Source organism: Streptomyces sp. NPDC053367 (assembly GCF_044545925.1).
Lineage (GTDB): Bacteria > Actinomycetota > Actinomycetes > Streptomycetales > Streptomycetaceae > Streptomyces.
In genome coordinates this window covers 375,491-431,281 of record NZ_JBITYN010000003.1, presented here as the reverse complement: position 1 = coordinate 431,281, position 55,791 = coordinate 375,491, and the positions used below count along the sequence as shown (strand labels likewise).

At 72.7% G+C, this 55,791-nt stretch carries 51 protein-coding genes, 1 tRNA gene and 1 pseudogene (2 of these 53 only partly in view); 30 read left to right on the top strand and 23 right to left on the bottom strand.

Translation table 11 applies throughout. The features are described from left to right. The 3 genes from ACIGXJ_RS11615 to ACIGXJ_RS11605 all read left to right on the top strand — a co-directional run. A protein-coding gene (locus ACIGXJ_RS11615) for a heterodisulfide reductase-related iron-sulfur binding cluster (protein ID WP_399643284.1) crosses the window boundary here: on the top strand, nt 1-1,441 show its 3' portion. 842 nt of this gene lie to the left of the window's left edge; the window shows 1,441 of its 2,283 coding nt (coding positions 843-2,283); its start codon lies off the left edge, out of view; its stop codon occupies nt 1,439-1,441. A 187-nt stretch (nt 1,442-1,628) separates the two neighbouring features. Further along, the gene (locus ACIGXJ_RS11610) at nt 1,629-2,924 is read left to right on the top strand and encodes an FG-GAP repeat domain-containing protein (protein ID WP_399643282.1); all 1,296 of its coding nucleotides are present in this window, start codon (nt 1,629-1,631) and stop codon (nt 2,922-2,924) included. 43 nt (nt 2,925-2,967) lie between these two features. Then, nucleotides 2,968-3,990, top strand: coding sequence for a Yip1 family protein (locus ACIGXJ_RS11605; RefSeq protein WP_399643280.1), 1,023 nt, complete (start codon nt 2,968-2,970; stop codon nt 3,988-3,990). Nucleotides 3,991-4,060: 70 nt separating this feature from the next. Here the strand turns inward: ACIGXJ_RS11605 and ACIGXJ_RS11600 are convergent, their stop codons facing one another. Continuing rightward, a complete protein-coding gene (locus ACIGXJ_RS11600) occupies nt 4,061-4,558 on the bottom strand; it encodes a phosphoribosyltransferase (protein WP_330458948.1) in 498 nt (165 codons plus the stop codon). Then, nucleotides 4,555-5,130, bottom strand: coding sequence for a dCTP deaminase (gene dcd / locus ACIGXJ_RS11595; protein ID WP_399643278.1), 576 nt, complete (start codon nt 5,128-5,130; stop codon nt 4,555-4,557). Before dcd ends, ACIGXJ_RS11600 begins: the two co-directional genes overlap by 4 nt. Before the next feature lie 531 nt (nt 5,131-5,661). On the opposite strand from dcd, the gene ACIGXJ_RS11590 reads away from it, so the two are divergent. The 6 genes from ACIGXJ_RS11590 to ACIGXJ_RS11565 all read left to right on the top strand — a co-directional run bounded on the left by ACIGXJ_RS11590 (nt 5,662) and on the right by ACIGXJ_RS11565 (nt 10,264). Beyond that, a tRNA-Gly gene (locus ACIGXJ_RS11590) sits at nt 5,662-5,735 on the top strand. Between the two features lie 812 nt (nt 5,736-6,547). Beyond that, nucleotides 6,548-6,751 carry a cold-shock protein gene (locus tag ACIGXJ_RS11585; RefSeq protein ID WP_030648194.1) on the top strand — a complete coding sequence of 68 codons (204 nt, stop codon included), beginning with the start codon at nt 6,548-6,550 and terminating at the stop codon, nt 6,749-6,751. A 180-nt stretch (nt 6,752-6,931) separates the two neighbouring features. Next, on the top strand, nt 6,932-8,449 hold the full coding sequence (locus ACIGXJ_RS11580; RefSeq protein ID WP_399643276.1) for a DEAD/DEAH box helicase: 1,518 nt from the start codon (nt 6,932-6,934) through the stop codon (nt 8,447-8,449). A 100-nt stretch (nt 8,450-8,549) separates the two neighbouring features. Then, nucleotides 8,550-8,882 (top strand): CBS domain-containing protein, encoded by a 333-nt coding sequence (locus ACIGXJ_RS11575; RefSeq protein ID WP_399643274.1) that lies wholly within the window; start codon nt 8,550-8,552, stop codon nt 8,880-8,882. Nucleotides 8,883-8,946: 64 nt separating this feature from the next. Then, the gene (locus ACIGXJ_RS11570) at nt 8,947-9,264 is read left to right on the top strand and encodes an SCO5918 family protein (protein ID WP_399643272.1); all 318 of its coding nucleotides are present in this window, start codon (nt 8,947-8,949) and stop codon (nt 9,262-9,264) included. A 655-nt stretch (nt 9,265-9,919) separates the two neighbouring features. Then, nucleotides 9,920-10,264: a MerR family transcriptional regulator gene (locus ACIGXJ_RS11565; RefSeq protein WP_399643270.1), complete on the top strand. Its 345-nt coding sequence runs from the start codon at nt 9,920-9,922 to the stop codon at nt 10,262-10,264. 290 nt (nt 10,265-10,554) lie between these two features. On the opposite strand, the gene ACIGXJ_RS11560 is transcribed toward ACIGXJ_RS11565, so the two are convergent. Both ACIGXJ_RS11560 and ACIGXJ_RS11555 read right to left on the bottom strand, forming a co-directional pair. After that, on the bottom strand, nt 10,555-13,578 hold the full coding sequence (locus ACIGXJ_RS11560) for an NACHT domain-containing protein (RefSeq protein WP_399643268.1): 3,024 nt from the start codon (nt 13,576-13,578) through the stop codon (nt 10,555-10,557). 268 nt (nt 13,579-13,846) lie between these two features. Then, a complete protein-coding gene (locus tag ACIGXJ_RS11555) occupies nt 13,847-14,326 on the bottom strand; it encodes a hypothetical protein (RefSeq protein WP_399643266.1) in 480 nt (159 codons plus the stop codon). A 371-nt stretch (nt 14,327-14,697) separates the two neighbouring features. On the opposite strand from ACIGXJ_RS11555, the gene ACIGXJ_RS11550 reads away from it, so the two are divergent. The 3 genes from ACIGXJ_RS11550 to ACIGXJ_RS11540 all read left to right on the top strand — a co-directional run bounded on the left by ACIGXJ_RS11550 (nt 14,698) and on the right by ACIGXJ_RS11540 (nt 17,307). Next, entirely contained in the window at nt 14,698-16,245 is a 1,548-nt protein-coding gene (locus ACIGXJ_RS11550; protein WP_399643264.1) for a delta-60 repeat domain-containing protein, read from the top strand. Beyond that, the gene (locus ACIGXJ_RS11545) at nt 16,242-16,706 is read left to right on the top strand and encodes an adenylyltransferase/cytidyltransferase family protein (protein WP_399643262.1); all 465 of its coding nucleotides are present in this window, start codon (nt 16,242-16,244) and stop codon (nt 16,704-16,706) included. The genes ACIGXJ_RS11550 and ACIGXJ_RS11545 overlap by 4 nt, the downstream gene beginning before the upstream one ends. Nucleotides 16,707-16,794: 88 nt before the next feature. After that, a complete protein-coding gene (locus ACIGXJ_RS11540; protein ID WP_399643260.1) occupies nt 16,795-17,307 on the top strand; it encodes a MarR family winged helix-turn-helix transcriptional regulator in 513 nt (170 codons plus the stop codon). Nucleotides 17,308-17,320: 13 nt separating this feature from the next. On the opposite strand, the gene ACIGXJ_RS11535 is transcribed toward ACIGXJ_RS11540, so the two are convergent. The 7 genes and pseudogenes from ACIGXJ_RS11535 to ACIGXJ_RS11505 all read right to left on the bottom strand — a co-directional run bounded on the left by ACIGXJ_RS11535 (nt 17,321) and on the right by ACIGXJ_RS11505 (nt 24,839). Next, nucleotides 17,321-18,532, bottom strand: coding sequence for a PP2C family protein-serine/threonine phosphatase (locus ACIGXJ_RS11535; protein ID WP_399643258.1), 1,212 nt, complete (start codon nt 18,530-18,532; stop codon nt 17,321-17,323). Between the two features lie 49 nt (nt 18,533-18,581). Continuing rightward, nucleotides 18,582-20,504 (bottom strand): PP2C family protein-serine/threonine phosphatase, encoded by a 1,923-nt coding sequence (locus ACIGXJ_RS11530; RefSeq protein ID WP_399643257.1) that lies wholly within the window; start codon nt 20,502-20,504, stop codon nt 18,582-18,584. Further along, nucleotides 20,491-21,543 carry a SpoIIE family protein phosphatase gene (locus ACIGXJ_RS11525; protein ID WP_399643255.1) on the bottom strand — a complete coding sequence of 351 codons (1,053 nt, stop codon included), beginning with the start codon at nt 21,541-21,543 and terminating at the stop codon, nt 20,491-20,493. The genes ACIGXJ_RS11530 and ACIGXJ_RS11525 overlap by 14 nt, the downstream gene beginning before the upstream one ends. Next, the gene (locus ACIGXJ_RS11520; protein WP_399643253.1) at nt 21,540-22,010 is read right to left on the bottom strand and encodes an ATP-binding protein; all 471 of its coding nucleotides are present in this window, start codon (nt 22,008-22,010) and stop codon (nt 21,540-21,542) included. Before ACIGXJ_RS11520 ends, ACIGXJ_RS11525 begins: the two co-directional genes overlap by 4 nt. A 161-nt stretch (nt 22,011-22,171) precedes the next feature. Further along, nucleotides 22,172-22,540: pseudogene (locus ACIGXJ_RS11515) on the bottom strand (STAS domain-containing protein); the annotation flags it as partial. Then, nucleotides 22,537-23,436 (bottom strand): STAS domain-containing protein, encoded by a 900-nt coding sequence (locus ACIGXJ_RS11510; RefSeq protein WP_399643251.1) that lies wholly within the window; start codon nt 23,434-23,436, stop codon nt 22,537-22,539. The gene ACIGXJ_RS11510 and the pseudogene ACIGXJ_RS11515, both read right to left, overlap by 4 nt. A gap of 233 nt (nt 23,437-23,669) precedes the next feature. Then, nucleotides 23,670-24,839: a PP2C family protein-serine/threonine phosphatase gene (locus ACIGXJ_RS11505; protein WP_399643249.1), complete on the bottom strand. Its 1,170-nt coding sequence runs from the start codon at nt 24,837-24,839 to the stop codon at nt 23,670-23,672. Nucleotides 24,840-24,988: 149 nt separating this feature from the next. Here ACIGXJ_RS11505 and ACIGXJ_RS11500 point away from each other — a divergent pair, with 149 nt between their 5' ends. From ACIGXJ_RS11500 to ACIGXJ_RS11475, 6 genes are all read left to right on the top strand, one after another. Further along, nucleotides 24,989-25,474, top strand: a complete 486-nt coding sequence (locus ACIGXJ_RS11500) for a MarR family transcriptional regulator (protein WP_399643247.1) — start codon at nt 24,989-24,991, stop codon at nt 25,472-25,474. Nucleotides 25,475-25,828: 354 nt separating this feature from the next. Further along, entirely contained in the window at nt 25,829-26,251 is a 423-nt protein-coding gene (locus ACIGXJ_RS11495; protein ID WP_399643245.1) for an ATP-binding protein, read from the top strand. Nucleotides 26,252-26,339: 88 nt separating this feature from the next. After that, nucleotides 26,340-27,185, top strand: coding sequence for an RNA polymerase sigma factor SigF (locus ACIGXJ_RS11490; protein ID WP_399643243.1), 846 nt, complete (start codon nt 26,340-26,342; stop codon nt 27,183-27,185). A 122-nt stretch (nt 27,186-27,307) separates the two neighbouring features. Next, complete coding sequence (locus tag ACIGXJ_RS11485; RefSeq protein WP_399643241.1) at nt 27,308-29,491, top strand: MMPL family transporter; 2,184 nt, start codon at nt 27,308-27,310, stop codon at nt 29,489-29,491. 5 nt (nt 29,492-29,496) lie between these two features. Beyond that, entirely contained in the window at nt 29,497-30,696 is a 1,200-nt protein-coding gene (locus tag ACIGXJ_RS11480) for a sensor histidine kinase (RefSeq protein WP_399643239.1), read from the top strand. Further along, complete coding sequence (locus ACIGXJ_RS11475; protein ID WP_399643237.1) at nt 30,693-31,334, top strand: response regulator; 642 nt, start codon at nt 30,693-30,695, stop codon at nt 31,332-31,334. The genes ACIGXJ_RS11480 and ACIGXJ_RS11475 overlap by 4 nt, the downstream gene beginning before the upstream one ends. 37 nt (nt 31,335-31,371) lie before the next feature. Here ACIGXJ_RS11475 and ACIGXJ_RS11470 read toward each other — a convergent pair whose 3' ends face one another. Next, complete coding sequence (locus tag ACIGXJ_RS11470) at nt 31,372-31,746, bottom strand: hypothetical protein (protein ID WP_399643235.1); 375 nt, start codon at nt 31,744-31,746, stop codon at nt 31,372-31,374. A 200-nt stretch (nt 31,747-31,946) separates the two neighbouring features. Between ACIGXJ_RS11470 and ACIGXJ_RS11465 the strand changes: the two genes are divergently transcribed. Beyond that, a complete protein-coding gene (locus ACIGXJ_RS11465) occupies nt 31,947-32,720 on the top strand; it encodes a polysaccharide deacetylase family protein (protein WP_399643233.1) in 774 nt (257 codons plus the stop codon). Nucleotides 32,721-32,723: 3 nt separating this feature from the next. Here the strand turns inward: ACIGXJ_RS11465 and ACIGXJ_RS11460 are convergent, their stop codons facing one another. Continuing rightward, a complete protein-coding gene (locus ACIGXJ_RS11460; protein WP_399643698.1) occupies nt 32,724-34,178 on the bottom strand; it encodes a phosphatase PAP2 family protein in 1,455 nt (484 codons plus the stop codon). A gap of 298 nt (nt 34,179-34,476) precedes the next feature. Between ACIGXJ_RS11460 and ACIGXJ_RS11455 the strand changes: the two genes are divergently transcribed. Continuing rightward, on the top strand, nt 34,477-35,913 hold the full coding sequence (locus ACIGXJ_RS11455) for a DEAD/DEAH box helicase (protein ID WP_399643231.1): 1,437 nt from the start codon (nt 34,477-34,479) through the stop codon (nt 35,911-35,913). An 80-nt stretch (nt 35,914-35,993) separates the two neighbouring features. Here the strand turns inward: ACIGXJ_RS11455 and ACIGXJ_RS11450 are convergent, their stop codons facing one another. Continuing rightward, complete coding sequence (locus ACIGXJ_RS11450; protein WP_005318814.1) at nt 35,994-36,197, bottom strand: cold-shock protein; 204 nt, start codon at nt 36,195-36,197, stop codon at nt 35,994-35,996. 532 nt (nt 36,198-36,729) lie between these two features. After that, the gene (locus ACIGXJ_RS11445) at nt 36,730-38,850 is read right to left on the bottom strand and encodes a peptidoglycan recognition protein (protein WP_399643696.1); all 2,121 of its coding nucleotides are present in this window, start codon (nt 38,848-38,850) and stop codon (nt 36,730-36,732) included. A gap of 521 nt (nt 38,851-39,371) precedes the next feature. On the opposite strand from ACIGXJ_RS11445, the gene ACIGXJ_RS11440 reads away from it, so the two are divergent. Together ACIGXJ_RS11440 and ACIGXJ_RS11435 are read left to right on the top strand one after the other, a co-directional pair. After that, nucleotides 39,372-40,112, top strand: coding sequence for a hypothetical protein (locus ACIGXJ_RS11440; RefSeq protein WP_399643228.1), 741 nt, complete (start codon nt 39,372-39,374; stop codon nt 40,110-40,112). Nucleotides 40,113-40,196: 84 nt separating this feature from the next. After that, complete coding sequence (locus ACIGXJ_RS11435) at nt 40,197-43,361, top strand: ATP-binding protein (protein WP_399643226.1); 3,165 nt, start codon at nt 40,197-40,199, stop codon at nt 43,359-43,361. On the opposite strand, the gene ACIGXJ_RS11430 is transcribed toward ACIGXJ_RS11435, so the two are convergent. Together ACIGXJ_RS11430 and ACIGXJ_RS11425 are read right to left on the bottom strand one after the other, a co-directional pair. Further along, nucleotides 43,339-44,130, bottom strand: coding sequence for an ABC transporter permease (locus tag ACIGXJ_RS11430; RefSeq protein ID WP_399643224.1), 792 nt, complete (start codon nt 44,128-44,130; stop codon nt 43,339-43,341). The genes ACIGXJ_RS11435 and ACIGXJ_RS11430 overlap by 23 nt on opposite strands. Beyond that, complete coding sequence (locus tag ACIGXJ_RS11425; protein WP_399643222.1) at nt 44,127-45,128, bottom strand: ATP-binding cassette domain-containing protein; 1,002 nt, start codon at nt 45,126-45,128, stop codon at nt 44,127-44,129. The genes ACIGXJ_RS11430 and ACIGXJ_RS11425 overlap by 4 nt, the downstream gene beginning before the upstream one ends. 263 nt (nt 45,129-45,391) lie before the next feature. Here ACIGXJ_RS11425 and ACIGXJ_RS11420 point away from each other — a divergent pair, with 263 nt between their 5' ends. Further along, a complete protein-coding gene (locus ACIGXJ_RS11420) occupies nt 45,392-45,793 on the top strand; it encodes a hypothetical protein (RefSeq protein WP_399643220.1) in 402 nt (133 codons plus the stop codon). Nucleotides 45,794-45,880: 87 nt separating this feature from the next. Continuing rightward, the gene (locus ACIGXJ_RS11415; protein WP_399643218.1) at nt 45,881-46,564 is read left to right on the top strand and encodes a DUF6766 family protein; all 684 of its coding nucleotides are present in this window, start codon (nt 45,881-45,883) and stop codon (nt 46,562-46,564) included. A gap of 7 nt (nt 46,565-46,571) precedes the next feature. Here the strand turns inward: ACIGXJ_RS11415 and ACIGXJ_RS11410 are convergent, their stop codons facing one another. From ACIGXJ_RS11410 to ACIGXJ_RS11395, 4 genes are read right to left on the bottom strand one after another with little or no spacing between them, the layout of a single operon-like run. Further along, nucleotides 46,572-47,009 carry a hypothetical protein gene (locus ACIGXJ_RS11410; RefSeq protein WP_399643216.1) on the bottom strand — a complete coding sequence of 146 codons (438 nt, stop codon included), beginning with the start codon at nt 47,007-47,009 and terminating at the stop codon, nt 46,572-46,574. Then, on the bottom strand, nt 46,993-47,484 hold the full coding sequence (locus ACIGXJ_RS11405; RefSeq protein WP_399643214.1) for an RNA polymerase sigma factor: 492 nt from the start codon (nt 47,482-47,484) through the stop codon (nt 46,993-46,995). Before ACIGXJ_RS11405 ends, ACIGXJ_RS11410 begins: the two co-directional genes overlap by 17 nt. Next, nucleotides 47,481-48,089: a class F sortase gene (locus ACIGXJ_RS11400; RefSeq protein ID WP_399643212.1), complete on the bottom strand. Its 609-nt coding sequence runs from the start codon at nt 48,087-48,089 to the stop codon at nt 47,481-47,483. The genes ACIGXJ_RS11405 and ACIGXJ_RS11400 overlap by 4 nt, the downstream gene beginning before the upstream one ends. Then, complete coding sequence (locus tag ACIGXJ_RS11395; protein ID WP_399643210.1) at nt 48,086-48,481, bottom strand: sortase-dependent protein; 396 nt, start codon at nt 48,479-48,481, stop codon at nt 48,086-48,088. Before ACIGXJ_RS11395 ends, ACIGXJ_RS11400 begins: the two co-directional genes overlap by 4 nt. 204 nt (nt 48,482-48,685) lie before the next feature. On the opposite strand from ACIGXJ_RS11395, the gene ACIGXJ_RS11390 reads away from it, so the two are divergent. After that, nucleotides 48,686-49,051, top strand: a complete 366-nt coding sequence (locus tag ACIGXJ_RS11390) for a luciferase family protein (protein WP_399643208.1) — start codon at nt 48,686-48,688, stop codon at nt 49,049-49,051. Nucleotides 49,052-49,069: 18 nt separating this feature from the next. On the opposite strand, the gene ACIGXJ_RS11385 is transcribed toward ACIGXJ_RS11390, so the two are convergent. Together ACIGXJ_RS11385 and ACIGXJ_RS11380 are read right to left on the bottom strand one after the other, a co-directional pair. Further along, on the bottom strand, nt 49,070-50,023 hold the full coding sequence (locus ACIGXJ_RS11385) for a Dyp-type peroxidase (protein ID WP_399643206.1): 954 nt from the start codon (nt 50,021-50,023) through the stop codon (nt 49,070-49,072). Between the two features lie 196 nt (nt 50,024-50,219). After that, entirely contained in the window at nt 50,220-51,272 is a 1,053-nt protein-coding gene (locus ACIGXJ_RS11380) for an aldo/keto reductase (protein ID WP_399643694.1), read from the bottom strand. 252 nt (nt 51,273-51,524) lie between these two features. Here ACIGXJ_RS11380 and ACIGXJ_RS11375 point away from each other — a divergent pair, with 252 nt between their 5' ends. The 5 genes from ACIGXJ_RS11375 to ACIGXJ_RS11355 form a co-directional block, all read left to right on the top strand. After that, the gene (locus ACIGXJ_RS11375) at nt 51,525-52,010 is read left to right on the top strand and encodes a hypothetical protein (protein WP_399643204.1); all 486 of its coding nucleotides are present in this window, start codon (nt 51,525-51,527) and stop codon (nt 52,008-52,010) included. A 140-nt stretch (nt 52,011-52,150) separates the two neighbouring features. Continuing rightward, nucleotides 52,151-53,275 carry an aminopeptidase P family protein gene (locus ACIGXJ_RS11370; protein WP_399643202.1) on the top strand — a complete coding sequence of 375 codons (1,125 nt, stop codon included), beginning with the start codon at nt 52,151-52,153 and terminating at the stop codon, nt 53,273-53,275. Nucleotides 53,276-53,315: 40 nt separating this feature from the next. Beyond that, nucleotides 53,316-54,278, top strand: a complete 963-nt coding sequence (locus ACIGXJ_RS11365) for a nucleoside hydrolase (protein ID WP_399643201.1) — start codon at nt 53,316-53,318, stop codon at nt 54,276-54,278. Between the two features lie 122 nt (nt 54,279-54,400). Further along, on the top strand, nt 54,401-55,072 hold the full coding sequence (locus ACIGXJ_RS11360) for a hypothetical protein (RefSeq protein WP_399643199.1): 672 nt from the start codon (nt 54,401-54,403) through the stop codon (nt 55,070-55,072). Between the two features lie 120 nt (nt 55,073-55,192). After that, on the top strand, nt 55,193-55,791 hold the 5' portion of the coding sequence (locus ACIGXJ_RS11355) for a hypothetical protein (RefSeq protein ID WP_399643197.1). 184 nt of this gene lie beyond the right edge of the window; 599 of the gene's 783 nt are visible here — the first part of the coding sequence; the start codon lies at nt 55,193-55,195; its stop codon lies off the right edge, out of view.

Here is a 55,791-nt window from a genome sequence, read left to right as displayed (position 1 = left end):
CGTCTTCGGCGTCTCCCAGGTCGAGCAGTTCTCCTGGAAGGGCATCCTCGACTTCTCCACCTGCACCGAGTGCGGCCGCTGCCAGTCGCAGTGCCCCGCCTGGAACACCGGCAAGCCGCTCTCCCCGAAGCTGCTGATCATGTCGCTGCGCGACCACGCCCACGCCAAGGCGCCCTACCTCCTCGCGGGTGGCGGCAAGACCATGGAGGGCGAGGAGAAGGCGTCCGAGGAGCAGCTCGCCAAGGTGCCCGCCGCCGCCCTCGCCGAGGCCGAGCGCCCGCTGGTCGGCACCGCCGAGGAGAACGGCGTCATCGACCCGGACGTGCTGTGGTCCTGCACCACCTGCGGCGCCTGTGTCGAGCAGTGCCCGGTCGACATCGAGCACATCGACCACATCGTCGACATGCGCCGCTACCAGGTGATGATCGAGTCCGCGTTCCCGTCCGAGGCGGGCACGATGCTCAAGAACCTGGAGAAGAAGGGCAACCCCTGGGGCCTGGCCAAGAAGCAGCGCCTGGAGTGGACGAAGGAAGTCGACTTCGAGGTGCCGGTCGTCGGCAAGGACATCGAGGACCTCTCCGAGGTCGAGTACCTCTACTGGGTCGGCTGCGCCGGCGCCCTGGAGGACCGCGCCAAGAAGACCACCAAGGCGTTCGCCGAGCTGCTGCACATCGCGGGCGTCAAGTTCGCGATCATGGGCGGCGACGAGAAGTGCACCGGTGACTCCGCCCGCCGCCTCGGCAACGAGCCCCTGTTCCAGGAGCTCGGCATGGAGAACGTCATGTCCCTCAACGCCGCCTTCGGCGAGGAGATGGACGACGACGGCAAGGTGACCGAGGAGTCGAGGAAGCCCAAGTCGGCGAAGAAGATCGTCGCCACCTGCCCGCACTGCCTCAACACGCTCGGCAACGAGTACCCGCAGCTCGGCGGCGACTACGAGGTCATCCACCACACCCAGCTGCTCCAGCACCTCGTCGACGAGGGCAAGCTGATCCCGGTGACCCCGGTCGAGGGCGTCATCACCTACCACGACCCCTGCTACCTGGGCCGCCACAACAAGATCTACACGCCGCCGCGCGAGATCATCGCCGCCGTCCCGGGTGTGCGCAACGAGGAGATGCACCGCCACAAGGAGCGCGGCTTCTGCTGCGGCGCGGGCGGCGCGCGCATGTGGATGGAAGAGCGCATCGGCAAGCGCATCAACAACGAGCGCGTGGACGAGGCCCTCTCCCTCAACCCGGACATCGTCTCCACCGCCTGCCCGTTCTGCCTCGTCATGCTGACCGACTCGGTCAACGGCAAGAAGAACGAGGGCAAGGCCAAGGAGTCGATCCAGGTCGTCGACGTCGCCCAGCTCCTCCTCGACTCGGTCAAGACCCCGGCCGACCCGGAGGACCCGGCGCAGTCGGAGAGCGAGACCGAGCCCGAGCCGGTGAAGTAGCCCGCCACGGCGCCTTCGACGCCCCCTGCCCGCAACGGGCGGGGGGCGTCGGCGTCGTACGGGGGCGACGTCAGCGATCCGTCACCCTGAGGCCTGTCCGCTGCCGTCGAACACATGCTTCACTACTGAGTCGTTGTCTACGGTGCATACGAGGTGGACGGTACCGATGCGAACCCTCGGGACGGGCATGCGAACCCTCGGGACGGGTATGGCGGCCCTCGGCTGCCTCGTACTGCTCTCCGCGTGCGGGCCCACGGCCGACGACGCCGAGCCACCGCGGGAGAGCGCGTCCGTGAAGTCCGCCCAGGCTCCCGCACGGCTGCCCGTCCCCCGCGGCACGGGCAGCGAGGTCGCGGACGACTTCAACGGCGACGGCCGGCGCGACCTCGTCCTCAACGACCTCGTCAAGGCGCAGGCGCACAGCGACGACGCCGGGATCGGCATCGTCTACGGCGGCCCCCAGGGCCTCACCCCGGGCGCCCGTCAGCTGCTGAGCCCGGCGCGCAACGCCGCCCCCACCGACGGCGAGCTGCCCGCGGTGTTCGACGCGGAGGCCGGCTGCGACCTGGACAAGGACGGCTTCACCGACCTGGTCGTCTCCACCGACCCGCCCTTCGACGGGCAGGGGCAGCCCCCGGTGCCGCTGCAGATCCTCTTCGGCTCGCCGCAGGGGCTGGCCGGCAAGGCCGTCAAGCTCGTCATCCCCCAGGCCGCGCGCGCCGGCAACGACTGGCCCGACCAGCCCGTATGCGGCGACTTCGACGGCGACGGCGCCCAGGACCTGGTGGTCCACGCCTCGGACCGGCAACTCAGCTTCCTGCGCGGCCCCTTCTCCCGCACGGGCGCCCCGCGCGCGGCCGGGGCGCCGCTGCCCTCCCCCGGCAACCTGCCCTCGGGTCCGGTGGCCGACGTCGACCGCGACGGATACGACGACCTGGTCGTCCGGGCCGCCGAGGGCCCCGCCACCGCCACGCTCGTCCTCGGCGGCCCCACCGGCCCTGCCCGCACGGGCGCGGCCCTGCCCAAGGGCCTCGACGTGGCCCTGGGCCGCCTCGGCCGGGGCGCCGACCTGGACGCGGCCGTCGGCGGCGTCGCCGAGACCTCCCTGCGCTACGACCTGCCGGCCGCCGACCCCGCCACCCTCGACGCCGGCGGCTCCCTGCTGGACGCGGCCGACTTCGACGGCGACGGGCTCAGCGAACTCGTCTCCAGCGGCTCGGGAATCCGCGTCTTCCACGGCCGTACGACGGGACCCTCGCCCGAGGACCTCACCACCGTCGAGCCCACCTCCCACGGCACCTCCCGGGTCCTCGCGGCGGCCGACTTCGACGGGGACGGGCTGGCCGACCTGGCGGTGCGCACGTACCTCGGCGAGACGAAGGACACGGTCGCCGTGTACGCGGGGGTCGAGGAGGGCGTGATCGCGACCACGCCGTCCGTCACGTTCTCCACGGACGACTTCCTGGGCGACGTGGCCGACTGAGCCGCGTATCCCCTACGGGGAGGCGCCGTTGCTCCCGTAGGGGATGTCACAGCTCGGCAGCAAAGCCGGGCCCGGAGGGCCGGGCCCGGCACGTCACTCTCCGGGAACAGGTACGTTCGAAGGCGTGGCTGGATTCAGGAACGGACGCGGCGGCCGGGACGACCGCGCCCCGCACGCGCGACCGCAACACCCCCCGCACGGACGGCAGGCGCCGCAGGGACCGTCGTACGGCTACCCGCCGGCTCCGCAGCCGTACCCGCACCCCCAGGCGCGGCAGCAGCCGCCGGGCGGCCCGCACGGCGGAAACGGAGGACACGGGGGACACGGGGGCTGGGGCGACGACGGCGAGCCGGAGTACTTCGGCGGTGGCGGCGGTCAGGGCGCCCCCTACGGCGCGGCCCCGCACGACCCGTACGCGGCGAACCAACCGGGCCACACCCAGGCGTTCTCGATCGACGAGCACGCCCAGTACAACCAGGGTGAGACCTATCACACGGGCTCCACGCCCCCGCCGGGCCCGGTCGGCCCCCGGCTGCACTGGAAGGCCCTGCTGCGCGGCATCGTCCTGGAGCCGAGCCAGACCTTCCTGCGGATGCGCGACTACACGATGTGGGGCCCGGCCCTCGTCGTGACGTTCCTCTACGGCCTGCTCGCCGTCTTCGGCTTCGACGGGGCCCGCGAGGACGCGATCAACGCCACCCTCTCCAACGCGGTGCCGATCGTCCTCACCACCGCCGTCGCCATGGTGCTGTCGGCCTTCGTCCTGGGCGTCGTCACCCACACCCTGGCGCGCCAGCTCGGCGGCGACGGCGCCTGGCAGCCGACGGTCGGCCTCTCCATGCTGATCATGTCCCTCACGGACGCGCCGCGCCTGCTGGTCGCCATGTTCGCCGGCGGCGACGCCTCCTTCGTGCAGATCCTCGGCTGGGCCACCTGGGTCGCGGGCGGCGCCCTGCTCACCCTCATGGTCAGCCGCTCCCACGACCTCCCCTGGCCCAAGGCCCTGGGCGCGTCGTCCATCCAGCTGATCGCACTGCTGTCGATCGTGAAGCTGGGCACCTTCTGAGCTTCCGAGGGACGCGGAGCATGGGAAAGGGGGCTCCCGAGGGAGCCCCCTTCTTCCGTCCTTCTCCCGCTCAGGCGTCGAGAACCTGACCGGCCCGCTTCACGACGGGCGGTTCGACGGACCACGGGAAGTTGATCCACTCGTCGGTGCGCTTCCAGACGTACTCGCACTTCACCAGCGAGTGCGACTTCTCGTAGATCACGGCGGAGCGGACCTCGGCGACGTGGTCGAGGCAGAAGTCGTGCACCAGCTTCAGCGTCTTGCCGGTGTCGGCGACGTCGTCGGTGATCAGGACCTTCTTGTCGGAGAAGTCGATGGCGTTGGGGACGGGCGCGAGCATGACGGGCATCTCGAGGGTGGTCCCGACGCCGGTGTAGAACTCGACGTTCACCAGGTGGATGTTCTTGCAGTCGAGGGCGTAGGCGAGCCCGCCGGCCACGAACACACCGCCACGGGCGATGGAGAGCACGATGTCGGGCTCGTAGCCGTCGTCGGCGATGGTCTGCGCGAGCTCGCGGATCGCCGTCCCGAACCGCTCGTAGGTCAGGTTCTCCCGTACGTCGCTCATACCTGGGTCCTGTGGAAGTTGAGGAAGGAACGGGAGGCGGTGGGCCCGCGCTGCCCCTGGTAACGGGATCCGTACCGCTCACTGCCGTACGGGAACTCGGCCGGCGAGCTGAGCCGGAACATGCACAGCTGGCCGATCTTCATGCCCGGCCACAGCTTGATCGGGAGCGTGGCCAGGTTGGACAGCTCCAGGGTCACGTGCCCGCTGAAGCCGGGGTCGATGAACCCGGCCGTGGAGTGGGTGACCAGCCCGAGCCGCCCGAGCGAGGACTTGCCCTCCAGACGGGAGGCGAGGTCGTCGGGCAGGGTGATGACCTCGTAGGTGGAGGCCAGCACGAACTCCCCGGGGTGGAGGATGAACGGCTCGTCGCCCTCCGGTTCGACCAGCCGGGTGAGGTCGGCCTGCTCGATGGAGGGGTCGATGTGCGGGTACCGGTGGTTCTCGAACACCCGGAAGAAGCGGTCCAGCCGTACGTCGATGCTCGACGGCTGCACCATGGTCTGGTCATAGGGATCGATCCGTACCCGCCCGGCGTCGATCTCGGCCCGGATGTCCTTGTCTGAGAGAAGCACGCCCCGAGGATACGCAAGGCGCGCGGACCCGCCACAATCGTGACGACCCCGCGCGCTGAGAAGACCGCGCCGGTCCAGACGGCCGATGACCGACGGTTACCGCTTCTGCAGGATGACCGGCACGACGCTGCGCAGCCGCGCGCACCTGGGACACCGCACAAGCCGGCCCGGACCGAGCCGCTCGGCCTTCTGCATCGGGAACGAAGCGGTGCTGAACACGTGCCCATCGGCACAGCGGACGACGGTGCGTTCCATCAAGTCCCTCTAGTCCCTTCCCCAAGAGCCGCGTCACGCCTGGCTGGAATCCCGTGACGACGAAAGCCCACATTACGGGATGAAAGGGACGGCCCTCCAGGCGGCACTCCGACCTCACCGGGCCCCTCTCCCACACCCCCACCGTACGCCCCAACTCCTGCCCCCGGCAGGCGCATCCATCCCTGAAACACACTCAGACCCCACGGCGTGAACACCGGGGGCCTGCGATGAGGTAAGGTGAGCGAGCATCGACACCGGCACCAACCGGCGTCTTACGCGGGTGTAGTTTAATGGTAGAACATCAGCTTCCCAAGCTGAGAGCGCGAGTTCGATTCTCGTCACCCGCTCCACGAAGAAGGCCCAGGTCGTCGACCCGGGCCTTTTTGCTGCGCGGATCCGCTCGGCAGTCGCGTGCCCCATGGGTGCCGGAAGGCTCGTCGGGCACCTTGTTCGCGGCCGCCGCTCCGGCCTTCCGCCTCCTGCCTCTGCCCTCCCGGGCGGTCCGGCGTGACATTAAGCCTTGCCTCGGGAAATTCGCGCCCTCCGTGACTCCGGCATATCGCTCGGTCGGGTCGGCGTCCGAGATCGATCACACGCCCTGACCCGTCCACCCCGGCGCGACACACCCCGGCACCGAGTACGGGTCTCCGCCATGGAGGCGCTCGGCAGCGAACCGGCGCAGTGCGACAAAGCTCGCGGTTCCTTCCACCAGGACAGGGACCGTCGATGAGCGGCAGACAGCGCGCCCGGTCGGTGCTCGCGCCGTCATGCCCGACTCTCCCGACACATGTGCGCTTCGTCTCCCTCGACGCCCCCGGGGCCCTCGGCGGTGTCGTCGCCCGGCGGTCGGGCAGCGGTCCCGTGCACGGGCGTCGTAGGAGGTCACAGCGGCGTGCGCGGAAACGGCCGACGGCAATACTGCACCCCCGGAAGCCAATATCTGTAGTCGCCACATCAGATATCGACACGGCACGCGAAACATATTCCTGCCACCGCAATCCAGGCCGAATTTCCTGCCGAGCAGGGCCCGGCATCCGCGTGCTACTGTCGTCATCAGTTGCAGGTGTGGTTGCCAGAAGGTTTTTCCGACGGCTGATCATCACGGCGACACGGAATACACACAGGGTGTGTTCCTGGCACCGTTTCCGAAGGAGAAACAAAAATGGCTACTGGCACCGTGAAGTGGTTCAACGCGGAAAAGGGCTTCGGCTTCATCGAGCAGGACGGCGGCGGCCCCGACGTCTTCGCCCACTACTCCAACATCGCCACCCAGGGCTTCCGTGAGCTGCTGGAGGGCCAGAAGGTGTCGTTCGACATCGCGCAGGGCCAGAAGGGCCCGACGGCCGAGAACATCGTCCCCGCGTAACGCAGCGACGCTGACGCGTACTTCGCAGCTGGGGCCCGCACCTTGGGGTGCGGGCCCCAGCTCGCTTCTTTTCCGGGGCGATTCGGCCCTGTCTTTTCCGGCCCGTTCTCGCGATTCTCTGCGCCGCTCGATCTGCTGCGGAAATCCCTTGATACGTGCCCGCATCGAGGAAGGTTCCGCATGAACCGCACCCGTCCCACCCGCGCAGGCGCCCCCCGCGCATACGACCGCTCCAGCGCCCCCCGCCAGTACGACCGCTCCGGCGCCCCGCGCGCCTACGACCGCTCCGGCGGTCCGCGTCGTTCCGGCGGCTACGGCAACCGGCAGCCCGTGCAGGGCGAGTTCGCTCTGCCGAAGACCGTCACGCCCGCGCTGCCCGCCGTCGAGGCGTTCGCCGATCTGGACATGCCGGCGCCGCTGCTGGCCACGCTCGGCCAGGAGGGCGTGACCGTACCGTTCCCGATCCAGGCGGCGACCCTGCCCAACTCCCTGGCCGGACGTGACGTGCTCGGCCGTGGCCGCACCGGCTCCGGCAAGACCCTCGCCTTCGGCCTCGCGGTCCTCGCCCGTACGGCGGGCAGGCGGGCCGAGCCGCGCCGGCCGCTGGCCCTGGTGCTCGTCCCCACCCGCGAACTGGCCCAGCAGGTCACCGACGCGCTCGCCCCCTACGCCCGCTCCGTGCGGCTGCGCACGGCCACCGTGGTCGGCGGCATGCCCATCGGCCGGCAGGCCAGTGCGCTGCGCGGCGGCGCCGAGGTGGTCGTCGCCACTCCCGGCCGGCTGAAGGACCTCATCGACCGCGGCGACTGCCGGCTCGACGATGTCGCCGTCACGGTCCTCGACGAGGCCGACCAGATGACCGACATGGGCTTCATGCCGCAGGTCACGGATCTCCTCGACCAGGTGCGCCCGGAGGGGCAGCGGCTGCTGTTCTCCGCCACCTTGGACCGCAACGTCGACCTGCTGGTCCGCCGTTATCTGTCCGACCCGGTCGTGCACTCCGTCGACCCGTCGGCCGGTGCCGTCACCACCATGGAGCACCACGTCCTCCATGTGCACGACGCCGACAAGCACCGTACGACTACCGAGATCGCGGCCCGCGACGGCCGGGTGATCATGTTCCTGGACACCAAGCACGCCGTGGACCGGCTGACCGAGCACCTGCTGAACAGCGGTGTCCGGGCCGCCGCCCTGCACGGCGGCCGGTCCCAGCCGCAGCGCACCCGGACCCTGGCGCAGTTCAAGGACGGCCATGTCACCGTCCTGGTCGCCACCAACGTCGCCGCCCGCGGCATCCACGTCGACGACCTCGACCTCGTCGTCAACGTGGACCCGCCCACCGACCACAAGGACTACCTGCACCGCGGCGGCCGTACGGCCCGCGCCGGGGAGTCCGGCAGCGTCGTCACGCTCGTGACGCCCCGGCAGCGTCGCGGCATGACCCGGCTGATGGCTTCGGCCGGCATCACCCCGCGCGTCACCTCCGTCCGCTCGGGCGAGGAAGAGCTGAGCCGCATCACGGGTGCCCAGGCGCCCTCCGGTGTGCCGGTGGTCATCACCGCGCCGGCCGTGGAACGGCCCCGCCGCGGGTCATCGTCGTCCCGCAGCCGCCGGGGCCGCGCCGGGCAGGGCCGACCCGTCGGCTCGATGGCGCGCCGACGGTCGGAGCGGGTGCCCGGGAAGGACTCGGCCGCTTAGGCCGGCACAGCTTCGGCGCCCCTGGCCTCCCGAGAGCCACATGGCTTCTCGGGGCGGCGAGGGGCGCCTGGCCGACCATCCGCTACCGAAGGAGACCCCCGTGACGCCAGCCCGGACGCAGTACCGTACGCCGGACCTCGCTCCCGTGACCGCGGTCGAGGACACCGAAGGGCACGGCCCTCGGGTATGTGACGACATGACCGTCGAGGTGGCGCTGGCCGTCATGGCGGGTGCCCGGGTCGAGTATCTGACCGTGTGCGACGAGGACGACGAGAGCACGGGCCTGGTCACCCGGGGCCGGCTCGCCGTGATCCGGGACAGTTCCGCCTACACGGACCGGATCCGTCTGCGGGACGTCCACGACGGACCGCTGCCCTCGTCCGGCGTCGGCGAGCACGGCCGGGTTCCGGGCGTGACCGCGCTCTCTCGCTGATCCGTCGCGCCCCGGGCGGCCCGTTTCTCCTTCTCCCCCCGCGACTTCTCCCCTGTGAGGCATCATGCGCTGTGTCATCGCCCGGTACCCGTTCGACCTGACCAGGACCGGGGTGCTGGCCTCCATGAAGGGCGTCAGGCCCGGTCTCGTCACGGGTGCGTCCGTGACCGTCGGCCGCCGCCGCTACCCGGTCAAGCAGGTGGGCCAGGTCGTCACAGGACAGGACCCCCGTGACTTCACCGCCGGCGAGGTCGTACGGGCCATGACGCGTCTCGGCTTCACCTGCCACGACCGCCCCGGGGGCGCGCCCGTGGCTATGGCTGGATCCGCTGCCCTGCGCACCGCGTCCGCCCTGCTCGGAGGCGACGGCCCCGTGGGCTGACGAGGACCGGGCGGGAGACCGCCCTCAGGATCCCGGTGGGGGTCCTGCCGACGCGCGTCGGCAGGGCCCCCATCGTCGTGTCTCCGCCCGCTCGGGCCCGCGACCGGCGAGAGCCGACGGCGGCAGAGTTCTTTCTCCTCCGGAAGAGTGAAATCTCCTCTTGTCGGAGTAGATTTTCGTTGGCGACGTGGGTACGCTTCTTCTCGTAGACAAGGTCGAACGAGACCCGCCAGACACGAACTGGCGGGTGCTGGACGAAGTACGCAGATCAGTGCGGCTCTCGAGCCTCGAAGCCAAGGTGTTCCCGGAACGGGTGACGCGGCTGAGAGCCGCACTGGGCGGCTCGCAGGTCGAGGAGCTGCCGACAGCGGTACCGGCTCATTCAGCGGTTTGTTCGGATCAGAGAGGAACGGAGGAGCAGACGCCATCAGGATCGCCCGGCCCGAAGCACTCGGCCGGGTACCGCAAGACCCCGGAATGGATGGTGGTCCCCGGTCAAGCAGCTGCGATCCCCCCGCACCCCCCTCTGCCGGGCCGGGTAGCGGAAACAGAAGGTCGGCACAGCAGTAGGGCCGACAGATGGTGTTCAATTTCCTTCGGGGCCCTGGTGCCGTACGGCACCAGGGCCCCTCGACGCGTTGCACAGCGAGGTGACATGACATCGGACAATCCCCTGAACGACCGTCTGGACGACGACGACTACCCCGCATACACGATGGGCCGGGCCGCCGAGATGCTCGGTACCACCCCGGCCTTCCTCCGAGCCATCGGTGAGGCTCGCCTGATCACGCCGCTCCGCTCGGAGGGAGGGCACCGCCGGTACTCCCGCTACCAACTGCGGATCGCCGCTCGCGCCCGCGAGCTCGTCGACAAGGGGACCCCGATCGAGGCCGCGTGCCGCATCGTCATCCTCGAGGACCAGCTGGAGGAAGCGCAGCGCATCAACGCCGAGTACCGTCGTGCCGCCACCGAATCGGCGGGCCGTGCCGGCTCCGCCTGACCACGCGGACGCGTGCCGTATCCGGGGCGCCGTCTCGCGGCCCAGGGAGAGCACGGCCCGGAAAGCCGCAGGTCCGGTCGGCGGAGACCGCGGCGCCGTGCCCGTTCACGCGAGCGCTTCGGCCGGCGTCCGTCGACGCCGCGCCCTCAGCGTGCCCATGACAGCGGACAGCCGGGCCGCCGGCAATCCCCGGGGCATCGGCCGGGGGATTCTCTGGTCTCTGTGGCTGTGCGGCGTCCGGGCCGGCGGGGGTCGGCCCGGACCTGTGGTGACTCAGTGGTGCGCTTCCGTCAGCCCTTCACGGCCGTCCAGAACTCCTGGATCGGTGGGACGTCGGATCCCTCGTCGAGGATGTTGGCGGCGCCGAACTGCAACCGCAGTTTGATCTTCCTGGAGCCCTTCGCCGAGAACTTCTCGGGTCGCGCGAGCTTGGCCTTGGTCAGCCTGTCCACGAAGGGCTTCCACTCGTCCGGATACTCCTGGGTCCACTTCAGACGGTGGTCGTCCGGTTGGTAGTTGTCCTTGAGGATCAGCGTCGAGGACGCGTACTCCACCAGGTTCTTCAGATAGTGGCGAGCGGCTTCCACGCGTGCCGGGACGACGGCGCCGGCCTTCCCCGGCGCGTCGACGATCCCGACGCCCCGCGCCCGCAGCGCTTCGAGAATCTCCGGGCGGCGATAGAAGAAGCGGCTCGGGCGGAAGAGGAGCTCGACCAGGTCCCCGTGATGGACGCCCCGCAGTCCTGAGAGGTCCGCCTGCTCCGCGCCCGCGGTGATCTTCTTCACCCTCGTCCGCTCGAGCTCCAGCACCCAGCCGGAGCCGGTGGGAAGAGTCAGTGACTCCAGCCGGCAGTCGACCAGGCAGGATTTGCTCACCCTGATGTGACTGAGGTCCAGCGGGCCGGTGAACGTGGCATCGACGATCGGACGGTCAGGCATCTCGGCGGTCCTGCTGATGACTTCGGCCCACATGGCACCCAGATTGGTGGCGACCGTGTCACGGGAAGCGGCACTGGACTGAACGGCGGGCAGCCGTACGTCTGCCAGGGCACCAACGAGCAGCTCGGTGTCCACCCCTGCGACCACGCCACTCACCGTGCCCGTACGCCATTCCGACCTGCTCAGGAGCCGTTGGAAGGCGGCATGGCGGCCTGCACGAAGATGGCGCGCGACGATGCCGGCCAGGAAGTTGTCGAAGAACACCTCGTGCTGGAACCTGAACCTGGTGGGCCCGCGCGTCGCGGAATCCGTGGCCAGGCCGCACAGCACCTGCAGGCGTTCCCGGAGCCCTTCTCGATCGTCCAGGTCGTCGATGTCCAGGGCGGTGGCGGCGGCGAACTCCAGGTCGCTGGAGTCGATCTCCCTCTCGCGGCCATCCACCATGATCTCGGCCACATGCTCGAAGGTGCGCCGGAGCTCGTCCCGGTTCAGCAGCCCGGACGCGCTGTCCGTCTGATAGGCGAGCTTGCGTTCCTCCCGCGCCAGGTAGTGGTTGAGGAGCCTCTCGGTGAAGGAGGGACCCTCCGCGTCCGACTCTTCGTACGCGCCGGACCTGCACATCTCTGCGAAAGCGCGGGCGAAGAAGGGGAGCCCCAGCAGTTCTCGGTCCCCGGTCGGCAGGCGTTCGAAGCGCGCCGCAGGCACCCCGTAGTCGTTGAGGAACGACACGATCTCTGCCGGATTCCACCGCAGCACCTGGGCGATGCTGTGGCGGACGGAGGCGCTTATCGCCTTGCTCGCCCGTTGCACGCTCGATCGGTACTGGTTCATGTAGTAGGACGAGCGTGCCGAGACGACGAGCACTCCCCGCCCGCCCAACGCGTTGAGCCAGTCCTGCAGCGAGTCGATCGCGTCGCTGTACGCCGCTCCCCCGAGGAGCTCGTCGAAGCCGTCGATGAGAAGGGCGATGAGCCCCTTTCCGCAGAGCACCTTGACGCGTTCCGCGGTGAGGTTCTGGGTGAGCGCGACCGCGTGGTTGACGGCCGCGTCCAGGTCGTCGAGGACCCGGCCCGTGGACTTGACGTAGAGGAACAGCGGCTTGTCACCCTGGTCCCGTTCCACTTCCCGCGCACGGTTCAAGGCGGCCTTCACCATCGCCCGGGTCTTGCCGATGCCCGCCTCGCCGTTGACGAAGAAGACCTGCGTCTGGCCCGTCTCGACACCGAGGTCCGCGTCGACGTCGTCGATCAGTTGGGAGAACGACTTCCTCTGGAGATTGCCCCCGTCGTACTCGGTCACCTCGACGTGGGCCTCGCGGTGGCTGCCGACGTCCGGTTGCCAGCCGAGCTGATCGGTCTCCTCCTGCGCGAGCTGCCGCTCCATCTCCTCCAGTTTGTGGCGCAGCCGACTGGCCACGATGGGCCAGTTGGTCAGTTTGCGGAGGTACGTCCGATAGGGCACCCAGGTTTGCTCGTCCTGCCATTCGGGGCCGTCCGGGCCGACGCGGAAGTAGTCCCGGCGCAGCTGGGTCCCCTCGCTGACGGACTTGCCCCACTCGTAGCCGAACCCGTGGGAATGGTCGAAGTACTGGGGAGGGGAACCGACGACGTCGGCGAACGCCTTGAGGTCGTTCTCCACCTCGGCCCGAAAGAGTTCACGAGGGTCGTCCGGTTCCCTCTTGGCTCTCAACAGCATGTCGAGGCAGGCGACGAGTTCCGCGTCCTCGGGACGGGCACGGAAGTTCGCCGCGCCGAAGGCGAGGTACTCGGGCCGGCTGCCGGTGTACCGGGCGTACACACACCAGCTGTCGTCCGGCTGCGCGTACATGAACGGCCACAGGGGCACATCGGTGTCGCCCCACGTCACCACGGGCCGCAGCTCCTGGCCTCCGCCGTCGCTGACGGTGAGCCGGGCGTCGGACAGGCATTCCGCGATGATGTCGGAGATGGCCTGCACGAGGGCGTCCACGACGGGAGACAGCCCGTCCGGGATGGCACCTCCATGGCTGACGTGGTCGCGGAGGTTCTTCGTCGCCCTGAGTTCCGGAGGGGCCTCGGGGATTCCCTGGTCGTAGCGGGCCAGTGCCGCGGTGATCGCCTGGGCGACGCGCTGTCCCGGGGAGCCCGCTTCGGTGTCTCCCAGACGCGAACGCAGGTCCCGGAGCAGCGAGATCCACTCCCCGAGCCCGGGTGACCTGCCGACGCTGACATGGGGGAGGCCCGAGGCCCGCACCGTCGAGACCGCCAGGAGGGCCAGGAAGCGCGCCTCGAAGTCGAGAGCCGAAAGGCTCTCCTGCACGCTTCGGGAGACCTCAGGTGATCTCGGTGCGTATAAGCCTTCCATGCGGCGGAAAGCTGCGACGGCGGTGCGATTCACCGATCACCTCGAGACTGGGTGGAAACGGAGTTGCACCCCCTTTGGGGGGCTGCACAGGCAAGCTAGCACCAACCACCGTTCCACCGACCGGGGTTGACCCCCGCGGTGCGACCTCCAGGACGCATCCAGGCGCTGCGTAGTCACCGTGCCGCTGTTTCCACGCCCCCCGGGTGGTGGCTGCCGCCGCCGGTGCCGTCGAGGGGAGTCGGGACGTGTGGGATCCGCCATGTGCCGGATCCCACACACGGGTGCGACGGGCCGTCGCGCGTCAGATGTAGTCGCTGGGGATGACGCAGAAGTCGATGTGGCTCAGGTCCGCGTACTTGCCGCTCGGGTTGAGCGGGGCGTGGAGTGAGCCGTCGGCGGCGATGCCGCCGGGGAAGCCGGTGGAGGCGTCGTAGCTGTAGACGTTGGCGCCGCCCGTCCCGCCCTTGGCGGTCACCTCGACGGCGGCTCGGCGGGCGGACGGCGGGATGTCGAAGCTGAAGACCTGGCCCTCGGGGGTGTCGGTGACGGTGAGCTGGAGGGTTCCGTCGCCGGGGATGTCGACGGGGCCGGTCTCGGGATCCTCCACCCGGAAGCCGGTCGCGCCCGCCGGGCAGGACACGGGCGGGTTGCCCTCCACTTCCACGGGCTGTACGCCCGCGTCGCTCGCGGGCCCCGGCTGGGCCGACGCGGGGCCGGCGGCGAAGCCGACGACCGCGACCGTGGTCAGGCCGGCGCCGATGAGGCGCGCTCCCCATTTCACCCGCCGTGACGGCGCCTTTGTCGGCGTTGCTACTCGCATAACGTCCGTTCCTCCTGGTTGGTGGGTTCCGGATTCCGGATTCGTGGTGTCGTTCTCGCGGGACATTCACACCTGGTCCCTCGGCAGTTCGGATGGTGAACATGCGTGCGGGATCGACGTCTCAACGATGCACGAGAAAGGGCCATCGGGCCGTGTGAGCCCTTTTTCTTAGGCCGTTTGTGCCGCATACGGTGGAGAAGTATGCCAATCGGATGATCTCGGAGAGGGTCCGCTTGTCGATTCCTGGGAGGTGGGGCCCGGGCATCTACTTTCGGGGCGTGGCCCGCCCGGGGGAAATCGGGTCACCCCCGCACCTGGACCTGGGATGTTCCATGCTGAGAAAGAGCACGACGAGGACTGTCACCACGGTTTGCGCGGCGGCCCTCATCGCGGCGGCCCTCATCGCGGCCGCCCCCCTCCCGGCCGCGTTCGGCGCGCCGGCACGCGACCCGAGGCTCCTGACCGCCGCGCCCCTGGCGACATGGCAGACGAACGGCATCGTCTGGTCGGTCGAGTACGCCCGCGGTGTCGTGTACGTCGGCGGCACCTTCGACAGGGTCCGCCCGCCGGACGCGAAGCCCGGGGAGAAGGAGGTCGCCCGGCGGAACTTCGCGGCGTTCGACGCCGTGACCGGCAGACTGCTGCCCTGTGCCCACAGCTTCACCCGGGGCGCGGCCACGGTACGGGCGCTGAAGGCGTCACCCGACGGCAAGGTGCTCTACGTGGGCGGCTCGTTCGGCAGGGTCGACGACAGCGGAGTGGCCAGCGCCGCCGCGCTCGACACGGGCACATGCGCGCTGCGCAGGGAATTCCGCCCGGCGGTGACGGCCACGGTGCGGGCCATCGAGACCACCGGCTCCACGGTGTACCTGGGCGGCGATTTCACGGTCGTCGACGGGCAGCCGAGAAAGCGCCTCGCGGCGTTCAGCCGAAAAGGCCGGCTGCTGCCGTTCCGGGCGGACATCGACGGGCCCGTCCGTGCCCTCCTCGCCGCACCGGACCACGGAAAGGTCGTCGTCGGCGGCGATTTCCAGAGCGTGAACGGAAACCCCGAACGGGCGCTGGTCGCTCTGCATCCCGAGGACGGTTCGACCGTCACCTCCTTCCCGAAATGGATTCCGCCGAGATCATCGGTGAAATCACTGACCCGCGCGGGCACCCACTTCTATCTCGGAGCCGAGGGACGGGGTACGGGCATCTTCGACGGGCGCGTCGCCGGACGTCTGTCCGACGGCGAGATGCTCTGGAAGGACTTCTGCCTGGGCGCCACCCAGGCGGTCGTGGTGCACGAAGACGTGCTCTACAGCGCATCCCATTCCCACTACTGCGGCCGTACGCCGGGCGGTTTCCCCGACGGGCCGCGCCGCAGCTTCCTGGCCCAGTCGGTCCACGACAGGCACCTGCTGCACTGGTTCCCCGACACCGATGACGGGCTCGGTGAGGGAATCGGCCCGCGGGCGCTGGTGATGGCCGGTGACATCCTCTGGGCGGGCGGCGAGTTCACCGAGGTCAACGGCCGGCCCCAGCAGGGCCTCACGCGTTTCGGGGCCGGTCCGCGGAACAAGGCCCCGGAGGCGGCCCCGCGCCTGACGGGCAGGACCTCCCGCGCGGGCAAGGTCACTCTGACCTGGCGTGCCGTATGGGACAGGGACGACGCTGAACTGACGTATCTGCTCCACCGGGACGGTGTTCTCGTGGCTTCTCCGAAGCAGCGGTCGGTCGAATGGCACCGGCCGGAGATGAGGTACACGGACTCCGTGACCGGCGGCTCCCGTCACCGGTACCGGATCGCCGTCACGGACGGGAAGAGCACAACGCCCCTGTCGCGGCCGCTCGACGTGACCGCGGTGGCCGTGGAGCGGCCGGCGGGAGCGCAGTGATGGGGCAGGTCCTCGGATACGCGCCCGGAGTCTTCGACCTCTTCCACGTGGGCCACCTGAACATCCTGCGCCAGGCACGGGAGCACTGCGACCGGCTCATCGCCGGCGTCTGCTCCGACGAACTGGTGATGCGTCTGAGGAACCGGCCGCCCGTGGTGCCGTTAGCCGAGCGGCTGGAGATCCTCCGCAGCATCCGCTACATCGACGAGGTCTTCGTCGCCACCGTGGAGGACAAGGTCGACGTCTGGAAGGAAGTGGGATTCGACGTCATCTTCAAGGGTGACGACTGGCTCGGTACGCAGCTGTGGGACGACCTGGCGGCCCGGTTCGAGGAGGTCGGGGTGAAGGTCGTCTTCTTCCCCTACACCGTGCACACCTCCAGCACCCTCATCCGCCGGGCGCTCGACGTCCTCGCCCAGGAGGTCCCCCCGGAGACAAGTCCGGCGGGCCCGGGGGGTTGAGAGCGGCTTGCGTCTCGTGTGTTCGGGTACAGCGATTGAATGAGGGTGACAGCCTGCGTGCCCGGAGTTTACTGAAAGTGATGTGTTCGTGACCCGTCTCGGCGGCCCCGGCGGCGACCACGCGGAGGGAACCGGCGATGGCCCTGATGCCGTCGCCTCGCAGGTCGCCGATGCCGTGGAGGGCATGGCGGAGCTGTGGTCACTGGCGGCTCAGGAGGCGGCGCTACGCCTGTCACCCCACCAGCTGCGGGCCCTGCGCGTCCTTCAGGCGGCGCCGGAGCTGAACCTGACCGGGCTGGCGGAGCAGCTGGAGATAGGGCTGCCCACCGCCAGCCGGCTGTGCGACCGGCTGGAGGCCGCGGGTCTGCTGGAGCGGTCGATGCATCCGCACAAGCGGCGCGAGGTGCGGCTCGGGCTGACCGTTCAGGGGCGGCGCGTGCTGGAGGACGTCGCCCAGCGGCGGACGCAGGCCCTGGCCGCCGCGCTGGCCGCGATGGCGCCCGCGGACCGGCAGGCCCTGCGGCGCGGGCTGCGGGCCTTTCTCGCCGCCCGGGACTCCTCGTCGCCCTCCCCGTCGGGTCCGGCCTCGCACCGCCCCTGACCCGGCCGGCCCCTCAGGCTCCCGTCCGGCCCGTCCAGTCCAGGCAGACCACCGCCGCGTCCGCGGTGAGGCTCTCGCTGCCGAAGTGCTCGATCAGCCCGAGGACGACGGACCGGGCCGTCTCGTGAGGTGTGCTCCGGCGGGTGGCGCCCAGGATCTGGCGCAGGGCGCGCTCGCCGAAGAGGTCGCCGGTCGCGGAGCGGGTGCCGTGGACGCCGGTGCTGACCACGATCAGGCGGTCGCCTGGTTCGACGTGGAAGGTCTGCTCCTCGTACGCCGTCTCCTCGAACATGCCCAGGGGCAGCTGCGCCTCCAGTTCGACGCGCTCGACGGTGGCGCCGCGCTGGAGGAAGAGCTGAGGGGAACCGGCGTCCACGGCGTGCACCGTGCCGGTGTCCAGGTCGAAGCGGAGCAGGAGCGTGGAGGCGTACGACTTGCCGCCGTAGTGGGCGAAGAGCGCCTGGTCGGCGAGGCAGGCCTGGTCGGCCAGGGAGATGCCGGCGCGGCGCGCGTTGCGCAGGGCGCCGACCGCGAGGCCGGTGAGCAGGGACGCCTCGATGCCCTGGCCCATGCCGTCGGTGACGGTGACGGTGAGGTCGTCGGCGCTGCCGGACCAGTCGAAGTTGTCGCCGCCGATGGCGTAGGCGGGTTCCAGGTGGGCGCCGATGACGTACTCGGGCTGGGCGCAGCCGCGGCCCGGCAGCAGCTGCCACTGCATCTCGGCGGCGAGGGTGAGGCGCCGGGTGCGGCGGGCCCGGAGGTAGAGGTCGGTGTGCCGGCCTGCGGTGGAGATCTCGTGGCCCAGCGCGGTGGCGAAGTCGAGGAGCTGCAGGACCAGGGACGGCTCGGTGCGGCCCGCCGGGAGGCGGACGCAGAGCACGCCGAGGCGGTCGCCGCGGACGGTGATGGGCAGATGGACCAGGTCGGCCGCCGGGTCGGCGCCGACCTCGACGACCGGGGACTGCGTGGTGAACGCCGTGCCGGCCGGGCCGTCCTGCGCGGGGACCGGGTCGCCGGTGTGCGGGAGGTGGGTGACCGGCTGGAGGACGGTGAGGCTGTAGTCGGCCAGGAGCAGGGTGACCTCCTGGGCCTCGGCCCGCTCGGCGAGCAGCCGGGCCGCCGTGGCCACCAGCGCGTGCGGCGGTGCCGCGCGCAGCAGGCTCTCCGCCGACGGGACCGGCGGGGCCGGTGGGACCGGCGGCCGGACCGGTTCGGAGGCGTTCACGCTGTCACCCTCTCCCCTTGTTGCTTCACCGTAGCGCGCCGCGGGCCGTTCAGGAGGCGGCCGGGAGAGTGCGGCAGAGCAGCAGGCAGACGTCGTCGTCGCGTTCGGAGTCGTGCAGCAGCGGCTTGAGCAGTGCCTCGGCGGAGGCGTCCAGGTCCTCCAGGTCCGCGTCGCTCAGCGCGCCCATGAACCGGGCCAGGCGTCCGATGCCGGTGTCGATGCCATGGGCACGGCGTTCGACGAGGCCGTCGGTGTACAGGGCGACCGTGGAGCCGGGCGCCACGAGCAGCGTGTGGTCCACGTACGTGAAGGGCATGGGGACGCCGAGCATGACTCCGGGTTTGGTGTCGAGAACCCGGACCGTCGCGTCGGGGGCGCGGACCACCGCGGGGGGATGCCCCGCCGCCGCCCACACCATGGCCGGGTCGCCGGGGCGGAACCGGGCGATCACCGCGGTCGCGTACAGCGCGGGCTGCTGCTGGCACAGCATGTGGTGCAGGCGGGTGAGGATGCGGGCGGGGCTGTCGTCCTCGACGGCGTAGGCGCGCAGCGCGGTGCGCAGCTGGCCCATCATCACCGCCGCGCTCAGGCCGTGGCCGGTGACGTCCCCTATCACCGCGAGCACGCTGCCGTCGGGCTGGACGAAGGCGTCGTACCAGTCGCCCCCGATGTTCAGGCCGTGGGTGGCCGGCAGGTAGCGGGCGGCCAGCCGCAGGCCCTCGGTGGGGGGCAGCTCGGTGAGCTGGGCCCGCTGGAGCGCCTCGGCGATGTCGCGGTGCTGCTCGTAGCGGCGGGCGTGGTCCAGGGCGACGGCCCACCGGCCGGCCAGTTCCAGCAGCATGACGACGGTGTCGGGGTCGAAGCGGGGGCCGGGAGCGGTCAGCGTGAGCACGCCCAGCAGGCGGGGTGCGGTGAGCGGGATGCACAGCAGCGGGTGGTCCGGGCTGAGCAGGGAGGGCGGCAGGTCGTCCACGCCGGGCAGGCCGCCGGGGTGGGGGGCGGCGTGCTGGGGCCGCCCGCTGCGGGCCGCCGTCACGGCCGCCGCCGGATGGTCTCCCCTGCGGGCGGCTGTGCGGGCGGGCCGGCCGTCGCCACTGCGGGCCGCTGCCGGAGCAGCCCGGTGACCACCGCCGCGATCCGCCGTCACGGCAGCCCGGTCGTCACCGCCACGGGCCCCCGCCGGACCAGGCCGGTCGTCCGCCCTGCCCCCCGTCTCCCCGTCGCCGTACTCCTCGTCGAAGAGCCAGACGTCGGCCTGTTCGGCGAAGTCGGGGACGAGCAGTTCGGGCAGGCGGCGCAGGATGTCGTCGGGGTCGAGGGAGGCGGTCACGGCGGCGCTGGCGTCGGCCAGGAAGGTGAGCAGGCGGCGGGCCTTCTCCGCGTCGGCGCGGGCGGTCCGCTCGGCGTCGAGGAGGACGTGCTGGGCCTGTGCGGCGGCCTCGAGTTCGGCGTGCAGGGCGAGGACGCCCTGGTTGGTCTGGTGCAGTTCCTCCCGGTGGAAGCGGACCAGGTCCTCCTGCTCGCCGAGGCGGGCCAGGAGGGACGCGGTGTCCTCGTCGTCGGCCAGGAGGGCGCCGGCCAGGTCGTCCGCGGTGAGGTCCGCCGGGCGGGCGCGGGGCCGCGGCACCCGGGCGCGGCCGGCCGGGGTCGGGCCGGGCAGCGTGTACCGGACCGGAGGCCGCCCGTGCGGCGGCCGTACGACGATCCGCAGACGGCCCCCGGTGCCTGTGCCCGTGCCCGTGTCCGTGCCCGTGCCCGTGCCCGTGTCCGGGATGTCGACGACGACGTCCACGACGACGCCGGCGTCGCCCGAGTGACCCAGGTGCTGCCGCAGCTGTGCCGTGAAGTCGGTCAGGAAGCGGGCGCGGTCGACGAGGGGCAGCTCGGCGTCCGCGGTGAGCCGGGCCAGCAGGGTGCGGGCGCGGGCCGCGTCGTGGGCGGAGCGGATCGTCCAGGTGTCATGGGCGGTCATGGGCCTCGGTCCGGCACTCGGGGGCCAGTACGGCCACGCTGGTGTCGTCGCGTGTGGGGCTCGCGGCGCTGCTGGCGTCCCGCAGGACGGCCGCGGCGATCAGCGCCGGGTCGCTGGTGAGCAGATGCGGCTCCTCGGGGGGTGTCCAGCGGCCGGGCAGGCCGTCGCTGTGCAGCACGAGCAGGCTGCGCGCCGTCCAAGGCTCCCGCTGCACGGGCACGTTGGCCGGCAGGGCGGCGCCGACGATGCCGGGGTGGGACACCAGGGGCCGCCAGCCGTCGTCGGTGCGCAGGCGGGCCCCGGCGTTGCCGACGCCGGCGAAGCTCAGCCTGCCGGTGCCGGAGTCCAGTTGGGCCACGGCGACGGCGGCGCCCCGGGTGGGCCGCAGGGCCGTGTCCAGTCTGCGGAGGATGTCGGCGGGCGGCAGGTGTGCCGAGCGGTGCAGCTCCTCGACGGCGGCGGCGGACGCCTCGGCGGCCTTGGCGCCGTGGCCGAGGCCGTCGGCGAGCATCAGGGTCAGCAGCGGGCCCGAGCGGGCCCAGGTCCAGTCGTCACCGGAGTGCTCGGCCGGGGCGAGGGGGATGTTGATGCCTCCGGCGCGGGCGGGCACCCGCCGGGGAGCGGGGGCGGGGTCGATGCGGGCCAGGACGAGGGTGCCGCGGCCGCGCACGCTGTAGAGGTCGAACGCGCCCGCGATGCGCCGGCAGGTGCCGAGGCCCGCGCCGAGGGAGGCCGCGGAGGCGGTGGTGAAGCCGTCCCGCAGGGCCGTGGCGACGTCGGCGATGCCGGGGCCGTGGTCGAGGGAGACCAGCTGCACCGCGGGGCTGCGGTCCGCGCCGGGCCCGTCCACGAGGTTGACCACGACACGGCCGCCGCCGGCGTGCTTGAGCAGGTTGGTCGCCAGCTCGGTGGCGACCAGGGCGGCGTTCGCGGTGCGGTGGGCGTCGAGGCGGGCCTCCCGGCACGCGGCCTCCGCCGCCACCCGGACGTCCCTCACCCGGGTGGAGTCGTGCACCGGAACGTCCCACGCCCTGGTCATCCGGCCCCCGGCCGGGGGAAGTCCGAACCGGAGCGGGGTGCCGGCACGCCGGTCGCCCAGGCCACCACGGTGACGGTGGTGCCCCGGTCGCGCCCGGTGTCGATGGCGAAGGAGTCCACCAGGCGCCGGGACCCGCTCAGACCGAGGCCGAGACCGCCGCCGGTCGTGTAGCCGTCCGTCATCGCCAGCTCCACGTCGCGGATGCCGGGGCCCTGGTCGACGAAGCTCAGCCGCAGCCCGCTGCGCTGGCCGTCGTCGAGCCGGGCGATCTCCACCAGTCCGCCGCCCCCGTGGACGAGGGTGTTGCGCGCCAGCTCGCTGGCGGCGGTGACCAGCTTGGTCTGCTGCACCAGGCCGAACCCCAGGTCGGTCGCGGCCTGCCGGACCTGCTGCCGGACGAGGGCCAGATCGGCGTCGGAGCCGATGGGCAGGCTGATCGAGCCGACGGGACGGGGCACGGCGGCCATCACGGGCCCCCCTTCGTACGGTCCACTGCCTGCCTACGGTCCCTTACCCCCGCGCGACCCATGTGCTGCTCACTCTTCACCCCTACCCGCGCACGGCCCATGTCCAGCGCGGGATCCACCACCCGTATACGACCCGTGGCGCGCGTACGGTCCCCCGCCGGGGCGGTGAGCACGGCCAGCGCCCGGTCGACGTCCAGCGCGGTGGTCAGGCCGGGCAGGGTGAGTCCCAGCTCGACCAGGGTGATCGCCACGGCCGGACGCAGCCCGGCCAGCACCGTGCGGGCGGCCAGGAGCCGGGCGTTCGCGGCGATCTCGGCGAGGACGCGGCCCAGGTAGGAGTCGACGATCTCCACGCCGGAGACGTCGATGACGACGCCGGCGGCCCCGCTGCGGGCCACGCGCTCGGTGATGTCCTGCTGGAGCCGCTCCGCCGTGCCGTCGTGCAGTTCGCCCTGAAGGGTGACCAGCAGGACGTCCCCCAGCGCCAGTACCGGCACACGGGGGGCCGGGGACGGCGACGGGGCGGTCACGCCGGGATCGCCCCGGTCGGCCCGGGCGCCGGGATCTCGACGCCCTGCCGGGCCAGCGCGTACGCCAGGGCGTCGGCGAGTCCGGCGCGGGTGACGACCGAGCCCAGGTCGATGCCGAGGTGCACGATGGTCTGCGCGATGGCGGGCCGGATGCCGGAGACGACGCATTCGGCGCCCATCAGACGGGCGGCGGCCACGGTCTTCATCAGGTGCTGGGCGACGAGCGAGTCGACGGTGGGCACGCCGGTGATGTCGAGGATCGCGTACACGGCGCGCCGGTCGACGATGGCCTCCAGCAGGCTCTCCATGACGACCTGGCTGCGGGCGCTGTCCAGCGTGCCGATCAGGGGCACGGCGACGATGCCCTCCCACAGCTGGATGACCGGGATGGTCACCTCCAGCAGTTGCTGCCGCTGCCGCTCGATCAGCTCGCTGCCGGCGCTGAGCGCCGTCTCCATCACCACCAGGCGCAGGGTGCCCATGAGGACGGCCAGCGCCAGCGCCGCCTCGTGGGCCTGCGGCGCCGTGGGGTCGGCGAACTCCTCGCGCAGCAGGTCATGGACGCAGACGCGCAGGGCGGCGACCTCGTCGGCGATCTGGGCCGGGGTGGACCCGGTGCGGGCGCGGGAGGCGGACGTACGCCCCAACTGGTCGCGGACGGTCGTGAAGCCGGGCGCGGTGATGTCCTCCAGCCGGCCGGTGGCCGCCACCTCCGCCAGGGCGTCCACCACGGCCTTGCAGGCGTCCACGGCCTCGTCGCGGGAGACGGTGAAGACCGTGCGGAACAGCGGGGCGTCGGCCCAGCGCTGCGCGATCTGCTCCCGCCGCCGTCGCAGGAAGCCGCACACCTGTTGTGCCGCCGCTCCGTGGTCCGTGTCCTGCTGCGACACCCGCATCGTCTCCTCAGTACAGGACCCGGGCCGCGTGTCGGCCGACCCCGGCCCGATAATTGCCGCATGACAAACATTAGCGGCGGGGGTACGGCGCGAACAACAGCCGTCGGAGGTCCGTGCACGGACCATGGGCGACCCTTTGCGCTCACCGCGCCGCGCCACCGCGCCCGTCCCCGCCCGGACCGGTCCGGGCCGCCGCCAGGCCGGTGCCCGCCCCGGTCCGGGCCGCCGACCCCTCAGCGTCCGTCCCGTCCGTGCCAGTCCAGGCAGACCACCAGCGCGTCGTCGTCCGGGACCGGCCGGCCGCGATGGCCGGTCAGCTCCCGGAGGATGGCGCGGGGCACCTCGGCCGCCGGCAGCAGGCGGGTGGCCTGGATCGCGCGGGCGAGGGCCTCGTCGCCGTACGCCTCCCCCCTGGGGGAGGCCACGCCGTACACCCCGTCGCTGACGAAGACCAGCCGGTCGCCGGGCTCGGCCCGGAACTCCTGGGCCACGTAGTCGGTCTCCTCGAACATGCCGAGCGGCAGCTGGGCGTCGAAGGTGATCCGCTCCACGGTGCCGCCGCGCAGCCGCAGCATCTGCGGGGACCCGGCGTCCACCACCCAGGCGCGGCCGGTGGCGAGGTCGAAGTCGAACATCAGCACCGAGAGGTAGCTGCGCCCCTGGTAGTGGGCGTACACCGCCTGGTCGGCCAGGGCCGCCTGGTCGGCGATGGGGATGCCGGCCCGGCGGGCGTTGCGCAGGGCGTTGATGGCCAGGTTGGTCAGCAGGGAGGCCTCGATGCCCTCGCCCATGCCGTTGGTGACGTACAGCATGAGGTGGTCGGCGGTCGCGCACCAGTCGAAGTTGTCGCCGAAGATGGCGTAGGCGGGCTCCAGCTGGGCGCCGAGTTCGTACTCGGGCCGGGTGCAGGAGCGGCCGGGCAGCAGCTGCCACTGCATCTCGGCGGCCAGGGTGAGCCGGTCCTTGCGGCGGGCCTGGAGATAGATGTCGGTGTCGCGTTCGGCGACGACCACCTCGTGGCCGAGCACCTCGGCGACCTCGGCCAGTTCGTCCCGGTGCTTGTGGGCCTCCTCGGCGTCGGCCAGGGTCACGGACAGCACCCCGAGCCGGTCGCCGCGCACGCTGACCGGCAGATGCGCGCGCGCCCTGCCGCCGGGCAGGGCCTCCACGAACGGCTCCTGCGCCCCGAAGGCACGGCCCACGGGGCTGTTGTGCAACGACACCGGTTCCATGGTGTGGGGCAGGACGGACACCGGCTGGAGCACGGTCAGGCCGTAGTCGGCCATGAACAGCTCGACGGACTCCGCCGCGTACTGCTCGATCAGTACGCGGCGGACAGCGTCGAGCAGCGCGTGGGGTGCCGCCGTACGCAGGGCGCGCTCAGCGGTCACGAATCTGTTCACGATGGAGAAAACACCAATCCTTACGTCGGACATTCGGGGGCCTCGCTCGGGGGAGCGTGCCGTTCGACGTAGCCGTGCCGGTCGTCCGGGACCTCTGCCGTCGGCCGTCCGCCTAGTACGCTGACGGCCGTCCCAGTACCTGCGAGAGTGTGACAGTGACTGCCTTCCGCCCCCGCCCACAGCCCGACGAGGTCGCCCGTGTGACCTCCACGGCCGCGGAGCTGCTGGAAGTGCTCTGGGGCCGGGCCTCGACCGCGCCGGCCTCGGCGTCCCAGCTGCGCGTGCTGCTCATCCTGGAGCACCACGACGGCATCAACCTGCGCACCCTCGCCGACTCACTGGCTTCCACGCCGCCCTCGACCAGCCGCCTGTGCGACCGGCTCCAGGCCGCCGGGTTCGTCGAGCGCGTGGTGAGCCCCGCCGACCGGCGCGAGGTCAGACTGCACCTCAGCGGCCGGGGCCGGGCCTTCCTGGCCGACCTTCGGGCCCGCCGGGAGCAGGAGCTCCAGGCGGTGCTGGCCCTCATGCCCGCCGCGAAGCGGAGCGCGCTGCTGGAGGGGCTGGAGGCGTTCTGCGACGCGGCGGCGCTGCGGATACACGAGGCCGACGCGGCGCCGGACAGCCGGACCGCCTGAACTCCCGCGCGCGGTGGGCGCGCCGGCCGGCCGGGAGGGCCCGGGGTCGGAGAGGGCACGAGCGGCACCACGCACGGAGCGGCCTGCTCCCACCGGGACATTCCAGATCCTTCCCCGTGCACGTCCGACACGGCTACTTTGTTGCCTCACGGCTATTGTTGTCAAACGGCAACTGTTCCCCTGAGGGAACCGCTGGAGGACCGTGTACCCCGAGCAGGGGGGACCTGCGCATCTCCGGTGAAGCTCGTGTGAGGGGACCGGCCAAAAACTCGCCGGAGACCTGGACCGGCCTGATCATCACTCGCCCGGGTAGAGGCAGCAGTAGAACGGACGGCCAACGACGGAGGTGGGCCCGTGCATGCTTCCCTGGACGAGGAACGGCGCCGGTTCCGGGCACCGGAGACGGCGGGGCGGGCACGTGACCTGACCCGCGCCTTCCTCGCCGAGGTCGCCCCCGACGACCGGGAGTTCACGAACGCCGTGCTGCTCGTGGTGTCGGAGCTGGTCACCAACGCCATCCGGCACGCCGGCGGGGCCACCGGCTTCGAGCTGCGGACCGACCGGGGGGCGGTCGTGGTCACCGTGACGGACGCCAGCCCCCTCCCGCCGCGCCCGCGCCGCACACCCGCCTGTGAGCCGGGAGGGTTCGGATGGCCGCTCGTCCTGAAGCTCGCGTCGAAGGTGGACGTGCGGAAGGGGCCCGAGGGCAAAACGGTGGAAGCCTTACTTTCACCGACCGCGGAAAGTGACTCATCTCACGTTTCCCCTACGGTGTAGGCATGAGAAGCCAGAAGTGGGGCAACGGCCCCACTAGGTGGCTCGCCGCTGCACCGGAGCGGGCCGGGACGACAGGGAGGGTTCTGTGATGGCGACGAAGGTCGACACGGTGACGCGAACCGAGGCGGAGCTGCCGAAGATCGCCGAGCCGCAGAAGGTCGGCCCCCAGGACGCGCGCACACTGACCAAGGTGTTCCTCGAGCGTCTCGCCGTCCTCGAAGAGGGAACCCCCGAGTACCAGTACGCCCGCAACACGCTGATCGAGATCAACATGTCGCTGGTCCGCTACGCGGCCGGCCGGTTCCGCAGCGGCGGCAGCCAGACGATGGAGGACATCGTCCAGGTCGGCGTCATCGGTCTCATCAAGGCCATCGACCGGTTCGAGGTCTCCCGCGAGGTGCAGTTCACCAGCTTCGCCGTGCCGTACATCGTCGGGGAGATCAAGCGGTTCTTCCGCGACACCTCCTGGGCCGTGCATGTGCCGCGCCGCCTGCAGGAGGCCCGTACCGAGCTGTCCAAGGCCACCGAGGAGCTCAGTTCCCGGCTCGGCCGCTCCCCCAAGGTCTCCGAGCTGGCCGCCCTGATGAACCTCACCGAGGAGGAGGTCCTGGAGGCGCAGGTCGCCGCGAACGGCTTCACCTCCTCCTCGCTGGACGCGGCCGTCCGGCCGGACGCCGAGGACAGCGACACGACGCTGGCGGAGTTCATCGGTGCGGAGGACCCGGGCATGGAGCTCGTGGAGGACTTCCACGCCCTCGCCCCGCTCATCGCCGGCCTCGGCGAACGCGACCGCATGATCCTGCACCTGCGGTTCGTGGAGGAGCTCACCCAGGCCGAGATCGGCCGGCGCCTCGGCATGTCCCAGATGCACGTCTCGCGTCTGGTCTCGCGCATCGTGGCCCGGCTGCGGAGCGGCATGCTCACCACGGGCTGACGTCGGGCCGCGTCGCCCCGTCCCCGGCACAACGCCCGGCTCCGTGTCCACCGATCGGTGGACACGGAGTTCAGCCCATCACCTCTGTCTGGCCACCGCCCTGGCCAGCCAGGGTGTTGGGCATGAATTCATTCACTGTGCGGATGGCCCGCTGGAGTGCCCGGCACCCCTGGTGGGCCATCGTCGGCTGGGTCGTGTTCGTGGCGCTGTGCCTGGGGATCGGCAGCGCCGTGGGCACGCGGAGCGCGACGACGGCCGACTACCGGGTCGGCGAGGCCGGGCGGGCCGAGGCGATGGCCGCCGAGGGCAAGCTGGAGCGCAGGCCGGCCGAGCAGGTGCTGATCTCCGCCCGGTCGGGCGCCCTGGACCGCGGCGAGGCCGAGGAGGCGGCCAGGGAACTCACCGCGCGGATGCGGGCCCTGCCCGAGGTGGCGGGCGTGGCGCGGCCGGTGGTGTCCTCGGACCGCCGCATCCTCATGGTCGAGGTGGCCCTGAAGGGCGAGGAGCGGGACGCCAAGGACAAGGTCGACGCGCTCGCCGGGCAGACCGAGGCCGTGGGGAGGGCGCATCCGGGGCTGCTGCTGGAGGAGACCGGCAGTCCCTCCGTCAGCAAGGGGGTCGACGGGCAGCGCAGTGACGACCTGGCGCTGTCGGAGAAGATCACGCTCCCCCTCACCCTCCTCACCCTGCTGGTCGTGTTCGGGTCCGTGACCATGGCGGGGGTGCCGCTGCTGCTGGCACTGTCCTCGATCGCGGCGGCCGTCGGGCTGTCGATGGTGGCCTCTCACCTGTCCCCCGACGCCGGGGTCGGCACCAACGTCATCCTCATGATCGGGCTCGCGGTCGGCGTCGACTACACGCTCTTCCACCTCAAGCGGGAGCGTGAGGAGCGGGCCCGCTCGGGCGGCCGGCTGAGTTCCGCGGCACTGGTGGAGCTGGCCGCGGCGACCTCGGGCCGGGCGGTCGTGGTGTCCGGGATCGCGGTCGTCGCCTCCACCGCGACGCTGTACCTCGCCGCCGACGTCATCTTCTCCTCGCTGGCCACGGGCACGATCGTGGTCGTCCTGGTCGCGGTCGCCAGCTCCCTGACCGTGCTGCCCGCACTCCTGGTCAAGCTCGGGCACCGGGAGGAGCGCCGGGCGCGGCGCCGCGCCGGGAGGCAGAAGCCGTCGCGTGAGGGCGGCCGCGTGTGGGCAGCGCTGCTGCGGCCCGCCGGCCGGCATCCCCTGGCCACGCTGTGCGTGTCCGTCCTCGCCCTGCTCGCGCTCGTCACCCCGCTCGCCGGGCTGAAGATCACCGAGATGAGCCGGGACACCCACTCCCGCGAGATCCCCGCCATGCGGGTGTACGACCGGCTCAACGAGGCGTTCCCGGACCACCGGGTCACCCACCAGGTCGTCGTACGAGCCGATGCCGCGCGGGCCGGCGAGGTCGCCGGGGCGCTGCGCGAGGTGGCCCGGCGGGCCGACGGCGATCCGCTGTTCGCCGGGGCCTCGCCGGTGCGGACCTCCGCCGACCGGCGGATCAGCACGCTCGAACTGAAGGTGCCGTACCTGGGCGACTCCGAGGAGGCGTACGACTCCCTCGACCATCTGCGGCAGCAGTACCTGCCGGCGACCGTGGGGCGGGTCGCCGGGGCGGAGTTCGGGGTCAGCGGGGACGTCGCCCGGTACACGGACTATCCCGCCCATCAGAACGGCAAACTCCCCCTGGTGCTGGGGGCGCTGCTGCTGGTGACCTTCCTGATGACCGCGTTCGCGTTCCGTTCGGTGGTGCTGGGACTCATCGGTGTCGGGTTGAACCTGCTGTCCGCGGCGGCCTCCCTCGGACTGCTCGTGCTGGTCTTCCAGGGGTCGTGGGCGGAAGGGCTGCTGGACTTCCGCTCCACGGGGTCGATCGGGTCCCGCGTTCCGCTGTTCCTGTTCGTGATCCTCTTCGGCCTCTCGATGGACTACCAGGTGTTCGTGGTGAGCCGGATCCGGGAGGCCGTGCTCGCGGGGGTGCCGACGCGGCAGGCCGTGCTCGACGGGATCCGCCGGTCGGCGAGCGTGGTGACGAGCGCGGCGGTGGTGATGACGACCGTGTTCGTGAGCTTCGTCTTCCTGCACATCATCGAGATGAAGCAGATCGGCTTCGTCCTCGCCGTGGCCGTGCTGCTCGACGCCTTCGTCGTCCGGATCCTGATCCTGCCGTCGGCGATGCTGCTGCTCGGCGAGGCGAGTTGGTGGCCGGGGCGGCCGGCGGCGCGCACGGCGGCGGCCTCGGCCGAAACCGCCGACGAGCGGCGGACGGCCGACGTACGTTGATCGGTATGACCACTGCGACCGCTCCCCTGGCCGACACCTTCTGGGCCACGTCGCTGCGCCGGTGGAACGCGGTGTGCTGGGTGCTGTTCGGTGCGATGGCCGTCGGGCTGGTGACGACGGCTCCGCCCGGCGGCAGCTCGTACAGGTCCCTGGCGCTGCTCGCCTGCGTGGTGCTCTGCTACGCCGTCCTCGACCGCTTCCCCGGCAATCCCGTCGTACGTCCGCAGGTGTACCTCTCGGTGCTCGTCCTCGCGCTCGGCGGACTGGCGTACGCGGGCAGCAGCTATGCGGCGCTGTTCATGGTGACGCTGCCGCACTACTGGATGTTCGGGCGCACGCCGCGGGCCTCGATGGGATTCCTCGGGCTGGCCACCGGTGCCACGCTGGCCGGGAGCCTGCTGCGGCAGGGCTGGTCGGCGGAGTTCTTCGGCGAGACGGTGGTGTCCACGCTGATCGTGGTCGCGGTGGGCGTGCTGATCGGCCTGTGGGCGCACGCGGTCGTCGAGCAGAGCAGCGAACGCGCCCGGCTGATCGAGGAGTTGGAGCGGACGCAGGCGCGTCTGTCCGAGGCGCACCAGCGCCAGGGCGCGGCGGACGAGCGGGAACGCATCGCGCGGGAGATCCACGACACGCTCGCGCAGGGCTTCGCCTCGATCGTCGTCCTCGCGGAGGCGGCCCGGGCGGGCATGGCCGAGGACCCGGAGCGAAGTGCCCGGCAGCTGCGGTCCATCGAGGCGACCGCCCGGGAGAACCTCGCCGAGGCCCGGGAGTTGGTCGCCTCGGCCGGGCAGCCCGGCCCCGGCCGGGTGGCGTCCGGGTCGGTGACACAGACGCTGCGCCGCACGCTGGACCGCTTCGCGGAGGACACCCAGCTGGTCGTGGACGCCGATCTGGCCGACCTCGACTGCGACCAGCAGACCCGGATCGCGCTGCTGCGCTGCACCCAGGAGTCCCTGGCCAACGTACGCAAGCACGCGGGCGCCTCCACGGTCGGCGTGGTGCTGGTCCGGCGGCCGTACGGGGTGGAGCTGGAGATCACCGACGACGGGACGGGATTCGTGGTCGGGGAGTCGGCGGGCTTCGGGCTCGACGGCATGCGCAAACGGCTGGCGGAACTGGGCGGGAGGCTCACGGTGACGAGTTCGGTGGGCGACGGGACACGGATCCTGGCGATGATCCCGCCGGCGCACGAGGGGGAGGCATGAGCGCGGGGCGTCTGCGGATCGTCGTGGTGGACGATCACACCGTGATGCGCGCCGGCGTGATCGCGCTGCTGGCCGGCGAGGACAGCATCGAGATCGTCGGCGAGGCGGGGGACGGCCGGGCCGCGCTGGACCTCGTGGAGCGGTTCGCCCCCGATGTGGCCCTGGTCGATCTGCGGATGCCCGTCCTCGACGGGGTGGCGACGACGGCGGAGATCGTCGCCGGGCATCCGCGCACCCGGGTGTTGATCCTGACGACGTACGACACGGACGTGGAGATCGAGCGCGCGGTGGAAGCCGGTGCCATCGGCTATCTGCTCAAGGACACCACGCGCGAGCAGCTCGTCGACGCCGTCCACGCTGCTGCCCGCGGCGAGACGGTGCTCGCTCCACGGGTCGCCGCGAAGCTGGTCGCGCGGATGCGCCGGCCCGCCCAGGAACCGCTGACCGAGCGCGAGACCGATGTGCTCACCGCGGTCGCGGACGGCCTGACCAACGCCGAGATCGGCAGGCGCCTGGTCATCGCCGAGGCCACGGTGAAGACCCACCTGCTGCGGCTGTTCGCCAAGCTCGACGTGAACGACCGTACGCGCGCCGTGGTCGTGGCGATGGAGAGGGGACTGCTGCCGCGGCCCCGGTAGGCGGCGGGCCCGGGGCGCACGGCCCCGGGCGGGCGTCTCACTGGTCGATGTAACTGAGGTCGCCCACGGTCCACGCGCTGACGTCCTTGATCGCGACCCGGTACATGCCTCCCGTCTCGGGCAGACCGAGGCTGCCCTGCAGGATCCGGGCGAGATGGAAGTGCAGATGCGTGGGCGCCTCGCCGCGGCCGGCCCGGTCCTCGCCCGGGCCGCGGGCGAAGACGTCCGCGAACGGGCGCAGCCGGTCCGAGTCCTTGAGGACCTCCACCACCCGCTCCCGCCACACGGCCTCGGGGGCCAGCCTTCCGGTGATCACGGCGCCGCTGACGACCACGGTCAGCGACATCTGATTGCTTCGCTCGGACTCCACAGCGGCGGAGATGGCGACGAGCAGCTCATCAGGGTTCGACATACAGCAGAGCCTATGCGTACGGCGCGCCGAGGGAAGAGCAGCCGAGCCTCACGATCACGCGTCTCGTCACCGAGGTGCGTGTGTACGTGAACTCCTCTGGAATTGTCCGTTCTTGGTAACGGAGGGATCCCGCGGGCGCGGCCCGCCGTCCTGTCTGGTGGCCGGGGATCGGCGGGGAACTACGCGAGGGCGGGGCGGACATGGCGCGGCACAGTGGCGGGCGGGGCTGGTACGGCAAGATGATCGGGGCGGCGCTGGGGGTGACGGTGCTGGTAGCCGGCGCCTCGGTGTGGACCGCACAGGCCGGTTCGGTGGGCGGTCCCTCGCCGAGGGCCACCGCGTCGGCCACGCCGGGCGGCGCCGTCACGCCGGTCGCGGTGACCATCGTGCACGCCTCCGACAAGGGCGAGCGCGGCGTCAACATCACCATCGACGACGGCCCGGACCCCGTCTGGACCCCGCAGGTGCTCGACGTCCTGCGCGAGTACGACGTGAAGGCCACGTTCTGCATGGTCGGGACGCAGGCGCAGGCCCACCCGGACCTCGTGAAGCAGGTCGTCGCGGCCGGGCACCGGCTGTGCGACCACTCGGTGTCGCACGACACCACCATGGACAAGCAGTCGCAGGCCTACCAGCGGCAGCAGATACTCGACGCCGAACGCATGATCACCGAGGCGTCCGGCGGCGTACGGCCGATGTACTACCGGGCGCCGGGCGGTGCCTTCACCCCCTACAGCCGGCAGGTCGCCGCCTCCCGCGGGATGCGCCCGCTGGGCTGGAACGTGGACACCAAGGACTTCGAGCAGCCGGGCGCGGACGCCATCGTCGCCACCGTCCAGCGCGAGCTGCCCAACGGGCCGACGCTGCTCTTCCACGACGCCGGCGGCGACCGCTCCCAGACCGTCGAGGCCCTGCGCCGGGTCCTGCCCTGGCTGAGTGAGCAGGGGTACTCCTTCGGCTTCCCGGTCCGCTGACCGTCAGACCGGTTCGGGCTGGGGCTCCGCGTCCGGCGTCGCGTCCGGGCCGGGGCCCGGGTCCGGGTCCGGGTTCGGGTCCTGGTTCGGCGGGTCCGGGTTCGGGTCCCGGTCCCGGTTCGGCGGGTCCGGGTTCGGGTCCCGGTCCGGGTTCGGCGGGTTCGGGTCCGGTGCGGATCTCCGGTCCCATCGGGCGGTGGTCCGGACGTAGCCCACGATCACCGAGGCCATCGCCAGCAGGAGCAGCGGGCCGGCCACCCACGGGTGTTCGGCCATCGGCACCGGCAGGAAGCGGTACGAGGCCAGCAGCGCGGCGAAGACGGCCGTGCCGGACGCGACGAGGCGCAGGCCCGGCCGGTCCCAGCCCCGGTCGTGGGCGCGCAGGGCCGCCTCGATCGTCACGGTGAAGACCACACCGGCGACGAGGTCGGCGCCGTAGTGGTAGCCGAAGCCGAGGGTCGCGCAGAGGGTGGCGATCAGCCAGAAGGTCCCTGCCCAGCGCAGGACGCGCGGTGCCCTGCGGGAGTGGATGAAGATCGCGGTGGCCCAGGCGGTGTGGAGGCTGGGCATGCAGTTGCGCGGGGTGATCCCGTCGAACGGGATGGGGTGCGGGGACCCGACCGGCGTCGGCACGTCCGGCCACAGGTCCGCCACCGCCCACGGCAAGGTGGGCGGACTGGGCGGCCACAGCTGGGCCGACGCCCAGTGCTCGTTGCCCGCGCCGTAGGCGTAGAGGGGGCCGACCACCGGGAAGATCATGTAGACGGCCGGACCGAGCATCCCTATGACCAGGAACGTGCGCACCAGATGGTGGCGGGGGAAGCGCCGCTCGGCCGCCACATGACGCAGCTGGTACAGCGCGACGACGACCGCGGCCACGGCGAGCTGGGCGTAGACGTAGTTGAGGGCGTGGGCGCCGATCGTGCCGCTCGCGGTGAGGAGCCGGCCCATCAGCCAGGACGGGCTGCCCAGCGCGTGGTCGGCGGTCGCCACGTACGGGTCGAGCACCGTCGGGCGGGTCTTGGCGGTGATCAGCAGCCAGGTGTCGCCGGTCTTGCGGCCGGCCACCAGCAGCAGGCCCAGACCGACGCCCTTGAGCATCAGGGCGCGGTCCGGGCCGGTGCGACGGCGGACGGCGACGGCCGCGCAGCCCAGCATCACCCACAGGGCACCGCTGCCGAAGGGATGGCCGTCGCTCAGGTCGGCACCGGCGGCCCAGCGCACCAGGAACAGGACGACGTCGACGCCGGCCGCGGCGGCGGCCGCGACGAGCCGCTGCCGCCGGGTGAGCACCACCATCGTCAGCGCCAGGCCGGCGTACAGCGCGAAGCCCGACTTGGGCGGCAGGACCGCCTCGCGTGCCAGGCCGGTGACCGGCCCGTGCATCCCGTAGCGGTGCGCGGCGATCTCCAGCGCACCGAGGAATCCGAGGACCGTCACCCCTGCCGTGGCCCACAGGGTCGCCCGCGCTCTAGGTATCAATCGTCTTGCCGCTTTGCTGAGTTCCGGTCGTTTCGAGGTGTTTGTCCCGTCGCCGTCACCGTTTTCCGTCGAGGACGGGCCAAAGGGCGGCATTAGGCGCGAGTTCGCACATGCTAGCGGATTGCGGCGTGGTACCGTCGAGCTTCGTCAGACCTCTGTACCACCGCACACTTCAGAGCAGTTGGGACCCGCGCCTCGGGGTGCGGGTCCTTCTTTTTGACGCGCTATTTCCTTGACGGATACCGGTCGCGTCCAGGAAAGCGTGAGGATTTCTATGAGTCGTGCTCGCTCGCAGCAGCGCGGACGCACCCGCCCGGCCGGTGAATTCGGGCTGCCCACGACGACCACGCCGGCATTGCCCGCCGTGGAGTCGTTCGGCGAACTGGCCCTGCCCGGGCCGCTGCTGGCCACGCTGGACCAGGAGGGGGTGACAGCGCCGTTCCCGATCCAGGCGGCGACCCTGCCCAACTCGCTGGCCGGCCGTGACGTGCTCGGCCGGGGCCGCACCGGGTCGGGCAAGACGCTCGCCTTCGGCCTCGCCGTGCTGGCCCGTACGGCGGGGCTGCGGGCCGAGCCGCGCCGGCCGCTGGCCCTGGTGCTCGTCCCCACCCGCGAGCTGGCCCAGCAGGTCACCGACGCGCTCGCTCCCTACGCAGGCGCGGTGCGGCTGCGGACGGCCACGGTGGTCGGCGGGATGTCGATCGGCAAGCAGGCCGGGGCGCTGCGGGCCGGCGCGGAGGTGCTCGTCGCCACGCCGGGCCGGCTGAAGGACCTCATCGACCGGGGCGACTGCCGGCTCGACGACGTCGCCGTCACCGTCCTCGACGAGGCCGACCAGATGGCCGACATGGGCTTCCTGCCGCAGGTCACCGCGCTGCTCGACCAGGTGCGTCCCGAGGGGCAGCGGATGCTGTTCTCGGCCACCCTGGACCGCAACGTCGACCGGCTGGTCCGCCGCTATCTGACGGACCCGGTGGTGCACTCCGTCGACCCGCCGGTGGGCGCGGTCACCACGATGGAGCACCACATACTGCACGTCCCCGACGCCGACAAGAAGCAGACGGCCACGGAGATCGCGGCCCGGGACGGCCGGGTGATCATGTTCCTGGACACCAAGCGCGCGGTGGACCGGCTGACCAAGCACCTGCTGAACAGCGGCGTCCGCGCCGCCGCCCTGCACGGCGGCAGGACCCAGCCGCAGCGCACCCGGACCCTCGCCCAGTTCAAGGACGGCCAGGTGACGGTGCTGGTGGCGACCAATGTCGCCGCCCGCGGCATCCACGTCGACGACCTCGATCTGGTGGTCAACGTGGACCCGCCCACCGATCCCAAGGACTACCTGCACCGCGGCGGCCGTACCGCCCGGGCCGGCGAGTCCGGCACCGTCGTCACGCTGGTGACGCCCGACCAGCGACGCGACATGGACCGGCTGATGGCGTCCGCCGGGGTCACCGCGCGGATCACGCCCGTGCGGCCGGGGGTGCCGGAGCTGAGCCGGATCACGGGGGCCCGGACGCCGTCCGGGGTTCCGGTCGTCATCACGCCGCCCGTTCCGCAGCAGCCCGCGCGCCGCGCCGCGTCCTCGTCGTCCGGGTCCTCGTCGAGGTCGTCCTCGACGTCCTCTTCCGGGCGTGGCCGGCGTGGGCGCAACGGCCGTGGCCGGGCCGGCGGTGCTTCGGGGAGCCGGTCCTCGGTCGGCCGAGCGGCCTGATTGTTCATTTCCTGTTCATGCAATACGAAAAAGGCCCGCACCTGAGGTGCGGGCCTTTTTCAAGCCTGTGTGGCCTTGGATCAGGCGGGGAGGATGTTCTCCGCCTGCGGGCCCTTCTGGCCCTGGGTGACGTCGAAGGTCACCTTCTGGCCTTCCTGCAGCTCGCGGAAGCCGGAGGTGGCGATGTTCGAGTAGTGGGCGAAGACGTCAGCGCCGCCGCCGTCCTGCTCGATGAAGCCGAAGCCCTTTTCCGAGTTGAACCACTTCACGGTACCGGTAGCCATGTGAACTCCTAGGCAGTAAACGAGGCCCGCACTTCACGAGCCTCCTCATCGCTGCGATGATCACCTGCCCGGAAAAACCTGTGACAAAAACTGGCAACCACAACTGCAACTGACAGCCAGCGTAGCATGGATAAAGGCGGCTGCAAGGAAAACGGCGCGGCCGTGGAATGCCGGAGAATATCTGTTCCGGTGATGTCAGTTTTTCAGTGCCCGCTGCGACGGGGCGCCCTGGGCGACAGCTCCCTGGCCCCGCGCGGCGAGCCTCAGCTCGGTGCGGTGACTCTCAGCGCGGGGAGTGGCCCCCGCAGCAGAACTGCAGTCGTGCCGGTGGGAAACCTGTCGCGGCGGGGACAGGTACAGGGTGTCGGCGGCCCCGCGGCCCCGCGGTCCGGCGGCCCGGCGGCCCGGCGGCCCGGCGGCCCGGCGGCCCGGCGGCCCGGGGAAAAGGAAGAGACCGCGTGGGCCGGCCGGCCCACGCGGTCTCCTGGTGCTCAGCGGTGCTCAGCTGGTGCTCAGCGCCCGTCCGGCCGGGTCACTTGATGTAGACCAGGCCGTCCGTCGTGATCGTCGGGCGGCCGCTCGTGCCGACCACCACGATCTTCACGGTGTGCTTGGCGCTGGTGGACCACGTCTTGGTCCAGATCGCCTGCCGGTAGAGCGTGGTGGCCGACTTCAGGTCGACCGTCGACGCCTTCACCCCATCGACGTACACGTAGACCTGCCCCGAGGTCGACGCGCGGGAGACCACCCAGGAGGCGGAGCGGCCGGTGAAGGTCCAGGTCAGGGTCGCGCCCCGGGAGCCGCTGGAGTAGGACTTGCCGCCCAGGTAGCTGGTGGAGGAGCGGGTGGTCCAGGTGCCGGTCCTGACCGCCGAGGTCTCCTGGAGGATGACCGGGGTGTAGGCGGCCGAGGCGTTGCGGTAGTTGCCTGCGTAGTCGTACGCCCGCATCGACCAGGTGCCGGCGGTGCCGGAGGCGGCGGTGCGGTTGGAGGCCGTCGCGGCGGCACTGAAGGTGGCGGCCGTCGGGGTCAGCAGCCTGGTGAAGCGCAGGGCCTTGTCGTCGGTCGCCTTCCAGCTGAGGGTGACCGGGACGGCGGTGGTGTTGACCGTGCCGGTGCGCAGGGCGAGCTTCGGTGTGGTCAGCGTCGGCGCGGTGGCGTCCGCCACGACGGTCAGCGGGGCCGTCTCGACGGCCTTGCCGGACACGTGCACGGCGCGCACGGCGACGGTGTGGCTGCCCGCGGCGAGCGTGAGCGCCTGCGCCGAGCCGGTGCCGGACGTGGTGGCGGCGACGTTGCCGTCGACCAGCACCTCGTAGCGGGAGACCAGCGAGGCGGGCGTGGTCGCCGACCAGCGCACGGTCACCGAGCCCTTGGTGTAGTACGTCGAGCCGGACGCGGTCGCGCCGGTGAGCGAGCCGGTCCTCAGGTCCTGGACCGGGCCGGCCGCCCAGGTGCGGATCTTCGGGAGCTGGGCGTAGAGGGCGCTGCCCGGGCACTCCGAGTTGTAACCGTCGCGGTGGCCGGAGATGCGGTCGAAGGTGTACCGCGTGCCGGCGACGAAGGTCTTGCCCATGTAGTTGGTCTGCGACGCGCCGGCGTTGAGGTCCACCTTGCCCGCCGGGTCGGCGCCGTACAGGCTGAGCTTCCACGCGGCCACGCGGGAGACGGCCTCCAGGGCCGCGTCCGTGGCGGGGCCGGAGACGTAGTTGCCGAGGACGGCGATGCCGGTCGACTCACGGTTGAAGCCGTAGGTGTGGGCGCCCAGCACCGGCTTGTCGATGCCGCCCTTGCGGCCCTCGAAGACGGTGCCGCACTTGTCGACGAGGAAGTGGTAGCCGAGGTCGTTCCAGCCGTTGCCCTCCTTGACGTTGGGCGTGGCGGGGTCGTCCGGTTCGGTGTGGTACGCGTAGATGCCCCGGACGAGCGCCGGCGACTCGGAGCAGTCGTAGTCGGCGCCCGTGGTGTGGTGCACGAACACGGCCTTGACGTCGGCGTTGTACTCCGACGGGTCGGGGCTGCGGGTCTCGTCCGCGCCCCACTCGGCGCGGCTGACGACCGGCGGCTGCGGGACGGTGCCGGCCGCCTCGGCGGTCGCGGCGGTCGTCTGCGCCGAGGTGCCGGCGACGGCGAACGCGGCAGGCTGCGGGGCCTCCATCTTCGTCTCGGCCTCGGTCACCACACCCGGGTCGACCAGGCTGACCTCGAGGCCCTTGGGAAGCACGCCCGTGCTGCCGTCCTCGTGCCGGACCTGGACCTCGACGCCGTCGGAGGGCCCGACCCACATCGGCGCGGACGCGCCGCGCATGTCGGCGTCCGGCTTGTCCGGCGGGGAGATGTCCAGCTCCAGGTCGTACCACGGACCCCACTCGCCGGTCCGCAGGCTGTGCGTGCGCACCTGCGCGGTGCCGTCGAGCTTCTTCAGGGCGCCGGTCCAGGTGACACCGACGAGCGAGAACTGCTTGGTCTCGGTGCGCGGCAGTTCGCGCTCGCCGCTCGCGGAGCCCTTCAGCGGCAGGTGGTAGACCTCCACCGGCCGCTTGTCCTGACCCTGGGCCGCCGGCTCCGCGGAGGGACTGGCGGCGGCGTAGGTCGCGACACCCCCACCGGCCAGCACCACGGCTCCGAGCGTGATCCACGCCCGTCGTTTCAGGCTCAAAGGTCTGTACGCATGCGTACGACGACTCACGACGAATCCATCCCGGTAGGAGGCCGCAGCGGCCCTTGGAAGAAGTCACAGAGGTTCACAGAGGCACACCGAACACTTGTGTGCCTCATCTATCTAGCGCCGCCCGGCCGGTGAACATCACGAAAAACCGGCCAGGCGTGACGGAGATCACCCAACTGGCGGCCCAGGAAAGCGACTTGCCCGTGTCGGTGCCGTTGTGGCGCCGGACAGGGCGGGGGCGGTCGCACCGCACAGGAGCGCACGTCTGGCCATGCGGGTCCACTCCGGGGAGACGTAGGGGGTCGCACAGGTGTTCCCCCAGGTGAGGGCCGGATCGTAACAGTCGGGTGCGGGGCCGGGACGGGCGCGGTCGGTCGTGGTGTGCAGGCGGGGCGCACGAATCCGCGCAGGAGCGTCACACGGGCTGCACACCCGGCCGGTGAAGGCTCGTTAGCGTGGCTGGCCGTTCGATCACCGTGCGACGGGAAGACGACGGGAAGAGGCAGATGGACTACTGCTCCGCGTGCCGGCGGCATCTCAACGGCGCCCTGGTGTGCCCCGGATGCGGCGCCTACGCGCCGGACATAGCCCCGCCGGAGGTTCCGACGCCCGTCACCCGGCTCGAACCGGAACCGCAGCCGGAGCCGGTGGCGGTGCCGTTGCCTGCGCCCGTGTCCGAGTCGACGCGGCCCGGGCGCGCGGCCCGGCGGCGGCATCTGGCCCGTCTGAGGAAGCACAAGCGCCGGGCGGTCGTCGCGACCGCCGTCGCCCTGGTGGGCGGGGGCCTGACCCTCGCCTCGCTGGAGCGTGGCGGCCCCGACCGGACGCAGGCCGCGGCGGCGCCGGACGACCGGCCCATGGGCGGGCCCGGCCCGGAGGCGCCGGGGGCGGGACCCCAGGCACCCGGCACGGGGGTCCCGGCTCCCGGTCACACGCCCCCGCCGGTGCCGGTGTCCAGCCCGCCCGTCATGCACCGGGCCGCCCCGGCGCGCGTGCCCGTCGCCGCCCCGACGACCCCTCAGGTCCGGACCCCGGCCCCGCGGCCGGCGACCCCCACCGCCCCGCCGGCGGCCGTCACACCCCGGCCGCACGACACCCCGCCGTCCCCCACGACCGTCCCCACCCCGCCCCCGAGCACGCCGACCGCCCCCACCGCCCCCACCACTCCCCCCGCCGCGTCCCCCGCGCCCACGCAGCCGGCCGAGCCGACGGAGGTGTGCCTGCTCGTGCTGTGCCTGGGCGGGTGAAACCGGGCACCTTCGGCACCCGGGTGCGGATCGCGACCGGCTGGCAGGGCTACAAGGCCGTGCGGTGACGCCTAGGCTGCCGATATGACCACCGAGTTGACGCTGCTGGACCAAGTCGCCTTCCGGGGGCGGGAGATCAGTGCGCCGCGCCTGCGGGGGCTGCTGGCGCTGCTGGCGGAGGACCTGCGGGGCGGGTGCAGCACCGGGCGGCTGGTGGAGGGCCTGTGGGACGGGGAGCTGCCGGAGCGGCCGGGCAAGGCCGTGCAGGTCCTGGTGTCACGGCTGAGGGGGCAGCTCGGGGCGGAGGTCGTCCTGAGCACGCCGACGGGGTACCGGCTGGGGCTCGACGAGACGCAGGTCGACAGTTCGGCGCTGCTGCTGTGCGAGGCGGCCTGCGGCGAGCGGGCCCGGGCCGGGGATCACGCCGGGGCGCTCGCGCAGGCCGAGGCGGGGCTGGCGCTGTGGGACGGGAGCGTGGGCGCCGGGTCCGGTGAGGAGCTGTACGACCCGGTGGTGGCGCTGCGCGCCGCGCGGGCCGGGGCGTACCGGGCGCTGCTGCGGGGGCGGGCCCTGGCGCTGGCGCGGCTGGGGCGGCGGGCGGAGGCCGTGCAGCCGCTGGCCGCGCTGGCGCGGGAGCTGCCGCGGGACGAGGAGGTGCTGGCGGAGCTGCTGCGCTGCGAGGCGGCCACCGCGGGCCGGGCGGCGGCGCTGACCCGGTACGACGCCTACCGGCGCGGGCTGCGCGAGGAGCTGGGCACCGACCCGGGGCCCCGACTGCGTTCGGTGCACCAGGAGTTGCTGAGCGCGGACGCGCCTCGTGTCCGGCAGGGCGTGCCGCACGAGCCGAACCCGCTGCTGGGGCGGGACACCGACGTCACCGCGGTGACGGAGCTGCTGCGCGAGGCGCGCGTGGTGACCGTGACGGGTCCGGGCGGGCTGGGCAAGACGCGTCTGTCCCACGCGGTGAGCCGGGCGGTCGAGCAGCGGGTCGTGCACTTCGTGCCGCTGGCCGGTGTCACGGCCGACGAGGACGTGGCGGGTGAGGTCGCCTCGGCCGTCGGGGCGGGCGAGGGCCTGCAGTTCGCGGGCGGCCCGGACGGCGGGGACCCGGTCGCGGGGATCGCCGCCGCGCTGGGCACGCGGCCCGTGCTGCTGGTGCTGGACAACTGCGAGCACGTGGTGCGCGGCGCCGCCGGGCTGGTGCGGGAGCTGGTGTCGCGGTCCAAGGAGCTGCGGGTCCTGGCCACCAGCCGGGCCCCGCTGGGGCTGACCTCGGAGTCCGTGTACGCGCTGCCGGAGCTGTCGCTTGAGACGTCGGTCGAGCTGTTCGGGCAGCGGGCCCGGGCGGCGCGGCCAGGGGTGGAGCTGGACCCGGAAACGGTCGCCGAGATCTGCCGGCACCTGGACGGGCTGCCGCTGGCCGTCGAACTCGCCGCCGCCCGGGTGCGGGTGCTGTCCGTGGCGGACATCTGCCGCCGGCTGCGGGACCGTTTCGCGCTGCTGCGCGGCGGCGCCCGGGACGCGCCCGAGCGGCACCGCACGCTGCGGGCCGTGGTCGAGTGGAGCTGGAACCTGCTGGAGGCGGACGGCCGGTCGGCCCTGCGCGCGCTGTCGGTGTTCCCCGGCGGGTTCACCGGGGACGCCGCCGAGTACCTGCTCGGCGGGGGCGCGCACGGCGACGGGGACGGTGACGCGCTGGCCCTGCTGGAGCAGCTCGCCGACCAGTCCCTGATCAAGGTGACCGACAGCCCTTCCGGGGTGCGCTTCCACATGCTGGAGACGCTGCGGGAGTTCAGCACCGCCCGGCGTGCCGAGGCCGGTGAGGAGGAGGCGGTGACCGACCGGTTCCTCGACTGGGCGCGGGAGTTCGGACGGGCGCACCACGACGTGCTGTTCAGCGGCGACCCCGTGCCCGCCTGGACCCGTATCCGGGCCGAACAGGACAACCTGGTCGCGGCGCTGCGGCACGCGCTGTCCCGCTCCGACGGTCCCTCCCTCGCGGCCCTGACCGCCGTACTGGCCTCGCTGTGGGCGACCGACACCAACTTCCCGCGGCTCACCGCGCTGGCCGCCGAGACCGGCGGGCCGCTGTCGCACTTCCGGCCGGGGCCCGAGGACGTCGAGCCGGCCCGCAGCGCGGCCGCCGTGTGCACGGCCAGCCTGTTCATGGGGCACGGCCCGCACGCCCTGCGCCAGTGGGTGACGCTGCGCAGGCTGCCGCCCGCCCCGCCGGACACGCTGCTGCGGGCGCTGTCCCTCGTCCTGTGCGCCGTACCGGACATCCACCCGCCCGGGTACGCGCGGCTGGAGGAGCTGTGCGACGCGGACGAGCCGCTGCTCGCGGGGGTGGCGGCGTGCGTCGCCAGCTATGTGTGGGAGTCGGAGCACCGCACCGAACGGGCGCTGGAGTACGCCCGGCGGACGCTGCGGGCGCTGGCGCCGCTCGGGAATCCGAGCATGCTGCTGCTCGGCCACGGCCGGATCAGCGAGCTGTGTCTGCAGACCGAGCGGGGCGCGGAGGCGTACGAGCATCTGCGGGCCGCGCTGGACGTGCTCGGCGAGTTCGGCGACTGGTCGGACTCGATCGGGGTGCGCTGGGGGCTGGTGATGGCCTGTCTCCAGCGTGGCGAGGTCGACGAGGCGGAGTACTGGCTGGGCCTCGCGGCGATGGACGAGCCGACGGTGCCCGACCAGATCTACGCCCCCGACCTGCCGGCCCGCGCGGAACTGGCGCTGGCCCGCGGGCTGACCGAGGTGGGGCTCGGGCTGTGGCGGCGGGCGGTCGAGCGGGTGGACGCGGACGGCCTGCTCCACGAGGGCGACCCGTTCGTGGCGCCGTGGTCGCTGCAGGTCCGGTCGGCCACGCTGGCCGCGCACGCCCGGCACGGCCGGCTGGAGCCGGTGGCCGCGCTGCCCGGCGAGCTGCGCACCCGGCTGCTGGCCCTGCTGTCCGGCACCCCCGGTGAGGGCTCCCCGGTGGAGGCGCCCGTCCACGGCACGGTCCTGCTGGCGCTCGGTCTCGCCGGGCTCGCCGCGGGCGACCGGTCGGCCGTACGGCTGGTGGCACTGGCGGAACGCATGCCGGTGCTGCGGGACTTTCCCTCGCTGTCCTCGGCGCGCTCCCGGGAGGCGGCCGAGCGCGCCGACGGGGCGGCGTACGCCGACGCGAGGTCGAGGTACGCCGCCCTGGGGCCGCAGGAGCTGCGGGCCGAGGCCCTGCGGGAGCTCACCGGCGCGGCTCGCGGTTGAACGTCGACCGGGCCCAGCGGTAGCCGAGGACGGTCAGGCCGAGGCACCAGGCGACGGCCAGCACGGCGTTCTGCGTGCCGATCCCGGTGCCGAGCAGCAGGCCGCGCAGGGTCTCGATGGCGGGCGTGAACGGCTGGTACTCGGCGACCGGCCGGAACCAGCCGGGCATCGCGTCGAGCGGCACGAACGCGCTGGACAGCAGCGGCAGCAGGATCAGCGGGGTGGCGTTGTTGCTGGCGGCCTCGGCGTTCGGGCTGACCAGGCCCATGCCGACGGCGATCCAGGTGAGCGCGGTGGCGAACAGGACGAGCAGTCCGAACGCGGCGAGCCACTCCAGGACGGTGGCGTCGGTGGAGCGGAAGCCGATGGCCACGCCGACGGCGCCGACGAGGACGACGCTGAGCACCGACTGCAGGACGCTGCCGATGACGTGCCCGGTGATGACGGAACCGCGGTGGATCGCCAACGTGCGGAAGCGGGCCATGATGCCCTCGGTCATGTCGTTGGAGACGGAGACCGCGGTGCCGACGACCGTGGAGCCGATGGTCATCAGCAGCAGGCCGGGGACGACGTAGGCGATGTAGTCGGAGCGGTTCCCGCCGCCCATGCCCGCGCTCATCGTGTCGCCGAAGACGTACACGAAGAGCAGCAGCAGCATGATCGGGGTGAGCAGCAGGTTCAGCGTGAGGGACGGGTAGCGGCGGGCGTGCAGCAGGTTGCGCCGCAGCATGGTCATGGTGTCGCGGACGGCGAGGGCGGCGGCGGTCATCGGACGGTCTCCTTCGAGGGCGAGGCGGTCTGGGCGGGGACGGTGCTGCCGGTCAGGGCGAAGAACACGTCGTCGAGGTCGGGGGTGTGCACGGACAGCTCGTCGGCCTCCACGCCGGCGCTGTCGAGCCAGTCGAGGATGGCGCGCAGTTCGCGCTGGGTGCCGTCGCTGGGGACCTGGAGGGTGAGGGCGTCGTCGTCGCGGGTGGTCTCGCGCAGGACGGTCGCGGCGTTCTCGTAGGCCACGGGGTCGGAGAAGCGCAGCCGGACGTGCCCGCCGGGGACGAGCCGCTTGAGCTCGTCCGCGGTGCCCTCGGCGACGAGCCTGCCGCCGTGGAGGACGGCGATGCGGTCGGCGAGCTGGTCGGCCTCCTCCAGGTACTGGGTGGTGAGGAAGACGGTGGTGCCGCCGGAGACCAGTTCGCGGATGATCTGCCACATGTTGTGCCGGGAGCGCGGGTCGAGGCCGGTCGTCGGCTCGTCGAGGAAGATGATCCGCGGGCTGCCGACCAGGGTCATGGCGATGTCCAGGCGCCGCTTCATGCCGCCGGAGTAGGTGGCGGCGGGCTTCTTCGCGGCCTCGGTGAGGTCGAAGCGTTCCAGCAGCTCGGCCGTGACCCGGCGGCCCTCGCCGCGGGACAGGTGCTGGAGGTCGGCCATCAGCAGCATGTTCTCCTCGCCGGTGATCAGGCCGTCCACGGCGGAGAACTGCCCGGTGAGACCGATCGCGGCCCGCACCTTCTGCGCCTCGGCGGCGAGGTCGTGGCCGGCGATCCTGGCCCCACCCGCGTCGGCGGAGATCAGCGTGGTGAGGATGTTCACGGCGGTGGTCTTGCCGGCGCCGTTGGGGCCGAGGAGCGAGAACACCGTGCCGGCCGGCACCTGGAGGTCGATGCCGTCGAGGACCGTCTTGTCGCCGTAGGCCTTCCGCAGCCCGGTGGCCACGATCGCGGGTTCCTGGTCGGTCGTGCGGTGTGGCGTGCGGTGTGTCGTCGTCATGCCGAGGACTGTGCGGCCCGGGCGGTTCACCGCGGTTTCAGGCCGGTTTCAGCGCGGCGGGGCGGGGCCGGGGCGGTGAAACCGGGGCGCCGGTGCGGGGGACCCCAGGGCAGGGCGGCGGGCGACGGCGGAGGGAAGATCCGGCCTCCCCCGGCAGCCGCCTCCCGAAGTAACCCGCCGCCCCGTCCCGGCGCGGCTGCCCCGCGGGGAGGCCGGGCCGGGCCAGCATGGGCCTCCCGTCACGACTCGACCCGGGAGGTCCCTTGCGGCGCTGGAGGTGGGTGGCCCTGGTCGCGGTGGCGGCCGGTCTGGCCGGCTGTGCGACGCTCGGCGAGCGGGAGACGGCCGCCTCACGGGCGGCGCAGCGTTTCGCCGAGAGCGTCCGGCGGGAGGACGGCCCGCGCGCCTGCGCGGCACTGGCCCCCGAGACCCGGCAGGAGCTGGAGCAGTCGGCCGAGTCGCCCTGCCCAGAGGCCCTGCTCCAGGAGGACCTGTCCTACCGCGGCCGGGTCCGCTCGGTGCAGGTCTACGGGCAGCAGGCCCAGGTCGTGCTCGACGGCGACACCCTGTTCCTGTCCCGCTTCCCCACCGGCTGGCGGGTCACCGCGGCGGGCTGCGAGCCCCGCCCGCAGCGGCCGTACCAGTGCCAGGTCAAGGGCGGGTGAGGCGGCGATGCGTTCCCTGTTCGTGCTGCTGCTGGTGGTGGTGTGCGGTGGTCTCGCCTACTTCACCGCGCTGGGGCTGATGCACCGATGAGCGGCTTCACCCGGTATCTCAGGCACAACGGCCTCACCCTCGCCTTCGGCACCGCGTTCCTGCTGACCCTGGCGGGGCAGGCCGTGTCGGGGCACGCCGAGTTCAACAACCAGCTCGTCGCCGACGGCCTGCCCGAGCTGAGCTTCCCCGACTACCTGGCGACCTCCGACTTCGCCGTGGACGTCACCGAGAACTGGCAGTCGGAGTACCTGCAGTTCTTCCTCTACGTCTTCGCCACCGTCTGGCTGCTCCAGCGCGGCTCGCCCGAGTCCAAGGAACTGCACAAGGCGGGCCCGGAGAGCGACGAGGAGCAGATGGTCGGCCCGCACGCCGTCGGCTCCTCACCGCGCTGGGCGTCCGCCGGGGGCTGGCGGCAGCGGGTGTACGGGCGGTCGCTGGGCATCGTGTTCGCGTTCCTCTTCCTCTGGTCCTGGCTGGCCCAGTCGATCGCCGGCACGGCCGCCTACAACGAGGAGCAACTGCGCGACCTGCAGGGGCCCTTGACCTGGTCGGAGTACCTCGGTACGGCCGACTTCTGGAACCGCACCCTGCAGAACTGGCAGTCCGAGCTGCTGGCCGTGGCCTCGATGGCCATCCTGTCGGTGTATCTGCGCCAGCGCGGCTCCCCCGAGTCCAAGCCGGTCGGCGCCGCGCACAGCTCGACCGGCGTCGAGGGCTGAGCGCACGTCAGCCGGTGGGTGTGGGGACAGTGGTGGGGGTCGGGGTGGGCGCCTCGGTGGCGGGGACGCTCGGTGCGCCGGTCTGGGCCGGGGACTCCGATGGGCGCGGCGGCAGGGACGGGACCGGCGACGGCGTGGCTCCGACCGTCGGTGACCCGCTCGCGGGAGCGGGCGGACCGCTCGTCGGCGCGGGGGCGAGCGGCGGCGCCGGACGGACCGGGGTGTCCGGGCCCGCGAGGTACACCGGGAGCGCGGCCAGGGCGAGCGCCGCGCAGGTCAGTCCGGCGCCCGCGGCGGTCCGCAGCAGCCGGCGGCGGGACGCGGCCCGGCGCAGGGCCGCGTAGTGGCCGGGCGGCGGGGGGAGGTGCCCGCCGGGCGGGCCGAGGAGCACGGTGAGCGGGTCGTCGCCGGGGAAGTCCTCGTCGTCGTCAAACCGTGTGGTCAAGGCTTCTCCTCAGGTGGGCGCGGAGCAGTTCGCGGGCCGCGTGCAGGTCGGCCTTGACGGTTCCTTCCTTGCGTCCGGTCAGCACGGACACCTCCCGGATCGGCATGTCAGCGTAGTAGTGCAGCAGGATCGGGATGCGCAGCCGGTCGGGCAGCGACTGCACCAGCAGCCGCACCGACGGGTCGGCCTGTTCGGGGTGCGGCCGCACCGCCGCCTCCGTCGTGGCCCGGCGCACCGCGTGCCGCTCGCGCTCCAGCTTGCGCCAGTGGTCGCGGACGAGGTTGGCCGCGGTGACGTAGAGGAAGCCGCGCGGCTCCGCCACCTTCGTCCAGCGCGCCCACAGCCGGGTGAACGCCTCCGAGGCGATCTCGTGCGCGGTCTCGTCGTCGTCGACGAGGCGCCGGCACCAGCCGGCCAGGCGCGGGTACAGGGCGGCGAACAGTTCGGAGGCCGCCTGGTCGCGGGACCGTTTCAACCCTCGGGGCTCCCCTGGATCAGCGCGGCGGACACGATCACGTTGTCGCGGTACTCGTCCCCGGTCCGGGGGCCGCCGCAGGTGATCAGCCGCAGCTCGGGGCGGCTGACGTCACCGTAGACGTCGTCCGTGGGGAAGTCGGCCTTGGGCACCGTGCGTACGGCGGTCACCGCGAACACCGCGGTACGGCCGTTGCGCAGCCGCACCTCGGCCCGGTCGCCGCGGCGCAGCCGGGCCAGGTGGCGGAAGACGCCGTCGCCGTAGGCGCCGACGGTGACATGGCCGAGCAGGACCGACGGGCCGGTCGTGCCGGGTGCGGGCGAGTGCCGGTACCAGCCGGCCCGGTCGTGCTCGGTGACGGGCGGCACCTCGACGGTGCCGTCCTCGGCGAGTCCGAGCGAGATGACCGGGGTGTCGACGCCGGCGGCCGGTATCCGCAGCCGCACCGGCTCGGAGCGGGGGAGGGGCCGGGCGGCGGGGCGGGGGGACGCGCCGGTCCTCCCGGCGGGCCGGCCGTCGCCGCCGCCTCCCCCGCAGCCGGTGAGGAGCGCGGCCGCGCTCGCCGCACCGGCCGCCGCGAAGGCCCGCCTGGACAGTGCGGTCATGCCCCGGTCGCCCGCCGACGCCGTACGACGAGGACGGCCGCGCCCGACGCGGCGAGCAGGGTGGCCGCCCCGGCCGCACCGGCCCCGGTGTGCGACGGGCCGGCCGTGGCGGCCACGCCGGTGTCGGGGGCGCCGCTCGGCACGACGGACACCTGGCCGCCGTCCGGGGCCTGCGTCGGCACCGGGGACGGCACGGCGGACGCCGGTGCCTCCGTCGGCACGGGGGACGGTGCCTCGCTCGGCACGGCACTGGGCGTGGGGACGGGCGTGGCCGGGGGCAGGGTGGGGGAGGCGGAGGGCGCCGGGGCCGGGCTGTCGGCGAAGGCGGCCCCGCCGCCCGCCAGCACGGCGGCACAGGCAACGGCCAGGGCACTCAGGACGGTGCGTCGCATGGGTCTCGTCTCTCTCGTCGGTGACGGATCGTGCTCAGAGACGAGGCGGCGACCGACCGGGTTGTAAAGGGATGGCAAAGCCGTTCGCGGATTCCGGCCGGTCCGCGCGGCGGTCGGCTCGTGGCCAGGACCGGGAAGCTCACGGCAGCGTTACGGAACGCTCAACCTCTGGTGTCCGGGGGGTGTTGCGGCGACCATGGGCGCATGACTCCGGCCCAGCGCGCCCGGGAACGTCTCGCCGTCTGGCCCGACCTCACTCCGGGTCCGGCCGACTGCGGCACGGGCCCGGCGCTTCGCTCCCCGTACGGCGAGATCGTCCACTTCCACACCGGCCGCGACGTCGACCTGCATCTCACCGACTCGGCGCTCCAGCGCTGGTCCGCCGACCTGCGGGAGTCCACCGCGGTCCGGCTGGTGCCGGGCTCGCGCTGGGTGACCGTCCACCTCGACTGCGACACGGACGTCGACCTGCTGCTGAGCCTGGTGAGCATGGCCCTCAAGGCCCAGCAGACGGAAGGGGACCACTCGGGCTGCAATCTGCACCGGGTGACCGTGCTGCCGCGCGACTGAGCCGGGCCGGAAGTCCCCTCAGGTGTCGGCCAGTTCCTCCAGGAAGTCCGCCGACGGCACGAAGAACTGCGTCCCCGTCACCGCCCGTGAGAAGTCCAGCAGCGGGTCGGGGCCGGTGTCCTCGGTGCCGAGGAACATACGGCGCAGCATCGTCCCGGGGATGTCGGGGTCGGCGGCGTAGGCGATGAAGTAGGTGCCGAACTCGCCGTGTCCCGGCCGCCCGAAGGGCATCGCGCCGCGCAGGATGCGCCGTTCGGCGCCCTCGGCGTCCGTGACGGTGTTGACGTCGACGTGCGAGCCGGGCGCGTGGATCTCCAGGTTGGTCAGCTTGGTGCGGCCGACCGTGCGTTCCTGCTCCTCGACCGACAGCTTCTCCCAGGCGTCGACCTCGTGCAGGTACTTCTGGACGAGGGCGTAACTCCCGCCACGGAAGCGGGGGTCCTCGTCGCCGACGAGCGCGGTGTCGGCGGCGTCCGGCCCGACGGGGTTCTCGGTGCCGTCCACGAAGCCCAGAAGATTGCGGGAGTCGAAGGAGGCGAACGCCTGCACCTCGTCCTGCACGACGGCCGTGTCACCGAGCCGCCGCATGATCTCCGCGGCCAGCGCGAAGCACAGGTCGGGCCGCTCGGCGCGGATGTGGAACAGCAGGTCGCCCGGGGTGGCCACGGCCCGGTGCCGGGGGCCGGCCAGCTCCCGGAAGGGCCGCAGCAGGGCCGGGCGCCGCCCGCCCACCAGCCGGTCCCAGCCCTGCGCGCCGATCCCGGCGACCAAGGACAGCCGCCCCTCGGGCCGGCCGAAGCCGATCGCCCGCGCGAGGCCCGCCGACTCCGCCAGCAGCGCGCGCGTACGGTCCTCACCGCCGGGCTGGACGGTGAGGACGAGGAACACCGCCGCGGCGGTCGGCGCCTGAAGGACGGGCTGCGGCCGCGCCGGCCGGGGCCGCGCAGGGTCCGACGGCAAGGGCGACGTCATGGGCTCCCCTCTCGTTCCCGGGCACGCCCCGCCGAGGGCGCCCCCGCCCCCCGCCCGGGCGAACACCGGGCCGGTCTCGCGCAGGGGTCACGATGCCCTACGCCCGTCCGGCCGTCACCTGCCCGCACCCCTCACACCGGAGCACGCCCCGGGTGCGCGGTGCGCCTCAGCGCCCGCGATGCGCCCGCGATGCGCGTCAGACCGCCGCGGCCCGCTCCGCCCGCGGCCGGCGGCGCAGCGCCGGGTCGGTGAGCGAGACCGGCTGCCAGACGCCGTCCGCCCGGTACAGGTCCGTGCCCGGCGGCACGATCTCGTCGATGCGGTCCAGCGCCTCGTCCGGCAGCGTCAGCGACGCGCCCTTGAGCAGCCCCTGGAGCTGGTCCATCGTGCGCGGGCCCAGGATCACCGAGGTCACGGCCGGGTGCACCAGCGGGAAGGCGACCGCCAGTTCCGGCAGCGTACAGCCCAAGTCGTCCGCCACCCCGATCAGTTGCTCGACGGCGTCCAACTTCCTGACGTTCTCCGGCAGCTCGGGGTCGAAGCGCCAGGGTGTGAGGGCGGCGCGGCCCGCGCTCATGTCCACGGCCCCGCCCCTGCGGTACCTGCCGGTGAGGAACCCGGACGCGAGCGGCGCCCAGGTCAGCGTGCCCATGCCGTAGCGGGCGCAGGTCGGCAGGACGGCGCGCTCCACGCCGCGCGCCAGCAGCGAGTAGGGCGGCTGCTCGGTGCGGAAGCGCGGCAGGGCGCGCCGCTCGGCGACGTGGTGGGACTCGGCGATCTCCTCGGCCGGGAAGGCCGAGCAGCCGAACGTCCGTATCTTGCCCTGCCGTTGCAGGTCTCCGAGGACCGACAGGGTCTCCTCGACGTCGGTCGTGGGGTCGGGCCGGTGCACCTGGTACAGGTCGATCCAGTCGGTGCCGAGCCGGGTGAGGCTCTCCTCGACGGCACGGGTGATCCAGCGGCGGGAGTTGCCGCTGCGGTTGCGGCCCTCGCCCATCGGGAAGTGCACCTTGGTCGCGAGGACGACGTCGTCGCGCCGCCCCCGCAGCGCCTTGCCCACGATCGTCTCGGACTCGCCGGCGGAGTACATGTCGGCGGTGTCCACGAAGTTGATGCCGGCGTCCAGCGCGGCGTGCACGATCCGTACGCAGTCGTCGTGGTCGGCGTTCCCCACGGAACCGAACATCATCGTGCCCAGGCAGTAGCCGCTGACCTCGATACCGGTGCGCCCCAGCGGGCGATAGCGCATGCTCATGCCGCGCACGCTAGGCGCTGGAGCGCACTCCAAGTCCAGCGGCTTCTCCCACCGGACCCACCGGGCCCCGGCGGCCCGTCACTTCGGCTGCTTCCCCTCCGCGGTGCTCTCCGTAGGCAACCGGCTGCCGGGCGTGAACGGGCCGGGAACCCGCCCCCGGGGTGGCAGGAGGCCGGCCGCCGCCGACGTGCGCGGGGAGCGGGGCGGCCCTTCACTGGAGGGAGCCAGGCATCCACGGGAGGCGCTATGCCGGGTTCCCTCACCCGCCGGGCGGCGGGCGCCGCGCTGGTGCTGCTCGCCGGTGCGGCGGCCCTGACCGGCTGCTCGGACGGCGACGGCCCGTCCTCCACCGTCAGCAAGGCCGCGTCCGCGGTGGAGTCGGCCGCCTCGAAGGCCACGGACGCCTGGGCGTCGGCGACCGCGGCGGCCGGCCGGAAGTTCGACGAGATCAAGAACGGCGTCGACGCCGAGGACGACGTGGACCTCGCCGAGGTGTCCGTCGGCTCCGACGGACACGCCACCGCCCGGATCACCGCCGAGAACGACGCCGGCTCCGCCAAGTCCTTCGCCGTGCAGGTCGACTTCAGGGACAAGGACGGCGGCTTCCTGGACGCGGTCGTGGTGACCCTCTCCGACGTGCCGGCGGGCCGGGAGAAGACGGCCACCGCCCGCAGCCACCGCACGGTGGACGGCGAGGTCGACGCGGAGATCTCCCGGGCGGTGCGCTACTGACCGATGCCGATTCACCCGTACGGCGGTACCGGCCGGGCCGGCCGGGGGCGGGGCCCCTCCCCGCTCCCCCGGGCCCGGAAGGCCGGTCGGAGCCGAGGCGGACGACCAGGGACAGGGAACACCATGGGACAGAGGACGCCATGACCGAGGCACCGGCGCCGTTCACGGAACGGGACTACGCCGAGCGCATGCGGCGCGCCACGCAGGACGCGGTCGCCGCCGGGCTCTCCGGGCTGCTCGTCACGCCCGGCCCCGACATGGTGTGGCTGTGCGGCTACCAGCCCACCGCGTACACCGAGCGCCTCACCCTGCTGGTCCTCGCCCCCGACGCCCCGCCGCGCCTGCTGGTGCCCGCGCTGGAGCGCCCCGACGCCGAGTCCGCGCCGGGCGCGGGCGCGCTGCCGATCACGGAGTGGCGCGACGGCGAGGACCCGTACGCCGCCGCGGCCGGTCTGCTGCGGCCCGACGGCCGCTACGGCGTGTCCGACTCGGCGTGGGCGCTGCATCTGCTGGGGCTGCAGGAGGCGCTGCCGCGGACGGCGTACCGGGCGCTGACGACCTCGCTGCCGATGCTGCGGGCGGTGAAGGACGAGCAGGAGATCGCGCGGCTCGCGGCGGCCGGCGCGGCGGCGGACGCCACGTACGAGGAGCTGCTGTCGGTGCGGTTCGCCGGCCGCAGGGAGTACGAGGTCGCCGCGGACCTGACCCGGCTGCTGCTCGAGCACGGCCACGAGCAGGTCGACTTCACGGTCGTCGGCTCGGGCCCCAACGGCGCCAACCCGCACCACGAGGCCGGCGACCGGGTCATCGAGCAGGGCGACATGATCGTGCTGGACTTCGGGGGCCTGCTCGACGGCTACGGCTCCGACACCACCCGCACCGTGCACGTCGGCGAGCCCACCCGCGAGGAGTCCCGCGTCCACGGCATCGTCCGCGAGGCCCAGCAGGAGGCCGTCGAGGCGGTACGCCCCGGGGTGCCCTGCCAGCTCATCGACCGGGTCGCCCGCGCGGTCATCGAGAACGCCGGGTACGGCGACCACTTCATCCACCGCACCGGCCACGGCATCGGCGTCACCACCCACGAACCGCCGTACATGGTGGAGGGCGAGGAACAGCCCCTCGTCCCCGGCATGTGCTTCTCCGTCGAGCCCGGCATCTACCTGCCGGGCCGCTTCGGTGTGCGCATCGAGGACATCGTGACCGTGACGGCGGACGGAAGCCGGCGGCTGAACAACACGGACCGGGCGATGGCGGTGGTCGAATGAGGTCTTCGCGGTGTCCGCGTCCGGTGAGAGGAGCTCCGTCGTGACCGGTCAGCCCGTTCCGGTGATCATCGACTGCGACACGGGGGTGGACGACGCCCTGGCGCTGCTGTTCGCCGTACGCCACCCGGGGCTCGACCTGCGGGCAGTGACGTGTGTCGCCGGGAACACGGACGTGGACGGGGTCGTCCGCAACACGCTCGTCGTGCTGGAGCGGGCCGGCGCGCCGGACATCCCCGTCGCGCGGGGCGCCGAGCGGCCGCTGATCGAGGCGCCGCGGTCGGCGCGGCATGTGCACGGGGAAGACGGGATGGGCGACCTGGGGCTGCCCGCGCCGGTCCGCACTCCCGTGGAGCTGGACGCGGTGGCGCTGCTGCGCCGGGAGATCCTGGCCTGCCCGCGCCCGGTCACGCTGATCCCCACCGCGCCGCTGACGAACATCGCGCTGCTGCTGCGCACCCACCCGGAGGTCGTCGGCAACATCGAGCGGATCGTGTTCATGGGCGGGGCGGTGGCCTGCGGCAACGCGACACCGGTCGCCGAGTTCAACGTGTGGCACGACCCGGAGGCGGCGGCGATGCTGCTGACCGCGGACGTGCCGGTCACGATGTACGGGCTCGACGTGTTCCAGCGGGTCCTGGTGCCGGGCCCGGACGTACGGCGGCTGCGGGCGAGCGCGGAGCCCGGGGCGCGGCTGGCGGGCGAGCTGCTGGCCCACCGCCCGGCCACGCCCGACGAGGACGGCGACGACCCGGCGGGCGGTATCGGCGACGCGGGCGCGGTGTGCGCGGTCGCCGACCCGGCCGGCCTGACCACCCGGCTGCTGCCCGTGGAGGTGTCCCTCGCGCCCGGCCCCACCCGCGGGCAGACCATCGTCGACCGCCGCCCCCGCCCCGGCGAGGCCGAGATCCACGGCGGCGGCCGCGAGCGGTCCCTCGTCGAGGTCGCCCTGGACGTCGACGTGAACCGCTACGTCAGGCTCTACCTGGACACCGTGGAGGTCTGACGGGCCCGGCCCCGGCCGCGCGCTCCCCACGGCTTGCGTCCGCGTGCCACCGGAACGCCCGTCTGATCGTCTTCCTCCTGGGCAACGCCGTTGCCGCCGGGGGAGCAGCAGGGGGAGCAGACGTGCGCGCGAGATCTTTCACCCGTCATGAACCGGCCTTCGTGGCCGCGCTGGCCTTCGCGACGGTCGCGGCGGCGGTGGTGCTGGGCCGGCCGGGCCTGGAGACGGTCGTCGGCTGCGGCGGCGGCAACGACCCGTGGCCGTCCCAGACGGCCCGGCACTGGGTGACGTACGCCGACCATGTGCTGGTGGCGTCCCCGGTGTCGGAGGAGGAGACGAACCTGCGGGAGTACGAGAAGGGCGCGGTGCTCCACGAGACGGACCGCCTGGTCGCCTTCCGCACCGACAGCCTCCTGTGGAGCGCGGACCGCCCGGCCCACGCGCTGGGCCGCGACTTCCGCCTGACGGCCCCCGGCTGGGCCACCTACCGCGCCACCGGCAACCGCGCGAAGCTCACCACCGCCGACGCCCCGCGCCTGGAGCCCGGCCACACCTACCTCCTGGCGCTGCGCTGGGACTCCGGCGAGTGGACCCCGCTCGGCGAGGGCGCCGCGGTGCCCTTCGACGACCATGTCGTGGGCCGCGGCGAGTGGTGCGGGCGGGTGCTGTCCGAGCAGGACGTCGCCCGCGGTGAACGCTTCTCCCGCCGCGACGACCGGAGCCTGGAGGAGACCCTGCTGGGGCGGGGCGAGGCGGCGGTGAGCCGGGAACTGGGCCGGGCGGAGGGCAGGTGAGCCGGCCTTCCGGGGGCGCGCCGGCTCACCCGGACGGACCGCCGCGCTGGTGAGGGGGGCGGCCGGGTGGTGCGGTTGATCCACGTCCCCTCGCCGCAAGTCCCCCCGGAGGCACCCTTGATGACCCTCCTTCCGCCGCGCCCCGTCGTCGCCTCCCTGCTGTGCGCGGGCGCGCTGCTGGCCACGAGCGCCTGTTCCGCCATCGTCATGGAGCGGGCCGCCGCCCCGTCCGGCTCCGCCTCCCCCGCGACCGCGCGCCCCCCGAGGTCCAGCGCGCCGCCCTCACCGGCCGCCCAGCCCGCGCTGACCGACGCGCAGGCGCAGGACGCGCTGATCAGCGAGGCCGACCTGGGGGAGCCGTGGGCGCCGACGCAGGGGGCCGCTACCTGGCGGGACGCGTTCCTGAAGGCGACGGCCACGCAGCCGGACTGCGCGCGGCTGCTGGACGCGCTGTACACCGACGAGCTGCTCGGCGCGCCGGGCCGTGCGGCGGTCGGCCTGGACGACGGCTGGGACGAGGCCCAGCTGCGCCATCAGGTCGCCGTGCGGCCGAGGGCCGAGGTGGACCGGGCGCTGGAATGGCTGGCGTCCCTGCCGGGCAGGTGCGCCCGGTTCACGGCGACGGCGGCCCTCGGCCGCTCGCTGGAGGTGACGGTGACGGACCTGCCGCTGCCGGAGGCCGGGGACGCCCGGCAGGGCCTGCTGGTCACCGTGACGGA

Excerpts from the sequence above, each read along its gene's own strand:
- ACIGXJ_RS11490 (WP_399643243.1), top strand. The coding sequence starts at position 26,340 with ATGGCGACGAAGGTCGACACGGTGACGCGAACCGAGGCGGAGCTGCCG.
- ACIGXJ_RS11455 (WP_399643231.1), top strand. The coding sequence starts at position 34,477 with ATGAGTCGTGCTCGCTCGCAGCAGCGCGGACGCACCCGCCCGGCCGGT.
- ACIGXJ_RS11395 (WP_399643210.1), bottom strand. The coding sequence starts at position 48,481 with ATGCGACGCACCGTCCTGAGTGCCCTGGCCGTTGCCTGTGCCGCCGTG.
- ACIGXJ_RS11600 (WP_330458948.1), bottom strand. The coding sequence starts at position 4,558 with ATGAGCGACGTACGGGAGAACCTGACCTACGAGCGGTTCGGGACGGCG.
- ACIGXJ_RS11475 (WP_399643237.1), top strand. The coding sequence starts at position 30,693 with ATGAGCGCGGGGCGTCTGCGGATCGTCGTGGTGGACGATCACACCGTG.
- ACIGXJ_RS11570 (WP_399643272.1), top strand. The coding sequence starts at position 8,947 with ATGCGCTGTGTCATCGCCCGGTACCCGTTCGACCTGACCAGGACCGGG.
- ACIGXJ_RS11390 (WP_399643208.1), top strand. The coding sequence starts at position 48,686 with ATGACTCCGGCCCAGCGCGCCCGGGAACGTCTCGCCGTCTGGCCCGAC.
- ACIGXJ_RS11525 (WP_399643255.1), bottom strand. The coding sequence starts at position 21,543 with ATGACCAGGGCGTGGGACGTTCCGGTGCACGACTCCACCCGGGTGAGG.
- ACIGXJ_RS11425 (WP_399643222.1), bottom strand. The coding sequence starts at position 45,128 with ATGACGACGACACACCGCACGCCACACCGCACGACCGACCAGGAACCC.
- ACIGXJ_RS11480 (WP_399643239.1), top strand. The coding sequence starts at position 29,497 with ATGACCACTGCGACCGCTCCCCTGGCCGACACCTTCTGGGCCACGTCG.
- ACIGXJ_RS11485 (WP_399643241.1), top strand. The coding sequence starts at position 27,308 with ATGAATTCATTCACTGTGCGGATGGCCCGCTGGAGTGCCCGGCACCCC.
- ACIGXJ_RS11370 (WP_399643202.1), top strand. The coding sequence starts at position 52,151 with ATGACCGAGGCACCGGCGCCGTTCACGGAACGGGACTACGCCGAGCGC.
- ACIGXJ_RS11530 (WP_399643257.1), bottom strand. The coding sequence starts at position 20,504 with ATGACCGCCCATGACACCTGGACGATCCGCTCCGCCCACGACGCGGCC.
- ACIGXJ_RS11605 (WP_399643280.1), top strand. The coding sequence starts at position 2,968 with ATGTCACAGCTCGGCAGCAAAGCCGGGCCCGGAGGGCCGGGCCCGGCA.
- ACIGXJ_RS11585 (WP_030648194.1), top strand. The coding sequence starts at position 6,548 with ATGGCTACTGGCACCGTGAAGTGGTTCAACGCGGAAAAGGGCTTCGGC.
- ACIGXJ_RS11520 (WP_399643253.1), bottom strand. The coding sequence starts at position 22,010 with ATGGCCGCCGTGCCCCGTCCCGTCGGCTCGATCAGCCTGCCCATCGGC.
- ACIGXJ_RS11415 (WP_399643218.1), top strand. The coding sequence starts at position 45,881 with ATGAGCGGCTTCACCCGGTATCTCAGGCACAACGGCCTCACCCTCGCC.
- ACIGXJ_RS11550 (WP_399643264.1), top strand. The coding sequence starts at position 14,698 with ATGCTGAGAAAGAGCACGACGAGGACTGTCACCACGGTTTGCGCGGCG.
- ACIGXJ_RS11470 (WP_399643235.1), bottom strand. The coding sequence starts at position 31,746 with ATGTCGAACCCTGATGAGCTGCTCGTCGCCATCTCCGCCGCTGTGGAG.
- ACIGXJ_RS11450 (WP_005318814.1), bottom strand. The coding sequence starts at position 36,197 with ATGGCTACCGGTACCGTGAAGTGGTTCAACTCGGAAAAGGGCTTCGGC.
- ACIGXJ_RS11465 (WP_399643233.1), top strand. The coding sequence starts at position 31,947 with ATGGCGCGGCACAGTGGCGGGCGGGGCTGGTACGGCAAGATGATCGGG.
- ACIGXJ_RS11580 (WP_399643276.1), top strand. The coding sequence starts at position 6,932 with ATGAACCGCACCCGTCCCACCCGCGCAGGCGCCCCCCGCGCATACGAC.
- ACIGXJ_RS11430 (WP_399643224.1), bottom strand. The coding sequence starts at position 44,130 with ATGACCGCCGCCGCCCTCGCCGTCCGCGACACCATGACCATGCTGCGG.
- ACIGXJ_RS11565 (WP_399643270.1), top strand. The coding sequence starts at position 9,920 with ATGACATCGGACAATCCCCTGAACGACCGTCTGGACGACGACGACTAC.
- ACIGXJ_RS11375 (WP_399643204.1), top strand. The coding sequence starts at position 51,525 with ATGCCGGGTTCCCTCACCCGCCGGGCGGCGGGCGCCGCGCTGGTGCTG.
- ACIGXJ_RS11380 (WP_399643694.1), bottom strand. The coding sequence starts at position 51,272 with ATGCGCTATCGCCCGCTGGGGCGCACCGGTATCGAGGTCAGCGGCTAC.
- ACIGXJ_RS11510 (WP_399643251.1), bottom strand. The coding sequence starts at position 23,436 with ATGCGGGTGTCGCAGCAGGACACGGACCACGGAGCGGCGGCACAACAG.
- ACIGXJ_RS11400 (WP_399643212.1), bottom strand. The coding sequence starts at position 48,089 with ATGACCGCACTGTCCAGGCGGGCCTTCGCGGCGGCCGGTGCGGCGAGC.
- ACIGXJ_RS11610 (WP_399643282.1), top strand. The coding sequence starts at position 1,629 with ATGCGAACCCTCGGGACGGGTATGGCGGCCCTCGGCTGCCTCGTACTG.
- ACIGXJ_RS11385 (WP_399643206.1), bottom strand. The coding sequence starts at position 50,023 with ATGACGTCGCCCTTGCCGTCGGACCCTGCGCGGCCCCGGCCGGCGCGG.
- ACIGXJ_RS11435 (WP_399643226.1), top strand. The coding sequence starts at position 40,197 with ATGACCACCGAGTTGACGCTGCTGGACCAAGTCGCCTTCCGGGGGCGG.
- ACIGXJ_RS11440 (WP_399643228.1), top strand. The coding sequence starts at position 39,372 with ATGGACTACTGCTCCGCGTGCCGGCGGCATCTCAACGGCGCCCTGGTG.